The 57671-nt window shown below is 34.1% G+C and carries 49 protein-coding genes and 2 pseudogenes (1 of these 51 running past the window's edge); 17 read left to right on the forward strand and 34 right to left on the reverse strand.

What is annotated here, in order from left to right:
* The 14 genes from HMPREF2642_RS04740 to HMPREF2642_RS04815 all read right to left on the reverse strand — a co-directional run.
* The coding region (locus HMPREF2642_RS04740; protein ID WP_256276638.1) for a YSIRK-type signal peptide-containing protein at positions 1 to 1385 on the reverse strand (1385 nt) is incomplete at its 3' end.
* Between the two features lie 316 nt (positions 1386 to 1701).
* Entirely contained in the window at positions 1702 to 2388 is a 687-nt protein-coding gene (locus HMPREF2642_RS04745) for a Crp/Fnr family transcriptional regulator (RefSeq protein WP_023351014.1), read from the reverse strand.
* A gap of 161 nt (positions 2389 to 2549) precedes the next feature.
* Positions 2550 to 3494, reverse strand: coding sequence for a carbamate kinase (gene arcC, locus HMPREF2642_RS04750; RefSeq protein WP_037550664.1), 945 nt, complete (start codon positions 3492 to 3494; stop codon positions 2550 to 2552).
* A gap of 18 nt (positions 3495 to 3512) precedes the next feature.
* Positions 3513 to 4943, reverse strand: coding sequence for an arginine-ornithine antiporter (gene arcD / locus HMPREF2642_RS04755; RefSeq protein WP_023351012.1), 1431 nt, complete (start codon positions 4941 to 4943; stop codon positions 3513 to 3515).
* Positions 4944 to 5318: 375 nt separating this feature from the next.
* Positions 5319 to 6326: an ornithine carbamoyltransferase gene (gene argF, locus HMPREF2642_RS04760; RefSeq protein ID WP_030059225.1), complete on the reverse strand. Its 1008-nt coding sequence runs from the start codon at positions 6324 to 6326 to the stop codon at positions 5319 to 5321.
* A 124-nt stretch (positions 6327 to 6450) separates the two neighbouring features.
* Positions 6451 to 7686, reverse strand: coding sequence for an arginine deiminase (gene arcA, locus HMPREF2642_RS04765; RefSeq protein WP_037550668.1), 1236 nt, complete (start codon positions 7684 to 7686; stop codon positions 6451 to 6453).
* Between the two features lie 337 nt (positions 7687 to 8023).
* Complete coding sequence (locus tag HMPREF2642_RS04770) at positions 8024 to 8485, reverse strand: arginine repressor (RefSeq protein ID WP_002436164.1); 462 nt, start codon at positions 8483 to 8485, stop codon at positions 8024 to 8026.
* A gap of 186 nt (positions 8486 to 8671) precedes the next feature.
* Positions 8672 to 8887 carry a hypothetical protein gene (locus tag HMPREF2642_RS04775; protein WP_030062668.1) on the reverse strand — a complete coding sequence of 72 codons (216 nt, stop codon included), beginning with the start codon at positions 8885 to 8887 and terminating at the stop codon, positions 8672 to 8674.
* 26 nt (positions 8888 to 8913) lie between these two features.
* Complete coding sequence (locus tag HMPREF2642_RS04780; protein ID WP_030062669.1) at positions 8914 to 9117, reverse strand: hypothetical protein; 204 nt, start codon at positions 9115 to 9117, stop codon at positions 8914 to 8916.
* 745 nt (positions 9118 to 9862) lie between these two features.
* Positions 9863 to 11383, reverse strand: a complete 1521-nt coding sequence (locus tag HMPREF2642_RS04795) for a M4 family metallopeptidase (protein WP_030062672.1) — start codon at positions 11381 to 11383, stop codon at positions 9863 to 9865.
* 332 nt (positions 11384 to 11715) lie between these two features.
* Entirely contained in the window at positions 11716 to 12555 is an 840-nt protein-coding gene (locus HMPREF2642_RS04800) for a M23 family metallopeptidase (RefSeq protein ID WP_037550672.1), read from the reverse strand.
* 204 nt (positions 12556 to 12759) lie between these two features.
* Positions 12760 to 13998 (reverse strand): ArgE/DapE family deacylase, encoded by a 1239-nt coding sequence (locus tag HMPREF2642_RS04805; protein ID WP_070597703.1) that lies wholly within the window; start codon positions 13996 to 13998, stop codon positions 12760 to 12762.
* A 443-nt stretch (positions 13999 to 14441) separates the two neighbouring features.
* Positions 14442 to 14963 carry an immunodominant staphylococcal antigen IsaB family protein gene (locus tag HMPREF2642_RS04810; RefSeq protein ID WP_002436274.1) on the reverse strand — a complete coding sequence of 174 codons (522 nt, stop codon included), beginning with the start codon at positions 14961 to 14963 and terminating at the stop codon, positions 14442 to 14444.
* Positions 14964 to 15025: 62 nt separating this feature from the next.
* A complete protein-coding gene (locus tag HMPREF2642_RS04815) occupies positions 15026 to 15568 on the reverse strand; it encodes an immunodominant staphylococcal antigen IsaB family protein (RefSeq protein ID WP_023351002.1) in 543 nt (180 codons plus the stop codon).
* Between the two features lie 267 nt (positions 15569 to 15835).
* Between HMPREF2642_RS04815 and HMPREF2642_RS04820 the strand changes: the two genes are divergently transcribed.
* A complete protein-coding gene (locus tag HMPREF2642_RS04820; protein ID WP_030062675.1) occupies positions 15836 to 16396 on the forward strand; it encodes a hypothetical protein in 561 nt (186 codons plus the stop codon).
* A 51-nt stretch (positions 16397 to 16447) separates the two neighbouring features.
* Here HMPREF2642_RS04820 and HMPREF2642_RS04825 read toward each other — a convergent pair whose 3' ends face one another.
* The gene (locus tag HMPREF2642_RS04825; protein WP_030062676.1) at positions 16448 to 17227 is read right to left on the reverse strand and encodes a (S)-acetoin forming diacetyl reductase; all 780 of its coding nucleotides are present in this window, start codon (positions 17225 to 17227) and stop codon (positions 16448 to 16450) included.
* Between the two features lie 167 nt (positions 17228 to 17394).
* Here HMPREF2642_RS04825 and HMPREF2642_RS04830 point away from each other — a divergent pair, with 167 nt between their 5' ends.
* The 3 genes and pseudogenes from HMPREF2642_RS04830 to HMPREF2642_RS11835 all read left to right on the forward strand — a co-directional run.
* A complete protein-coding gene (locus HMPREF2642_RS04830; protein WP_030062677.1) occupies positions 17395 to 17754 on the forward strand; it encodes a hypothetical protein in 360 nt (119 codons plus the stop codon).
* A gap of 162 nt (positions 17755 to 17916) precedes the next feature.
* On the forward strand, positions 17917 to 18015 hold the full coding sequence (locus tag HMPREF2642_RS11575; protein ID WP_121909925.1) for a type I toxin-antitoxin system Fst family toxin: 99 nt from the start codon (positions 17917 to 17919) through the stop codon (positions 18013 to 18015).
* Between the two features lie 115 nt (positions 18016 to 18130).
* A pseudogene (locus HMPREF2642_RS11835) lies at positions 18131 to 18217 on the forward strand (recombinase family protein); the annotation flags it as partial.
* Positions 18218 to 18259: 42 nt separating this feature from the next.
* Here HMPREF2642_RS11835 and HMPREF2642_RS04835 read toward each other — a convergent pair.
* Positions 18260 to 18979: pseudogene (locus tag HMPREF2642_RS04835) on the reverse strand (MFS transporter); the annotation flags it as partial.
* Positions 18980 to 19327: 348 nt separating this feature from the next.
* On the opposite strand from HMPREF2642_RS04835, the gene HMPREF2642_RS04840 reads away from it, so the two are divergent.
* From HMPREF2642_RS04840 to manA, 3 genes are all read left to right on the forward strand, one after another.
* The gene (locus HMPREF2642_RS04840; RefSeq protein ID WP_030062679.1) at positions 19328 to 21205 is read left to right on the forward strand and encodes a BglG family transcription antiterminator; all 1878 of its coding nucleotides are present in this window, start codon (positions 19328 to 19330) and stop codon (positions 21203 to 21205) included.
* A 79-nt stretch (positions 21206 to 21284) separates the two neighbouring features.
* On the forward strand, positions 21285 to 23261 hold the full coding sequence (locus HMPREF2642_RS04845) for a fructose-specific PTS transporter subunit EIIC (RefSeq protein WP_064212224.1): 1977 nt from the start codon (positions 21285 to 21287) through the stop codon (positions 23259 to 23261).
* 13 nt (positions 23262 to 23274) lie between these two features.
* Entirely contained in the window at positions 23275 to 24210 is a 936-nt protein-coding gene (gene manA, locus HMPREF2642_RS04850) for a mannose-6-phosphate isomerase, class I (RefSeq protein WP_030062681.1), read from the forward strand.
* Between the two features lie 67 nt (positions 24211 to 24277).
* On the opposite strand, the gene HMPREF2642_RS04855 is transcribed toward manA, so the two are convergent.
* A complete protein-coding gene (locus HMPREF2642_RS04855) occupies positions 24278 to 27130 on the reverse strand; it encodes a YhgE/Pip domain-containing protein (protein WP_049427766.1) in 2853 nt (950 codons plus the stop codon).
* 292 nt (positions 27131 to 27422) lie between these two features.
* Between HMPREF2642_RS04855 and HMPREF2642_RS04860 the strand changes: the two genes are divergently transcribed.
* Positions 27423 to 29519: an amidase domain-containing protein gene (locus HMPREF2642_RS04860; protein WP_030062683.1), complete on the forward strand. Its 2097-nt coding sequence runs from the start codon at positions 27423 to 27425 to the stop codon at positions 29517 to 29519.
* Positions 29520 to 29684: 165 nt separating this feature from the next.
* Here HMPREF2642_RS04860 and HMPREF2642_RS04865 read toward each other — a convergent pair whose 3' ends face one another.
* Entirely contained in the window at positions 29685 to 30245 is a 561-nt protein-coding gene (locus tag HMPREF2642_RS04865) for a cysteine hydrolase family protein (RefSeq protein WP_030062684.1), read from the reverse strand.
* A 151-nt stretch (positions 30246 to 30396) separates the two neighbouring features.
* The gene (locus HMPREF2642_RS04870) at positions 30397 to 32361 is read right to left on the reverse strand and encodes a Rad2 family DNA repair protein (RefSeq protein ID WP_030062685.1); all 1965 of its coding nucleotides are present in this window, start codon (positions 32359 to 32361) and stop codon (positions 30397 to 30399) included.
* Positions 32362 to 32612: 251 nt separating this feature from the next.
* On the opposite strand from HMPREF2642_RS04870, the gene HMPREF2642_RS04875 reads away from it, so the two are divergent.
* On the forward strand, positions 32613 to 33041 hold the full coding sequence (locus HMPREF2642_RS04875; RefSeq protein WP_030062686.1) for an organic hydroperoxide resistance protein: 429 nt from the start codon (positions 32613 to 32615) through the stop codon (positions 33039 to 33041).
* 72 nt (positions 33042 to 33113) lie between these two features.
* On the opposite strand, the gene HMPREF2642_RS04880 is transcribed toward HMPREF2642_RS04875, so the two are convergent.
* The 4 genes from HMPREF2642_RS04880 to HMPREF2642_RS04895 are packed head-to-tail and all read right to left on the reverse strand — an operon-like array spanning position 33114 to position 37506.
* Positions 33114 to 33731, reverse strand: coding sequence for a metallophosphoesterase (locus tag HMPREF2642_RS04880; protein ID WP_030062687.1), 618 nt, complete (start codon positions 33729 to 33731; stop codon positions 33114 to 33116).
* 35 nt (positions 33732 to 33766) lie between these two features.
* A complete protein-coding gene (locus tag HMPREF2642_RS04885; RefSeq protein WP_030062688.1) occupies positions 33767 to 35416 on the reverse strand; it encodes an ABC transporter permease in 1650 nt (549 codons plus the stop codon).
* A 1-nt stretch (position 35417) separates the two neighbouring features.
* Entirely contained in the window at positions 35418 to 36458 is a 1041-nt protein-coding gene (locus HMPREF2642_RS04890; protein WP_030062689.1) for an ABC transporter substrate-binding protein, read from the reverse strand.
* Positions 36442 to 37506 (reverse strand): ABC transporter ATP-binding protein, encoded by a 1065-nt coding sequence (locus tag HMPREF2642_RS04895; RefSeq protein WP_030062690.1) that lies wholly within the window; start codon positions 37504 to 37506, stop codon positions 36442 to 36444. Before HMPREF2642_RS04895 ends, HMPREF2642_RS04890 begins: the two co-directional genes overlap by 17 nt.
* A gap of 137 nt (positions 37507 to 37643) precedes the next feature.
* Here HMPREF2642_RS04895 and HMPREF2642_RS04900 point away from each other — a divergent pair, with 137 nt between their 5' ends.
* Positions 37644 to 38543 (forward strand): LysR family transcriptional regulator, encoded by a 900-nt coding sequence (locus HMPREF2642_RS04900; RefSeq protein ID WP_002436383.1) that lies wholly within the window; start codon positions 37644 to 37646, stop codon positions 38541 to 38543.
* Between the two features lie 105 nt (positions 38544 to 38648).
* Here the strand turns inward: HMPREF2642_RS04900 and HMPREF2642_RS04905 are convergent, their stop codons facing one another.
* Positions 38649 to 39446: a hypothetical protein gene (locus HMPREF2642_RS04905; RefSeq protein ID WP_030062691.1), complete on the reverse strand. Its 798-nt coding sequence runs from the start codon at positions 39444 to 39446 to the stop codon at positions 38649 to 38651.
* A 272-nt stretch (positions 39447 to 39718) separates the two neighbouring features.
* Here HMPREF2642_RS04905 and HMPREF2642_RS11720 point away from each other — a divergent pair, with 272 nt between their 5' ends.
* From HMPREF2642_RS11720 to HMPREF2642_RS04920, 4 genes are all read left to right on the forward strand, one after another.
* Positions 39719 to 39895, forward strand: coding sequence for a hypothetical protein (locus tag HMPREF2642_RS11720; protein ID WP_162837220.1), 177 nt, complete (start codon positions 39719 to 39721; stop codon positions 39893 to 39895).
* A gap of 225 nt (positions 39896 to 40120) precedes the next feature.
* Positions 40121 to 42970: an MMPL family transporter gene (locus HMPREF2642_RS04910; RefSeq protein ID WP_002454189.1), complete on the forward strand. Its 2850-nt coding sequence runs from the start codon at positions 40121 to 40123 to the stop codon at positions 42968 to 42970.
* 23 nt (positions 42971 to 42993) lie between these two features.
* Complete coding sequence (locus HMPREF2642_RS04915; RefSeq protein WP_002454190.1) at positions 42994 to 43968, forward strand: glycine betaine ABC transporter substrate-binding protein; 975 nt, start codon at positions 42994 to 42996, stop codon at positions 43966 to 43968.
* A 188-nt stretch (positions 43969 to 44156) separates the two neighbouring features.
* Positions 44157 to 44732 carry a TetR/AcrR family transcriptional regulator gene (locus tag HMPREF2642_RS04920; RefSeq protein ID WP_002436365.1) on the forward strand — a complete coding sequence of 192 codons (576 nt, stop codon included), beginning with the start codon at positions 44157 to 44159 and terminating at the stop codon, positions 44730 to 44732.
* A gap of 72 nt (positions 44733 to 44804) precedes the next feature.
* Here HMPREF2642_RS04920 and HMPREF2642_RS04925 read toward each other — a convergent pair whose 3' ends face one another.
* From HMPREF2642_RS04925 to HMPREF2642_RS04940, 4 genes are all read right to left on the reverse strand, one after another.
* Complete coding sequence (locus HMPREF2642_RS04925) at positions 44805 to 45497, reverse strand: type 1 glutamine amidotransferase domain-containing protein (RefSeq protein ID WP_002454192.1); 693 nt, start codon at positions 45495 to 45497, stop codon at positions 44805 to 44807.
* A 14-nt stretch (positions 45498 to 45511) separates the two neighbouring features.
* On the reverse strand, positions 45512 to 46528 hold the full coding sequence (locus HMPREF2642_RS04930) for an NADP-dependent oxidoreductase (protein ID WP_037550690.1): 1017 nt from the start codon (positions 46526 to 46528) through the stop codon (positions 45512 to 45514).
* Positions 46529 to 46684: 156 nt separating this feature from the next.
* Entirely contained in the window at positions 46685 to 47371 is a 687-nt protein-coding gene (locus HMPREF2642_RS04935) for a flavin reductase family protein (RefSeq protein ID WP_070597704.1), read from the reverse strand.
* Positions 47372 to 47533: 162 nt separating this feature from the next.
* The gene (locus HMPREF2642_RS04940) at positions 47534 to 48709 is read right to left on the reverse strand and encodes an MFS transporter (RefSeq protein ID WP_030062695.1); all 1176 of its coding nucleotides are present in this window, start codon (positions 48707 to 48709) and stop codon (positions 47534 to 47536) included.
* A gap of 244 nt (positions 48710 to 48953) precedes the next feature.
* On the opposite strand from HMPREF2642_RS04940, the gene HMPREF2642_RS04945 reads away from it, so the two are divergent.
* Entirely contained in the window at positions 48954 to 50006 is a 1053-nt protein-coding gene (locus HMPREF2642_RS04945) for an LLM class flavin-dependent oxidoreductase (RefSeq protein ID WP_030062696.1), read from the forward strand.
* A gap of 13 nt (positions 50007 to 50019) precedes the next feature.
* Positions 50020 to 50376, forward strand: a complete 357-nt coding sequence (locus tag HMPREF2642_RS04950; protein ID WP_002436380.1) for a hypothetical protein — start codon at positions 50020 to 50022, stop codon at positions 50374 to 50376.
* Between the two features lie 113 nt (positions 50377 to 50489).
* On the opposite strand, the gene HMPREF2642_RS04955 is transcribed toward HMPREF2642_RS04950, so the two are convergent.
* Entirely contained in the window at positions 50490 to 50969 is a 480-nt protein-coding gene (locus tag HMPREF2642_RS04955) for a peptide-methionine (S)-S-oxide reductase (RefSeq protein ID WP_023350966.1), read from the reverse strand.
* 288 nt (positions 50970 to 51257) lie between these two features.
* Complete coding sequence (locus tag HMPREF2642_RS04960) at positions 51258 to 51605, reverse strand: DUF4064 domain-containing protein (RefSeq protein WP_002454198.1); 348 nt, start codon at positions 51603 to 51605, stop codon at positions 51258 to 51260.
* Positions 51606 to 52081: 476 nt separating this feature from the next.
* On the opposite strand from HMPREF2642_RS04960, the gene HMPREF2642_RS04965 reads away from it, so the two are divergent.
* Positions 52082 to 52369, forward strand: a complete 288-nt coding sequence (locus HMPREF2642_RS04965; RefSeq protein ID WP_227959528.1) for an LPXTG cell wall anchor domain-containing protein — start codon at positions 52082 to 52084, stop codon at positions 52367 to 52369.
* Between the two features lie 107 nt (positions 52370 to 52476).
* Here HMPREF2642_RS04965 and HMPREF2642_RS04970 read toward each other — a convergent pair whose 3' ends face one another.
* The 4 genes from HMPREF2642_RS04970 to secA2 form a co-directional block, all read right to left on the reverse strand.
* Positions 52477 to 52836 carry a hypothetical protein gene (locus HMPREF2642_RS04970; RefSeq protein ID WP_002436374.1) on the reverse strand — a complete coding sequence of 120 codons (360 nt, stop codon included), beginning with the start codon at positions 52834 to 52836 and terminating at the stop codon, positions 52477 to 52479.
* A gap of 103 nt (positions 52837 to 52939) precedes the next feature.
* Positions 52940 to 54277 carry an accessory Sec system glycosylation chaperone GtfB gene (gene gtfB / locus HMPREF2642_RS04975; RefSeq protein ID WP_037550693.1) on the reverse strand — a complete coding sequence of 446 codons (1338 nt, stop codon included), beginning with the start codon at positions 54275 to 54277 and terminating at the stop codon, positions 52940 to 52942.
* Positions 54270 to 55778 carry an accessory Sec system glycosyltransferase GtfA gene (gene gtfA, locus HMPREF2642_RS04980; protein ID WP_070597705.1) on the reverse strand — a complete coding sequence of 503 codons (1509 nt, stop codon included), beginning with the start codon at positions 55776 to 55778 and terminating at the stop codon, positions 54270 to 54272. The genes gtfB and gtfA overlap by 8 nt, the downstream gene beginning before the upstream one ends.
* An 18-nt stretch (positions 55779 to 55796) precedes the next feature.
* A protein-coding gene (gene secA2, locus HMPREF2642_RS04985; protein WP_030062700.1) for an accessory Sec system translocase SecA2 crosses the window boundary here: on the reverse strand, positions 55797 to 57671 show its 3' portion. It continues 534 nt past the right edge of the window; 1875 of the gene's 2409 nt are visible here — the last part of the coding sequence; the start codon falls outside the window, past its right edge; its stop codon occupies positions 55797 to 55799.

Genomic DNA, 57671 nt, shown 5'->3' on the forward strand with positions numbered 1-57671 from the left:
GAATCCGAACCACAGTCTGAGTCTGAATCGCTATCTGAATCTGAGTCACTATCTGAGTCTGAATCGCTGTCTGAATCTGAGTCGCTGTCTGAATCTGAGTCACTATCTGAGTCTGAATCACTGTCTGAGTCTGAGTCACAGTCTGAATCCGAACCACAGTCTGAATCTGAGTCGCTATCTGAATCTGAATCATAGTCCGAATCTGAATCATAACTTGAGTCTGAATCACTGTCTGAGTTGTAATCACAGTCTGTGTCTGAATCGTAGCTTGAGTCTGAATCATAGCTTGAGTCTGAATCACTGTCTGAGTTGTAATCACAGTCTGTGTCTGAATCGTAGCTTGAGTCTGAATCATAGCTTGAATCTGAATCATAATCTAAGCCTGAATCACTATCTGAGCTATAATCACAGTCTGAGTTGTAATCACTATCTGTGTTGTAATCACAATCAGTATTATATTCACTGTTTGTGTCGTAACCACTATCTGTGTTGTAATCATAACTTGTTGAATCAGTATCATAGTCTAAGCTACGATCCGAGCCGTAGTCACAATCTGTATTGTAATCACTATCTGTGTTGTAATCATTGCTTGTTGAGTCAGTGTCATAGTCTAAGCTACGATCCGCGTATAAATCGCAATCTGAGTTGCTATCTAAAGCTGAAACATTTTCAGCAACGTCTCCATTAGCTGAGACATCAGATGAATTATCTAAATCATCATTATTATTTTCGGAAACACCACTTATTGCTTCTATATCGTAATTGTTAGAACCTGCTTGAATACCATTTTCACAGTCTGCTGATTCTGACAATGATTGATTAGCATCATTATTTTCTTCTTGAGTTTCATATTCTTGGGCTTTTTGTAATTCATCTATATTATTGTCGTTGTTCACTTGGTTATCTGTTTGTTCTTGCACTGATTCGTTGTCAAAAGTTTGTTCATTTGCAATGCAGTTATCAGTTGATTGGGCGTCAACTGATTCATTCTCCGTATTACGTGTGTTAATATCTGTTGAAACATTTTCTAATGATGTAGCATCTTCTTCTTGGGCTTTGGATGATGCATCATCACTATATTCAACTTCGTTCATAGGAACTTCATCAATAATACAATCGTTGTCTATTTGCTGAGTTGGTTGTTGCTCGTTATAGTCGTTTTGTGTGTTTTGAGTTTCTGTTAACATTTCTTCTTGCTGGCCTTGATCAGTAATACCCGAACAATCTTCATCCACTTGTGCCTGAGTTAATTCAGTTGAAGTCTCAGCCGCTTTAGCTTCATGATTCACTCCGAATATTAATGTTGCACCAACTAATATTGATGCCGTTCCTACTGTAAATCTTCTAATGGCATACTTATTGTGCCTGTTAGGCACGAAATCCATTCTTTTTCTCAAATTACTTCTCTCCCTAAAAAAATTTTGTGATTTATATAATCACACAGAATATAATACTACAATTTCTTTTTATATAAAAGAGTTAATTAAAATGTTATTAATAATTCACAAAATATATGAAATTTGTTTTTGGTGTTATTTTTTGAATTTCAATTTTATTTCAGAATATTTAGCGTTTCAACGTATTATTTTTATATTAGTAAATTTTTTAAGAAAACAAAAAGCGTTAGTTAAATAATTCATATGAATATCATTTAACTAACGCTCTAAAGTAATTATGAAATATTAAATTTTTTAAGTGTCATTATAAATCTTTGCTGATTAACCAGTTTTTATTACTTTTGAATAGAACTTTATCCTCTCGAAGTTCATTAATGATATGACCTGTGGTTTCTCTAGATATACCGGCCATATCGCTCAACAGTTGTATCGTCATGAATTGCTTAATTTCATAAAATTCATCATTATCATAACCAACTGTTTGGCAAAGATAGCGTAATATCTTTGTTACGCGTTCTTTCGCAAGCTTGCTGGTTAACGCCATATTATATTCAATGTGTTGGCATTGTGTTGCACTCAATAATTCAAATAACCTTACAAAGATATCCTCATGATTTTTACAAAGATATTCAATTAAATCTTTAGGTATGCCAATCACTTCGCAATTCGTCAATGCGGTGCACATTTCATTTGGCGCCTTATCTTGAAATAAATTGTTTAAGGGAAATAACACTTTTTCTCTATTTAAATAACGATACACATCACCATTAAGATTAAAGTTTTCTCTCATTATATTCCCTTCTATTAATAAATAGATATGCGTCGTTTCATCTGACGAAAAGTAAATTACCTGACCCTTACTATAATGTCTCACAAAGCATTGGCTTTTAAATGGAAGTAAGACACCTACAGGTATATGAATATATGACGCTAATTGTTTAAAACTTTCATCAAGTTCATTTTCTCTACAAAACATTTGATTTCCAGCCATAACATAAACTCCTTACTACCTAAGCTATTGGATAGAGGAACAACCAAACATCTTTTACAAGTTGTTAACGGGGTAAGTGTCAAAGAAGAACCGCTTCAAAGATGTTATATTTTTTGATTAGGGGGCCATCGTTCTTAAATCTCCAATAGCATAATCATTCATTATTTATGAATATGTGTACCTGCTTGCTTGTCGAACGCTTGATAAGCATTTTCCAAATTAGTGATGATCGCTTCTTTATGCTCCCCACTTTCAACGAAATCAATCGCCGCTTCTATCTTAGGTAGCATTGATCCTTCAGCGAATTTACCCTCTTTCGCGTAACGTTTCAAAGTTTCAACATCAATATCTGTTAACTTTTCTTCATTAGGTTCTTTAAAATTAATATACACGTGCTCTACATTGGTTAAAATCATTAGCGTATCCGCATCAATTAAGGCAGCTAACTTCTCGCTAGCGAAGTCTTTATCAATGACGGCGTCAACACCTTCATAAGTATTATCTTTCTTAATAACAGGTACACCGCCACCACCACATGCAATGATGATATTTTTTTGTTCAACAAGTGTACTTATCAATTTATGTTCAAGTATTGAAATTGGTAAAGGTGATGCGACAACCTTTCTATAACCACGACCAGCTGAGTCTGCTTTATAGATAGCCTCAGGTTGCGCTTCTTTCAATTCTTGCATCTCTTCTTCAGTATAAAATGGACCAATCGGTTTAGTTGGTCGATCAAATCTCGGATCATCTTTATCGACTTCTACACGAGTAATAATAGTACCGACAGCTCTGTCACTGCCAATCTCAGATAGTACACGGTTAATTTCTGTTTCTAACCAGTAGCCTATCATACCTTGTGTCATAGACCCACATACATCAAGTGGCATAGCGGGCGTTTGTTCACTATCAGATTGAGATTGTTGAATCAATAAATTACCTATTTGAGGACCATTACCATGCGAAATGACAATATCATTATCGGATTGAAATAGTGGTTTAAGTGTTTGCATGGTCATGCGAATAGCCCGTCGTTGTGCTTCTGCTGAACCTTCAGACGTCTGAATCGCATTACCACCTAATGCGATGACAATTTTTTTATCCATAACAGTTCGCTCCTTTTTCTAGAACACGTTAATCGCGCCACTACATAGTCGTATAAGTCCGACAATAGATAGAATGATAATGATAGCGAAGAAGATATAGTCAATGCGTGTTAAGCGTGTTTGGTTATTTTTTTGAACGATTGAATAAACGATAAGACCAGGAATGTAAAGCAACATTGTTAATAATAAATAATCAAATCCTGCAGCATAGACTAGCCATACTGCGTATAATGAGGCGAGTATACCTATTGTCCATTGTTTAGGTGTCGCGTGTTGTTTATGTTCAATAGTGTACTTAACTTGGTAAAAGGCACTGAACATATATGGGTATAAAATGGCACTAGATGCTAATGAAAATGCAAATTGGTACGCGCTGTCAGTGAACAACATACTAATCAAGAAAATTTGAACTAATATGTTAGTGATTAATAATGCATTGACTGGTGCGCCGTTTTCATTTTCCTTAGCAAACCATTTCGGGAATAATCCATCTTTCGCAACGATAAAAGGCAACTCTCCGGCAAGTAGTGTCCAACCTAACCATGCACCTAAAACTGAGATAATTAGTCCGATGTTTACAAGTGTTGAACCCCAATCACCTACGATGTAAGCAAGGACATGTGCCATAGATGGTGCGTTTAATTGAGAGATATGGTTTTGAATGATAACACCTTGTGCTAATACAGTTAATAAGAAATAGATGAGTAACACTGAAATTAATCCTATTACTGTTGCAGTACCTACATCTTTCTTACGTTTGGCACGACTTGAAAAGACGACAGCACCTTCTATACCGATAAATACCCATACAGTGACGAGCATTGTACTTTTCACTTGAGACATTGTGTCTCCAAAGTTAAATGGTAGTGCACCATGTGCATTCATTCCGAAGAATCCTTCTTTAAAAGTTTCAAAATTAAAGGCAACTAACATGCATATAATGACTAATAATATAGGTATTAACTTGGCAACCGTAACAATACTATTAATAAACGCCGCAGTTTCTACCCCTTTAAGTATTAAAAAGTGAACACCCCATAATAAAATTGAAGCAACGAGTATACTTGGGAATGTGTTACCACCTTTAAAAATTGGGAAAAAGTTACCGACGGAAGACATTAGTAATGTTGCGTACGCGACGTTCCCTAAAAATGCAGAGAACCAATATCCCCATGCACTTGCAAAGCCGATAAAATCGCCAAAACCAGCTTGGGCATAACTGTATATACCGCCATCAAGATCCGGTCGTTCATTTGTAAGGTTTTGGAAAACGAATGCTAATGAAATCATGCCTATGGCTGTGATAACCCATCCTATAATAATGGCTAAACCACCAGCTTGTCCTCCCATATCAGACATGAGATTGAATGCACCGCCACCTATCATTGATCCTATTACAAGACCTATCAATGATGATCGACTTAACTTATTTTCTCCTTGTTCGCTCATATTCATTTCTCCTTTAGAAGTAGGAATCTATAGACTTACTTTTCCCTTTAATTGTTATCATTGTGCTGAAACTAATAGTGTATTTTCTTTCATTCATATCCTGTCATTAAGTCAGTATGCGAGAGTGGGTGTTGTGGAAAGGTGTGAAAGATAGTTACGACCGTTACATTAAACGGGTTAGTAAACATGTGACTACGGACGGATTGATAACGGTCAATTCGTAACGACTTAATGATGATGAACGTTTAATCTTGATTCATCACTGCTCGAATATGATAAACACAATCACTCATTTGACTTCATACACTTGGAGTGGCTCAATTTGTTTTGTATGTTGTAAGTCTATAGTTTCTCATGATGTTGTGTAGATTTAATCTAGCCTAGTGTAGCAGCCATAACAGCTTTAATTGTGTGCATGCGATTTTCGGCTTGATCAAATACTTTAGAGTGCTCACTTCTAAAGATTTCATCAGTAACTTCCATTTCACTGAGGCCATATTTATCATATATATCTTGACCGTATTCTGTTTGTGTATCGTGAAATGCTGGTAAACAATGTAAGAAGATTGTACTGTCTTTACCAGTTAATTCGAACATCGCTTTATTGACCTGATAGTCCTTCAATAAATTAATGCGTTCTTCAAACTCACTTTCTTCGCCCATAGATACCCATACATCTGTATAAATAACATCGGCATCTTTAACTGCTTCTTCGATCTTATCAGTGACTAACACGGAACCACCATATTTAGAGCCACAATCTCTAGCAATTTCTACATAAGCATCTTTAGGACTTAGTGCTTGTGGTGTACAAATTCTAATATTTACACCAAGCATCGCACCAGCTACCATTAATGAATGTGCCATGTTATTACGTCCATCACCGACATAAGTCAAATTAATGCCTTCAAGATGTCCGAAGTTTTCTTTTACTGTCATAAAGTCTGCCAACATTTGTGTTGGATGCCAATCATCTGTTAATCCGTTCCAAACTGGTACACCAGAGAATTCTGCAAGTTGTTCTACTTTCTCTTGTGAGAAACCTCTAAACTCTATACCATCAAACATTCTGCCTAATACTTTCGCAGTGTCTTCAACAGATTCTTTTTTTCCTAATTGTATATCATTTTTTCCTAAAAATTCAGGATGTGCACCTAAATCAATAGATGCGACTGTGAATGCAGCACGCGTACGTGTAGACGTTTTTTCAAAAAGTAATGCAATGTTTTTACCTTCTAAATAACGATGCGGTGTGCCTTGTTGTTTATACGTTTTTAACGTCATGGCAAAATCTATTAAACCTTCAAATTCTTCTTTGGTAAAATCACATTCTTTAAGTAGTGATCTTCCTTTTAAGTCAAATGGTTTCCGGATTTTTTCCATAATATACGCCCCTTTCATCTAATTAGTCGCAGTGTAAATCATCAGCGCCTTCAAAACTTAATATGATTAGTCTTAAAATTGAAAGCGATTTCAACTACACTATAACAGGTGTTTGAATACTATTCTATAAATCTTCTCTGAATAATGGTTGACTCATACATCTTGGGCCACCACGTCCGCGAACTAGTTCGCTTCCAGGAATTTCAATTACTTTAATACCGCGTTTTCTTAACAAATCATTTGATACATAGTTACGATCATATGTGACTACTACACCTGGACGGATACATAATGTGTTTGAACCATCATTCCATTGTTCACGTGCACCATCAATCACATCACCATTACCAGTTGGGATTAACTCGATATTATCAACACCAAGTACTTCCTCCAATGTTCGTTTAAGGTGACTTGAATGAGTGATTTTAATGTCATCACTAGCTTCATCATTTTCAATAATGAAAATGTTCATATTACCTTCAGCTTTAAGGATTGCAGAGTGCGTTGTGAACTTATCATAATCAATCATTGTACAAACTGTATCTAAGTGCATAAATGTACGGCTAGTTGGAATCTCAATTGCTACTACCTTTTTAAAAGTGGATAACGGATCTTTAAATATACGTCGTGCTAAGCGTTCGATAGCTTGAGCTGACGTACGTTCTGATATTCCAATTGCTAGTACTTCTTTAGAAAGTACAAGTTCGTCCCCACCTTCAATGTTGAAAGGACAATCACGGTCTAACCATACCGGAACATCCGCATCTTTGAATCGAGGATGATGTTTTAAAATGTATGAAATGAAGATTGATTCTCTACGTCTAGCTCTCCAAAACATACGATTCACTGTAATACCTCGACCTATTGATGCTTGTGGGTCACGAGTGAAGTATAAGTTAGGCATTGGGTCTAAATAGAATGGATACTTGTCATCCATATACTCAACTAAATGCGTAGATTCTAATTTTATCTCTTCTTTACGCACACCAGCCATAACTTTATCAATCAACTCTTGATTAGATAATGTTGAGAATAATTTTTTTATTTCTTTCTCATGACCAAGAATTGTTTTACGAGATTCTGCTAACACATCATTGATGAATTGTTCTCTAATATCTGAATCTTCAATGCTTTCTGCAGCAAGTTTCTCTAAGTATAGTACTTCTACTCCTTCATCTTGTAACACTTTGGCGAACCGATCGTGCTCTTGTTGAGCAACCTCCAAATAAGGAATATCGTCAAATAGTAAACCACCTAAATAATCTGGAACTAAATTTTCTAACTCTTTACCTGGACGTTTAAGTAAAACGGTTTTAAGTTTACCAATTTCACTGTTTACTTGAATGGGTCCATCTGCCATATTCATTTCCTCCTTTTCTGTAACTTCAACATGAGTATATAGTGATTTCACATATATTTATGTGATTATATTCACAAGTTCAATGTAGAAAGTTTTGTACAATTTGGTTATTCAATACATTTATATGATTGTTTATACATTTTTGTATTGTTATTTCGTATGGAAAATGAATATTCAGCTAATATGAAATAATGAATGTTTCGATAAAAAGTTTTTTATTCACTTAAATGAATAGTTAGTCAATATGTGAATTAATAACTTTAGTAATATAAAAGACCTAGCAAACGCATGCAATACGTTTACCAGGCCTTTCGATTCATTATTCAGATATGAGAGATTATGAATAATTATGATTGAATATTTTGTAATACACATATTCAGCCATTGCTTTAGAATGAGTAAGTATCATAATAGTGTCGTTGCCACTTATAGTACCAACAATCTCTTTAAGTTGTAATTGGTCAATATAATAATTGATACTTTGCGCAAATCCTGGTGACGTCTTTATAAGTATATATGATTCTTTAATCACGGTACTAATGATTTCTGTTTCTAGATAATCATCTAGCTTAATTTTAGCGTCGATTTGCGATTGATTATTTAAAATTTTGTATTCAAATTGTTTGCTCTCAGCTGGCAGACGAAAAATATTAAGTTCTCTCAAGTCTCTCGCAATGGTTGTCATACTATAACGAATGCCAAAGTGATCATCAATATAATCAATGATATCTGCTTTTTTATAGATGTGATTTTGTTTAACAATCATGGTTACTAAATCCTGACGTTTACTCTTTTTCATTAAATGATAAACTCCTCACTAAATCTAATTTAAATTCATTTAAACTTTAATAATTCTTTTTATTTAATAATAATTTATCATTCTAATGTTAAAAATATATGAGAAAGTATGTAAAATTTTGTGACAAATATTGAGTAACACAGGTAGTACTATACATCACTTTAATGTATAACTGACATTGAACAATCATTTGTACAATGTATAAGATGTCTTATCTTTATAAATCATTCTAATCCATCCAATCATTAATAAAGCCGAATTAATGATTGATAATAAGTTAGAATAAAATGCAGATACGTGAATCAAATGAGTGAATATTAAAATATTAATGAAGAAAAGAATGATTAGTGGTGTAAATAAAATGAAATCTATAATATTCAGACCTTGCTCAGATTTATTCAACCCCAATCAACTCCTAAACCTTTCTATCATTGATCGTGTTTATCTTTCTTATTTATTCGAATCAAACTAATAAAAACGATAATGGTATAAATAGTGGCAACATAATTAGATTGGCTTTCTGACAACTTTACTATGTCAAAGGTATTTAAGAAGCACATCACTGCAACTATAAATAAAATGACAATCAATACGAAATCTTTTTTAGTTAACTTCTTTAATAATTTACGCACTTCTTATCTCCTAACACTTTATTTTCTATTTGGAATGTTTATGTTCATCCAATGACTTAAACAGATTAAGGACGACAATGATTATAAGAAGTATTAACGTAATGATTGGCGATACGTGTATTAAATTAAATATCTGCAAAACTCCAATTAAAACGGCTAATAAACTAATAATGATTAACAGAATATCAATAACTTCAAGTTGTTTTATCTTTTTCATCCTCTTCTCTCCTAGTAATATTGCTTTTAGAGCATAATTTTTCATTTATAAAAGATGTCACAATAATCATAAGCAATGCTAATAATACGACATTTAGTAAAGGCAACTTAAAAAAACTAACGAATCCCATAATCAATATTCCTATAACGTCTCTTAAATTAAAATCTTTCATTGGATCATTCGTGTTTATAACCCCTCATTTGTATTGTCTCTTTCACTCTTTATAACATTTATAAGATAGAATAAAAAGGTTAGGTAGAGTTAAGAATATCTATTAATAGTTTCAATCAATAGACTGCCGTCTCACTTCGGCTAGACAACCCGCAGTCTCCTCCCTAAGAATATTTTAAAGCCCCTACTCTACTGTTAGAGTAAGGGCCACATGAAGCCAAACATTGTTTGATCATCATTTATTAAGGCGTTTAATATTTGTAAGTGTTTAACATTAATTCTTGTTTATTAAGGCGTTGATTATGTTCGTTGATAGATTGTTTATGGCTGATTTAAACGATTTAAAGTTTCAATTATTTATACACCAACGTCGTCCCATGCATCTGCTACTTGGTTAGCTGTGTTTTTATCATATAAATCTAAAGCTGATTGATACAGCGCTTCTTTAGCATCACTAAAGTTTGAATTTGAACTTAAATATTCTGTGAGCGCTCTGTAGTAAATTTGTTGTGCTTTACCCTTTCCAATACTACGTATTGTATTGTAAGCTGCTTTATTAGGAATTCCAGAGTTAGTGTGTACACCACCATTATCTGATTGTGTATTTACATAATCATCCATGTGAGATGGTTGTCCAAATCGTTCGGGATTGGACATACTTCTTAGTGCATCTCCATTTTGTCCTGGTGTATACACATCCTCACCCATTAAGAAATCTTCATCATCGACAAAGTAACCGAAGACATCCGAGAAACTTTCATTTAAAGCACCTGATTGATTACGATAATTAAGATTCGCTGTTTCTTGGGTTACACCATGTGTGATTTCATGAGCTACAACGTCATTTGCACCAGATAGTGCTGTAAATGTTCGTCCGTCTCCATCCCCATATATCATCTTATCGCCAATCCATGCGGCATTATTTCTATTATCAGAACCTTGGAATTTGTTTACGTGGGCTAGAGAGATAATTGAACTTCCTCTATCATCATATGATTCACGACCGAAAGTATCTTTATAGTAGTCATACACTTGTTTAGCGTAGTAATTAGCGTCAACACCAGCACGTTGATTATCATCTGTGAAGTTTTTATCGTTATCTTTGATGAGCGAATGTTGGCCAGTGTTATCACTATAATTGTAAGCTGCTAATTGTCCTTGATGCGTTAAATCTTGTAACGCATATCCTCCATTTACACTATTGATATTAATTTGTTTCGTATCACCAAGCACACCTTTACCGGTACCTGTCGTCGCTGCTTCTTTGATGAGATTTAGTTTATCGACAACTTGGCCTGTTTCTGCATCAACTTTGATATTCCAATGTGAAATTTTAGGTATTGTGGTAATCAATTCTACATTGTAAACATACTTATTTGTTTTACCATCGATTTCTACTTTATTTGTTTTGACGGCGTCTTCTTTCATATTTTTCGCTTTTTTAGGATTAAGGTTAACCGCTTCAAACGCTTTTTTAGATGCTTGTTCTTTGTTGATCGACACCTCATTAGTTGGTTTCACCTTCTTCGCATCAGTGTCACCGTTAATTAATACAACTTTGCCTTCAGTATTCACATGTACTTTAACCTCCTCATCAGGAGCAAAGACGTTACCTACCTTAGGTTGTAAAGTGTAGTGCGTAAATCCTTTGTTGTCTTTTTTTACATCAGTGACAACATAGTCTTTATAATGGTTCTTAACGTTTTCTGAACCAGGCAATGCTTTAAGTGCTTTTGGTGCGTCAGTCTGTTGAGTAACCTTCGCATCAATGTCTTGTTTTACTGACTTGTCTTTAGCATGGCCATCCATAGTGACAAAGGGGCTTGCGACCGTAAGTGCTGCGATACTTGTAAGTGCATATTTTGAAAAATTTTTCATCTCGTAACCTCCTATAAATTTTTGAAAAAGCAACTTACGGTGCCATCGTAATTTTAATTTTCTGTTAAGTAAATGGAAACTGCATTTTATTCACATACTTTTCATTTATAAATTATTTGTATAAATAATATGTTCATTATGTCAAAAACTTATGTTAGTATTTAAACTTTGATAAACTGTATTTATTTATTTTTATTAATTAAACTGCAATAAAATTAATAATTATATTATGCATAATGAAATTAAGCGAAAGTGTATTGTGCGTAATACCTTTGATATCAAGGGTTTTGAAACATAAAAAAATTACTCGACATTCAATCGAGTAATTTCCATCAATCATTTTTTAATATTTCACCTTTAATAGGATTATTATAATCTTTAAATTGAATCTTCAATGATTGACCATTTTCCAAATCAGGGGCATTCATAACTTGAAAGTGTAAATGAGGTTCGGTAGAGTTTCCTGAATTGCCACACTGGCCAATCACTTCTTGCGCATAAATTAAATCCCCTTCATGTACAGTAATCGAATGCTTCTTTAAATGGGCAAGAACACTATACTCATGATCGCCATGCTTCATCATTACATAATTTCCATATGGCTCACTCTCATTTGTGTTTCCAGGCGTATTATCATTAATATGGTTCACAACTTTGACAACCTCTCCATAAATCGGTGCAACCACATTCGCCCCAAAACTATAATAATTTGAACAAAATTGACCACCATCATACATCGTTTTACCATTGACTAGTTTCACTAAATCATATGCATAGCGTTGCGTTTCATAGTTATAGTGGTAATTAAATAATTCGTTATCTCCACCCCAATATATTAGCCATTCATCTTTAATAGGAAGATCATAAGTCTGTTTCGTCCATTTATCTTTAAAATAATAGAGGGGTTTCAGTATTAAACTATAAATAACATCATTTTCCAATAACACGAAAATACCATAATTTTGGTATTCATCTAGCCAGATTTTTTCGCCACTCTTTTCATTACCTATATCAACATACAAAGTATGTTTCTTCGCATATTTCATATATAGATCTAATGTTTCCTTTAACATGCGTTTACTAATAGAGCGCTTAAAACTTTTAGAAAACATCCTATATAACTCATTATGCTTTTTATTTTCGATTAGAGTAATTAATTTATTTAAGTCCATTTTCATCCCCCCAGATGTCCTATACATTAATATATATTCCCTAATTTATATATAATTATCATATTTCATCTTTATATATAAAAATTAGACCCTTACAAATAAAAGCCTATGAATTCACTAAAAATATCCATTCAATCAAAAATGCACAAAAAAGCCCACCTCACTTTTTCTAGCGAGATGGGCTTTCACCTTATCAATTAATACTTAAAATTCATCAGTAAATGACGTTAAGAAATCGATATAATAATCAACAAAATCAAGATAATTTTGTTTTTCAACACATTCGTCAACTTGATGAGGTCTAATACCAGGGCCGAACATTAAGAATGGGAAGTGCTCATCCTTACCACGAAGTAAGTTAGACGCATCTGTAACCGCAACAGTCGGCGTAATAATTAAACCTTCCTCATTAGGGAAATGTGCTTGTGCTTTCTCATGGCCAAGTTCTACCAATCTATTTTTACCAGTTGTTACAACAGGCGCTAAATCAAGATAGATTTCTTGAGATAAACTTGAACCATTTTCGTTAGCTTGTTTTAAATATTTATTAAATAATTCTTTAACTTTGTCATTATTATATTCTGGTATAGTACGCACGTTAAATTCAGCAGTCGCACTATCCGGTACAGAATTGACTTGTGAACCACCGTTAAAGATACTATTTGTCATGACTAAACCTTCAATTAAATCTTTAGCCTGTTCTTTAGTGACATTTTCAGGTAATTGACCTGCTAACTTATTCACCATATTACTGTAGTCTAAAGACTCACCTTTAACAGTTTGCGTAAGTTCTTCATATTCTTTATCAATATTTTGAATAAATTCGAGTAGTGGTTTAATCGCATTTTCACCTAAGAATGGCATTGAACTATGTGAAGATCTACCTTTAGAAGTGATTCGGAAATCCATAGAACCTTTATGCGCATAGACTAAACTTGGATAAGACGGTTCAGCGATAAGTAACGCGTCTAAATCGTCTGCATAGCCTTTTTCATATAATTGTGAAGAACCTGCTTGTTCCATTTCTTCACCAACAGTCGCCATAAATTTAATTGTACCTTTATTTAACTGGTTACTTTCTTTAATTTCGATTAACGCAATGGCTAATGCTGCTAAACCTGATTTCATATCAGCAGCACCGCGTCCATACAAGTAACCATTATCTTCAGTCAATTCAAATGGATCGTAAGTCCAGTCATCATGATTTCCTTCAGCGACCACGTCCATGTGACCTGAAATACCGATGACAGGTTGACCTGAACCAACAGTGGCAATTAAATTGGCACGTCCTTCTGAAACTTCATCTAATTCTGATTCAATTCCATACTTGTCGAACCACTTTTGTAAGTATTTCGCTACTTCCAATTCATTGTCGTTCACTGTTTTGATTACGACGATATCCGATAGAATTTTGACTCTCTCTTCATTTGTTAATACACTCATGAATGATTACCACCTTTCCATGACTTCTATACCCACTCACTTTGAAAATTAATTTTCCGACAGAAAGTGAACTTTATCAAATTTTAATATTTCATTGATACAACTTAAATTACGTATAAGGAAAATTAAAATTCTTAAGCGCTGGTGCACTTTAATAAGGGGGAGGATATCATCATCATTGACCTTTATCAGTGTCTCTCTATTCATCATATCAGTTTTCCCTACTCTAATTTTATAGATTTGAATAAATATTTCTCCACTAAATAAAAAAGAGTGGCACAGAAATATAATTTGTCAAAATTAATTTCTTTGTACCACTCCGGCAAGGATGACTAAGATTGAAAGAAGCTTAGCATAAGTGCACTTTCAATTCAGATATCTACTGCCAATATGTTAATTAAGGTTGAGACAATTATCTATGTTACAGCCTCCACCTATAAATCTTATTTACTTGGTGTAGAAAGTGAGTAGCCAATCGTCACTGCTACGACACGACTATTATCTACTACAAACAATACACCTAAACCTTTACCTGAAGGTGTATAACAAAAAATACCGCCATCCTTGTTTTTATTATGACTTTTCTTAATTAAATCTTTGCCATAAGCTTTTTTCAGCTGATTTAAGGTTAAATCTTTAGTCACAGTAAATTGGACTTGTTTAGCCTTAATCCCATCATTTGCGACACCTTCGAAATGTTGATCATACTTATCGACCATTTTAGTACCAGTCGAATGTGTCAATTTAATTCCATTAAATGTCACATTATTACTCTTAACGGCTTTAATAAATTGCTCTTTAATTAAGAATGATCCATTTCCTTTAACGTAACCTTGATACGTATAGTAATGTGAGTTTGTAGCTTGAGCAATGCCATTAACTGGTGAAGCCGTAGAAACACCCACTCCTACTAATGTTCCCATTGCGATAGTTGATGCTACAAATACTTTAGTTAGTTTTCTCATGATAAGCTATCTCTTTTCTAAATTTAATGTTGCTTGTTCATTACGTATTAATAAATGATTAGCTAGAATTTTTCTCCAGTCACACCTAGTGTTCCGATTGTAATTTTAGTTACTTTATTATTCTTAGTAGTAAATGATATACCATAGTGTTTATTTCCTGGGCTATAAGCATACGTTTTAGTGCCTTTGTGCTTGTTAGGTAAAGCTCTCAAACCTTTACCATAAGCTTCTTTAAGTTGTTTCACAGATAGATGACTTGTAACTTTAAACTCTACGCTACCTGCTCTCGTTTTCTTAGTATTAACTCCACTAAAGCTTTGGTCATATTTCTTAACCGTGCCTTTATATTTGTTCACATGATTTTTACCAGTTGTGTAAGGAATTTTAATTCCATTCATTCTAAAAGTGTCATACTTTAACGAATTAATAAATAGTTGGTTTAAAACAAATGAGGCATGATTACCAGCATATCCTGTAAATGAGTAGTAAGGTGCTGTTGCTGCATGGGCTTGATTCACTGGTGGCGTATCTGTTGAAAGGCCAACTCCAAATACTGTTCCGGCTGCTAACATTGACGATAAGATTACTTTTGTAGTTCTGTTCATAAATGGATCTCTCCTATGTTTTTATTGGAATCGCTATTTATGTACAACAAAGATGGGATATTACGATTCAATTACAATATTACAATGCGATTACATAAAGTGCAAATTTTTCTTTAATGTTTTTTATTACATTCTTGTAATTTTTTATATTTTCAAAAATAATTGGTATGATATATGTAACTTATTATTTCAAAATAGTTCTACTTATGACCCGAAAACGATTATAATAGAATACAGAAAAATTTAATAAGGACGGAGGACAACCATTTGAAAAAGATATTAGCAAGCATCGTAGTGATCCTTCTTGTCGCTGCATTAAGCTTCTCAATTTATGCAGCAATGACGCATGAAAGCAAATCTTCTAATACAGACTCAAATAAAGACAATCAAAAAACTGAAGAGAAACATAAGAAGAAAAATAAATCTAATCAAGACAGCGATCAATATAATGGAAATAATAACGCTAACCAAAGCCAAGAAAATGCGCAATCAGAACCAGCATCTGGCACATATAACGGAAACTCTAATATCAATCATTCCAACAACACAACTAAGCAACCTAGCAATAATCAGTATCAAAACGATAAACAACAAACCAAAACAAACGAAACTAAAGATAAACCATCTAAGAACAACTACAAACCAAGCACGCAAAATAACACGAGCAATAATAACTACAATAACCATTCACAACAAAATAGTCAGAACTCTACACAACCATCAACATCAGAGAAACCTAACAACCAGCAATCTAGCTCACAAAACTCTGAAAACAAACCAAGTAACCAACAAAACAATAACAACAGCACACAAAATAAACACGAGTAATAAAAAAACGTTTATGCAAACAGATGTATGCATAAACGTTTTTATTTTTTATTAATGGAATCTCATACCACCATCAACAATGATAGTTTGTCCTGTAATATAGTCTGAATCACTACTTGCTAAGAAGCTGACAACGTTAGCCACATCTTCCGGTTTTGAAAGACGTTTTAAAGTGATTTGATCAGTGAACTGTTTCCAACCCCACTCTTCGGGTTGATTGTTCTCTTTAGCTAATTTTATTGCAATACCTTCCATCATTGGTGTTTCAACAATACCAGGTGCATACGCATTAACTGTAATACCTTTATCAGCTAAATCACGAGCAGCAACTTGTGTTAAACCTCTAACAGCAAATTTAGTACTACTATATAAAGATAATCCCGCATTACCCTCTACACCAGCTTGAGAAGTAGCATTAATAATTTTACCGCCATGACCTAACTTATTAAATTGTTCTAATGCAGCTTGTATTCCCCAGAATACGCCACCTAGATTGACTCCAATAACTTGATCAAATTGTTCAGGTGTCACTGTATCAATTGGCGTCATTGGACCTAAACCTGCATTGTTAACTAATACATTAAACTCTCCAAAGTGCTCGACCACTTTTCTTAATACTGAAAAGACTTCATCACGATTTGAGACATCAGCTTTAAAGGCAATTGCCTCTTGTTCATTTGTAGTTAAAGATGACGCAGCATTTTTAGCACCTTCTTCATTGTAATCAACTATGGCTAAATTAAATCCATCTTTAAATAAACGTTCAGCAATTTTCAAACCAATACCTTGAGCCGCTCCAGTAACAACAGCTACTTTTTTAGAATTACTCATCCAAATCACTCCTATAGATAATATATTCAATTATTATATTATCACTAAGATATAAGAATGATTTGTAGAGATTGTGAATACTTATTTAAATTTTATATCTTATTTGGCAATTACATATACTTATGAGTTATCATAAATTATAAATAATTTTAAAAAGGTGTTTAACGTTGAAAAAGTTAATTTATATCGCTCTTGTAATTATAGTAGTAGCCATTTGTTATATGATTCTAAATTTCTTATTTTTTGATAAATGGGTTATGTATTCCAGTGAAAAACAATTAAATACCTCTATTAAAAATAAAGATACTAAAAACTTAAAAGAAATTGCTAAAGATAATAAAACTTATCAATTTCTAAAAAGCCAAGATAAAGTTTCTATTAATGGACAATCAGATAATCAAGGTAGCGGTCATATAGGTTATTATCAAGTGAATATTAATGACAAACTAGCTACTCTAACTGTTAAAATTAAGTATGCATTACTACCAGAAAAACCAAAAATAAAATCAGTAGAATTAAATGACTAACTAACAAAAAGACTCTAATACATATCAAATTGTACTAGAGTCTTTTTAGTTAACATAAATGACTTATCGGAAGTTAACTCTCATCGTATATTCGGGGATGATATAATATATAGGTCGCCTATCCCTCAGGCGTCAATTTGACGTAGAGAGGAGGTGTATAGAGTGATGCTTATTTTCGTTCACATCATAGCACCAGTCATCAGTGGCTGTGCCATTGCGTTTTTTACTCATTGGCTAAGTAAACGCAATAAAAATAGGTGACATATAGCCACACCAACAAAAATCCCCTCACTACTCGCAATAGTGGGGGATTGGTGTATAAGTGAATACTTATTTTCGTTACCTAAATTATAACACTGGTGAGTGAAGAAATGCAAAAAGTGTGTATAAAGGACGTCCTATATTATACTCACCTAATGCGAAAAATCCTCAAAAACGTATTGTCTATCATAGAGTTGTAGAGAAGACTATTTTTTAATTCCCATACTACAAACAAACTAAATAGTATGATAAAAGTTATTAAATTCCCATAAACGAGTAAACTTTTAATAGAATTATGAGACCATGCAGTTAGACTGATTAATAAACAAAATATAGATAGAAATAACAATATATTTCCTCGCAAATCTAGGTGAATAGATGTACTTCTATTTTCTTTAATATTTCTCTTCAATATTAAACAGCCAACTAACCCTACTACGATAAAGGGAATATTCATCCAAAATATCCATCTCCAACTTCCTAAAGAGAGTAAACTCCCTCCTACACTAGGTCCTAAAACTGGTCCTATTCCTAAAAGTATACTTAGCGTTCCTAGGGCCGATCCTTGTCTATCTTCAGGAATACTAGTTGTAATAATAGCAGTGGCAGTGCCTTGCAACATTGCTGCTCCGATGCCTTGCAAACCTCGAAATGTGATCAATTGGATAATATTACTTGAAAAACCACATAAAATTGAAGCTATTAAAAACACAATAAGCCCGATACTATAGATATTTATTCGACTAAATTTGTCACTCAATCTTCCAAATATGATAATCGTTCCCGTCAATAATAAAGTATATAAAGTGACACTCCATGTTATCAATGATGTATCAACATTAAATGATTTCGATAAAGTAGGTAATGCAACGTTAATAATCCCACTATCTAAGGTAGATAAAAACATTCCTATGCCTGCGGTAAAAACAACTAAATAATCAAAATATTTAGAAGAAATGTTCAACTATAATACCTCCTCATCTAACTAATTTACTCATACCCATATAACATTTTGCTTAACAATATAATGAAGAAACTGTTATTTGAGCAAGTCAATTAAAATTAATGTTTGATGGGAGTAGTTGTTGAGTCAATTGTTCTAATGTAATGATTTAAATTTGGAAGTTCGTTGTCTTGAATATCGGAGACTTGGAGTCTATTAATTGTTTGATTACAATGATCGATAATTTCGTACTTAATTCTTCAAAGTTGATTATCATACCTACTTGCCTATCTCCTCGCTAACAAGTAAACTTTGATTGTGGAGTAAGCGTTTTCCTAATCAAACTTTGTGGGAGAAGTGAGATGGACTATGATAAACAGACAGATTAAACTCATTCAACTCTTAATCAATAACGCTCAAACGTACATTAGCGGGAATGAAGTTTCGGCTTATTTAAATGTGTCTAATCGCACAGTTAGGAATGATATTAAAGTTATTAATTCTACATTCATTGATAATCTTATAGTGAGTGTTAAATCTAGAGGCTATCAATTAAATTTAGATGCATATTCTATTAGTTTTATTGAGGGACAATTAAATGACAGTATTCTTAAAGAGAGAAAGTTATTAATTACGATTGCTTATAAATTATTGATGGATCATCATACATATACTTTGAGTGAGCTTGCATCACATTTTCATCTATCAAAGGCAGATGTACTCGATTGTGTCACACGTATCCAAACTTGGTGTGAAAAATTTGATGTCACCATCACTTTGAAAAGGAAACAAGGCATCATTATCGATGCTAGTGGTTCGGATTTAAGTAATGCGGTTCTTCATCTGAATCAACTCTCTTCGAATGAAATTAAAGTGGAAGATTTGATTCTGCAAGAATTACCACAGGGACATATTCAGCGTATTCATCATATTATTAAGAAACATATTCAAGCTTCCGAGCTTCAAACGTCAGATAATCAAGTGCGACAATTACTTGTGCATTTAATCTTAATTATTAAGCGCTCTAACTCTGAGGAGTTAGATTGGGAGTCGAATCCAACTTCTCTAGCCATAGCACGACAGTGTATTAAAGATATTAATCAACAACTAGGTTACCAGCTAACTGATGAAACGAGTCAATTGTTTTCATTCTTCATTAGTTATCATTTCAATCAATTTGATTTAAGCTTCCAACAACTCTTTATTCAAAGTTATATTCAACGGTTAATACAATTGATGGAAACGAATGTAGATATTCCTTTTTCTAAAGATTCAATTCTAAAAGAAAATATTTATACGCACTTTAGTCGTACCTACTTACGATTAATGCGCAATGTTTACCTCAACAATCCGCTGACATCTGAAATCAAACAACTCTATCCTTTTATCTTTAACACGCTTTACGATGTAATTCATCAGTTATCTAAAGACACTGACATACAACTTAGCGAAGATGAAATTGCCTTTTTGACGATTCATTTTCAATCATCAATTGAACGACAAATGCACTCGACCATTAACGTCGTCATTGTGTGCTATTACGGCTTAGGGGTTTCAACTTTATTAGCTGAAAGAATTAAGAAATTAAGTCCTTCAATATCAATTGTTGATACATTGAAACTTGAAGATGTTGAGACATATGACTTTGCGCAAGTGGATTTACTCATCACAACGCATGATATCGACTTAAGTCACAAACGTTCATCACACCTTCCGAAAGTGATTCAGGTGTCGCCATTATTTTCGAAAGATGATGAACGCCAAGTTGAACATGTAATTAAAACGTTTAAAAACCCAACGTTACAAAGAGATGCCCTGTCACCAATAGAATTTGTGGTTGAGTCCGACATCGAACAAGATGAACCTTCCATTGCACTCTCAATCTTTAAGAGAACTCAAGAGATTCTAGAAGAACATCAAACGACTTTAGACGGTTACATTGAATCTGCGATGGAACGCGAACGTCAGTCTTCAACTTTCATAGGCAATGGTATGGCGATTCCTCACGGTAATCCTGAGAAGGTGCTGAAATCTCATGTGATTGTCTATAAATTCAAGCACCCCATTCCTTGGAAACAACATGATGTGAAGTTAGTATTCTTCCTAGCGATTGCGAAGAAGGATGCGCAAATGATGAAAAATATGATTCAGTCACTAGCCCAACTTGATGAACATACGGTTGATCAGTGGTGTATGATGGAGAACCATGACTTTAAAAATAAGTTAATCGCTCAAATTCGAGAATAATTGCCACTAATAACGGCAATTATTCTTTTTTATATAGCATTGAATACGCTTACACTTTAAATAAAGGAGAGTGAAAGCGATGAAAATACTTGCTATAACATCATGTCCGAACGGTATCGCTCATACATATATGGCTCAAGAAAAGTTAGAACAAGCTGCTAAAGAAATGGGCGTAGATATCAAAGTAGAAACACAAGGCGGTGTAGGTGCTGAAAACATTTTAACTGCCAAAGAAATTAAAGAAGCAGACGGCATCATTATCGCTGCTGATAGACAAGTTGATCTTTCACGTTTTAATGGTAAACGCCTCATTAATGAGAACGTGCGTGAAGGTATCCATCATCCAAAACAATTAATTCAACGTATCATTGATCAAGACGCCCGTATCTATCATGGAAATGATTCAGAAACTCACAGCCACAATTCTGAAGAAGATAATGAACATAAAAGTGGCATGCAAATGGTCTATCAACACTTAATGAATGGTGTCTCTTTCATGGTGCCATTCATCGTTGTAGGTGGATTGCTGATGGCCATTGCTTTAACTATAGGTGGCGAAGCGACTTCTAAAGGCCTCGTCATTCCAGAGCATTCATTCTGGAAATCAATTGAAAATATTGGAAGCTTATCTTTTAAATTTATGGTTCCAATTCTAGCCGGTTATATTGCCGTAAGTATTGCTGATAAACCCGGACTTGTTCCAGGTATGATTGGTGGAGCTATCGCTGCTGACGGAAGTCTCTATGGCAGTACTGCAGGTGCTGGTTTCTTAGGTGGTATTGTTGCCGGTTTCTTAGCTGGTTATATCGCTAAATGGATTAAGCAAATTAAAGTTCCTAAAGCGATGGCACCGATTATGCCAATTATTATCATACCTATTATTTCTTCACTTATCGTAGGACTGATATTTATCTTTGTCATCGGTGCTCCGATTTCAAGTATCTTTGCTGCATTGACGACATGGTTAAAAGGTATGCAAGGCGCAAACATTATTATTCTAGCGTTGATTATCGGCGCTATGATTGCCTTCGATATGGGTGGTCCGATTAACAAAGTTGCCTTTCTCTTCGGTTCTGCATTAATTGCTGAAGGTAACTATGCAGTGATGGGAATGGTTGCTGTAGCAGTATGTACGCCTCCAATCGGTTTAGGCTTAGCCACATTTATTCAAAAACGTAAGTTTAATAAAGCTGAACAAGAAATGGGTAAAGCCTCATTTACAATGGGTCTCTTCGGTATCACTGAAGGTGCGATACCTTTCGCTGCCCAAGACCCACTTAGAACGATTCCAGCTAATATGATTGGTGCTATGGTAGCATCTGTCATCGCCGCGCTGGGAGGTGTTGGAGATAGAGTTGCCCACGGTGGTCCAGTTGTAGCAGTACTTGGCGGTATTGATAAGGTCCTTTGGTTCTTTATCGCTGTCATTATCGGTAGTTTAGTCACAATGATGACGGTTTTAATTTTCAAGAGACATACACCTGTGAATGAAGTGAATTCACACGAGACTGACCCTACCCTTGAAAATGATTCTACATCAGCAAACGATACAACAACACAAAGTAATGTAGCAACGACTGCTCCACAAAGTGAGCCTACAAATGAAAGTAAAGAACATGAAGTATTTGCCGAGAATATTATTGAAATATCAAATACTGAACTTACGCGTGACAATGCGATTGATACGCTTATTTCTAAATTAAATGAACATCACTATATCTCTAATGTTGAAGAAGTTAAAGAAGCTATTCATAAGCGAGAAGCAGAGTCAACTACTGCCATTGGTATGAATGTGGCGATTCCTCATGCGAAATCAAGTGCAGTCAATCAACCTGCCGTAGCTGTTATGCAAAATAGAAAAGGCATTCAGTGGGAAAGCCTTGATGGTTCATTACCGCAATTGGTCTTCCTTATCGCTGTGCCAAATGACAGTAATGATACGCATTTAAGATTATTGCAACGCTTATCAAAAGCTTTAATGCATGATGATACAAGAGACAACCTCGTGCATGCTCAAGATAAAAATGAAATTTACAACATTTTAAAAGAGATATAAAGGAGTGTAAGATATGGTATTGTTTCTTAAGCCTGTATTTCAAGAGCGCATTTGGGGTGGCAATGCTTTAACTCAGTTTGGTTACGATATTCCAAGTGATCAAACTGGCGAATGTTGGGCTATTTCAGCACATCAGAACGGACCTAATGTCATTGAAAATGGCAAACATCAAGGTAAGACGTTAGATGAGGTATGGGAAGAAGATCGTGCGTTATTCGATAACGATTCTAGAACACACTTCCCGCTTCTAACTAAAATTCTAGACGCTCATGATCAACTTTCAGTACAGGTTCATCCTAATGATGACTATGCACTTAAACATGAAGGTGAATATGGTAAGACAGAGTGTTGGTATATTCTTGATGCAGAACCTGGCTCAGAAATCATCTATGGTGTAGAAGCACAAACAAAAGAAGAATTAGAACAACTCATTGATAATAAAGACTTCGACCATTTATTTACTCATGTTCCAGTTCAACCTGGCGACTTCTATTATGTTCCTGCTGGTACAGTACATGCGATAGGTTCAGGCATCCTCATCTTAGAGACACAGCAATCTTCTGATACCACATATCGTATTTATGATTACGATAGAAAAGATAAAAATGGCAACACACGTGAATTACATTTAGAACAAAGTAAAGAGGTTATCGATATTTCTAATCGACAGCCGAATACTTCTCCACATACTAAAGAGATTGATGGTAACACTTATACGCAATTTGTGTCGAATACGTTCTTCACAGTAGAGAAATGGGATGTTTCTGAACATCTAACTTTAACGAAACCTCATCCGTATTGCTTAGTATCAGTCATTGAAGGTGATGGTCAATTAACAGTTGATGACGAAACATTCACTGTTCAAAAAGGTACGCATTTTATTTTAACAACAGAAGATAAAGCAATTCAGTTTAATGGACACATGGATCTAATTATAAGCCATCCTTAAATAAGCATTGCTTATAACTAAAATAATCCCTCGAATTGAATCTTACAATTCGAGGGATTTTAGTATATTATTCAGTTACTTTACTTTCTGCTGCACGTTTAGCAATTTTACGCATAATTGGATCCATCACAGGTTTCATACATATACCGAATATAATAAATCCGAGGCCGAACAATGTGAGTACGACAACTTTAGTAATTAATATTTCAGGTACAATACCACCTACAGTTTCACGTAAGGCGTCAATGGCATAAGTGAAAGGCAGATATGGTGAAATGGTTTGGAAGAACTGTGGTGTCGTTTGAATTGGGAATGTTCCTCCACCCCCTGCGATTTGTAATACGAGCAAGATAATCGCTACAGCTTTACCTGGATTACCTAACATGGACACGCATGTATAGATGATTGAGTTAAATACGAGTGAACTAAATACAGCGATGGTTACGAATAAGACTGGTGATTCCACCGCCGCTTTAAGTATCACTAGGTCACCTATCGACACGATAAGTGCTTGAATGATACCTAAGAGGAAGAAGAAACCAGCTTTACCCATATAGATTTGTCGTGCTGTTAATATAGGTCGCAAATGTTCATGTTTGTTATCTACTGAAAGTAAACTTACCATTAATAAGCCACCTACCCATATTGATAACGCTGTATAGAATGGTGTCATTCCTGAACCATAATCTTTCACTGGGAAGACATCCGTAGTCTTTTTATTAATTGGATTTGCAATTGTGTCTGCTTGCTTTTTCAAATCATTCTTTAATGTGTCTATAAGTTTATCGATAGCATCATCTTTGTCTAGTTTCTTGAAGACTTTATCTGCTTTTTTAAGATCCTTCTCAACGTCTGGCAATTTATTCTGTGCGAAGTCAGCTAGTGAAGCTAAACCTTCTTTCGCGCGTGGTTGATTCTCATTTAATAAATTAACAGCGTTGTCATATCGATTAAATAATGCCGGTAAATTTTGGTTTACTGATTGAGTGACATTGGCTAATTCTTGTTCCAATTGTGGTAAGTCATTGCGCACGAAACTAGCGGCTTGTGCAACATCTTTCTTCACAGTTGGGAAGTAAGCTTGAGCAGTTTTCATGGCATTGATGTAAGTTTGTTCAATACCAGGTAAAGTGCTTTGTATTGTATCAATACGTTCTTTACCATCACTTAAGATATCTTGACCTGCATTAATCACTTGGTTGATTGAGTTCAATTTCGATTGAATTGTAGATAAAGTATTCTGACCTTTATTTAATTGATCTGTAATTTCGTTTGAAACAGCTAATAAATTTTTGTTTAGTTCATTTTTAATATATGAACGGAAGTTATCAAGATTATCACTCAGTTTTGGCAGTCCACGAAGTACTTTTACTGCTTCAGACTGGCCTGAACTACCATTTGATAAAGCATCAATTAATTGATTAGTTGTTCGTAAACTATCATTAATTTGGTTATTCGCCTTTTTAATATGTTTAATTTCTGATGATAAATCTACATCTTCACTTTTCTCTAGTTCTGAAAGAATATCGATCATTTGTTGATTATATTTAGTAGCATTTTCCAATCGAGATTTAATATTCTCAAGTGGTTCTTTAAATTGTGTAGGTTTATCTGATGCGATAATACCATATGCCATGTTCTTCAACGCTTTAATATCTTGTTGAGTGGCTTGAGCTTGTTTGTCTGTCTGATTTGATAATGATAATAACGATTCTGCTAAGGCGGTGTTCATTGATTTAATGTCGTTTTGTGTTAAATCTGAATCATTGTTAGATGAATCACCCATCGTACTCATTTGACTGGTCTTTATATTAGAGTAACTATGCCCTAAATCTTTATGGCTTTGGGTAGCACTTTGTTGCTGTGTCGTTGTCTGATTGTTTAAATCTTTATTCACAGCACCATTCACTTCTTGTGCTCTACCGGCAGCTTCTTGATAGTCTTTCACACGCTGCTTCGCTTGAGTTAAATATCCTTGTGCGTCGTTTAATTGACTACTTGCTGCATCAATGCCTTCACTAGCAATGTCTACACCTTTATTAATCTTAGGAAATTGTGCTGGCACATCATTCGAAGCTACATTGAGTAGTCGTTCGATATTCGGCATATAATCATTAAGTGCTAGGATGAGTTTCGCCTTCTCATTTAAAGCGGGAACAGCGGAATTGACTGCATTGAGTTTATCTTGAGCATCAGTAATATTAGCCTTATATTTACCTAAATCTCTAAATTTATTCGCATATTGATCTAACTCGTCTTGATGATTGTTAAGATAAATAACTTTGTCAGCGAAGTCGTTTATCTTAGGTAATGCATCATTCGCTTGATATACCGCATTTTTAATCTTATTGATTGTCGGCACATTGTCTTCTAATGTTAGACCGACTTTATTTGCTTCAGTTAACAATGCTTTCGTAACTGTTTTATTAAATTGCTCATTGGCTTTCTCTACAACGAGCGATGAACCTGTATCTGTCAGTTTCGCTGCTACGGCATTAATTTTTTGGTTCACTTTGAAATTAACGTCTGCTTTTTGCGGATGCTTTCTTAAGGTGCCAGTAACTTGATGTGTAAACTTACTTGGTATGTATATACCGGCATAGTACTTACCCATCTTAATTTCATGGTCTGCTTTTTCTCTGCTAACAAATTGCCAATCGAAACTGTCATTGTTCTTTAACGATTTGACCATTGTATCGCCGACGTTAATTTTTTTACCTCGAACTTTGTCACCACTGTCTTCATTTACTACTGCTACTTTAATATGGCCTGTATTACCATACGGATCCCACATCGCCCATAAATTGAACCATGCATAGAACGAAGGTAGAATAGCTAGACCTGCTAAGATCACCCAAACACCCGGCGTTTTCGCTACCCTCTTCAAATCCGTGATAAAGAGTTTTAGTGCGTTCTTCATATTCACACTCCTATTGAGAAGGTCTTTAATATTCATTCTTTATAATAACTCTATTTTTATTTTTGAAAATGACTCCCCCATCATTACTTGATCATTGAGGAGATACTTCTATTATTTTATAAAATTTCTAGGAAAGTAATTTATTTTTACAAGTAAGATTTGTATAATAAATGTATTAAGGCGCATTACGTTTCGTTGATAGATATCAACACTATAAGTCATAAGTTAAATTATACCAAATTCTCAATTATTATCACACCAAAATTAAACTTTTCGAGGGAGAAAAAATGTGATGTCGAAAAACAAATTGTTAATTTATTTACTATCAACTACGTTGGTATTTCCAACATTCACTACCCCTACGGCCGTTGCGAAAGATAATACAGATGACATGAATCAACAAACAAAGGTAACTCATAAAAGTTCACAGTCGAAAGAAGATAAACAAGAGCAAACTGATAGCAATCAACGTGCGCACCAAGCTGAAAAAGCTTCTTCTGAGAAATCTCCTTCTAAAGAGAACGGTAAATCTTCTAAAACGCATAAAAAAGATAATGATGTTAAAGCGGATAAAAACAAAGCATCCAATCAGTCAGATCAGAATTCTAACCAGCCGCATCAAACTACAACAGCAGTTACTGATCAAAATAAGCAAAAAAATACAAATTTAGTTGACCAATTTTACCATAACGTTGCTCAAAGTCAGTCTCATATGAACGACCTGTTAAAACCTGATAAATATGATGATAGCTTTAGTTTAACTACATTAATTCAAAATCTTTTTAACTTTGATTCTAATATTTCAAATTATGAACAGTCAGACGATCATACAAGTCAATCACCTTCCACTTCAAATAGAGATGATTCTACTGATAGTGATAACAATGATTCTAAAGAGGTAACATCGAATAAAAATACTAATTCAGACATTCCTTCTGAAGGAAGTCATTCCTCTCATTCTGAAGATCAATCACATCAAAGTAGTACATCATCTTCTAAAGCAGAAACAGATGATTCAAAGGTGAGTGACGCATTATCTCAATGGGAACAAGACGATGATAAAAATACTTCCCAGTCACAAGGTCAATCGTCTCAACAAGATGAATCTAAACAGTCATCAAATCAAACGCATCAATCATCTTCTAATCAAACAACATCACATTCATCAAGTGACAACAACCACTCAAGCGTATCTGATTCAGCACTAGATACCATTCTTGATGAATACAGTGAAGATGCTAAGAAGACCCAATCTAATTATGAGCAGAAATCTAAACATCAGAAGAACACATCGCAGTCTTCTCAAAATAATAATCCGCAACTACCTACAGAGAATGAATTGAAACATAAATCTAAACCGGTTCAATCGTTTGAGAATGATATTAAAAAATCTAATACGCGTTCAACAAGTTTATTCCAACAAGTACCACAAATTGAAGATGGCAAAGTGTCAGACGATAACTTTAATGTGGTAGACAGCCAAGATACTCGTAAATTTATTAAATCGATTGCTAAAGATGCACATAAAATTGGCCAAAAAGAAAAGATTTATGCCTCTGTTATGATGGCTCAAGCTATCTTGGAATCTGACTCAGGTAAAAGTAGTCTAGCTCAATCACCTAACTATAATTTATTCGGTGTTAAAGGCAGTTATAATGGGGAATCTGTGAACTTCAATACACTAGAGGCTGGTAGCGATAACCAAATGTTTAGTATAAACGCTGGATTCCGTAAATATCCTAATTTGAAATCTTCACTCCAAGATTATGCTGACTTAATTAAAAATGGTATTGAAGGCAATCCTACAATTTATAAACCTACTTGGAAGAGCGAAGCATTAACATATAAAGAGGCAACGTCACACTTATCACATTCTTATGCGACAGATCCGAATTATGCTAAAAAGTTAAATAGTATCATTAAACATTACAATTTAACTGCATTTGATAAAAAACGTATGCCAAATCTGAAAAAATATACTCAATCAATTGGAACAGAAACTTCAGGAAGTGATTTCAAACCATTTGTTGAAGCTAGTGGATCTTCTCCATATCCACAAGGACAATGTACGTGGTATGTTTATCAACGTATGCAACAATATGACTCATCTATTTCTGGTGATTTAGGTGATGCACACAATTGGAACAATCACGCTGAAAGAGAAGGTTACACTGTAACACAGTCACCTAAAAACCATACTGCTGTTGTCTTCGAAGCTGGCCAACTTGGTGCAGATACACAATATGGTCATGTTGGTTTCGTTGAAAAAGTCAACGACGATGGTTCAATTGTGATTTCAGAATCTAATGTTAAAGGTCTTGGCGTTATTTCATACAGAACCATTGATGCAGAAGATGCCAATGATTTAGATTATATTCAAGGAAAATAATAAGAGTTACTCAAGATAGCATGTCTCTTCATAGAGCTTGCTATCTTTTTTATTTTCCAGGAAATAGTTGAGTTTGATGTGTATTTAAAATAATCCCTCCATAAACAATGTTTACGGAGGGATTGCTCAATTTGTATTTCATCGTTATATAAGGATGTTACTTTACTATAAATGGTTTCTCCATGATTCGACTGATTCTATTTCGCATGAACGATTTAAAATTTGTTCTATTATGAAATCATGCTTATCATCTGAACGATCTCCCACAGCATCTTCTAAAACTGTGATTTGATAATCTTTATCTGCAGCTTCAAGTGCGGTACTTAGCACCACTCCACTTGTCGAAATACCTGTTAAAACAAGGTGATTAATTTGATTCGCATTCAAGAAGACCTCTAAACCACTACCTGTAAACGCACTAAAACGTCGTTTAGTCATGATTGGTTCATCCTCTGCAGGTTCTAATTCCTCAAGAATTTGTGCAAACGCATCATCCTCTGTCATGGATATACCGCGTTGTTTAAAACTTGAGAACACACGATTATGAGGTGAAACGTCTGCAAAGTTTTTCTCTAATGCAACACGCATAAAGACTACCGGAATTTGGTGTGCGCGTGCTGCTTCTATTGCACGTTGATTTGCTTTAATTAAACTATTAATTTGTGGCACATTATTTGCGATACCTTTTTGCATATCCATCACTAATAGAGCTGTTTGATTTGTCATAGTCATACTCCTTTAACTCTTTTTTCATGAACAGTTTCTACATTATAACGATATGAGATACTCATTCTCCAATTATTTATATTTATTTCCATTGAAAAGTCACCCAAACATTTTAACAATTTTAAGACGTCCGGGTGACTAAATTTATTAATTATGATGCATGATGTTTCTTACGGCGACTTACCCAAATCAACGTGCTTCCAATCACTAAAGCAATGATTGCAAATGGTAAAACACTCAATTTAAGAACTTTACCTGCAGCTGGTAAAGAGATATTGCCGTCGTCATTTAATATTCCACTCAATAAGCCATCACCTGAACCTAATGATAAATTGTTCTCTGGGGATGGTGTATCCATATTACCAATACCATCTAGTATAGAATCTTTAGAGTTTAAATTATCTAATATACCTGATCCATTTGTTAAACCTGCGAGTTGGTTTAATATATCAGCGAGTTGACTACTGTTGTGATGATTACCATGGATTCTATCAAGTAATGATGGGCGATCTTTTATTGGTGATAAAATATAATTTAAATCACCTTTAGCTCGTTTAACACGATTTTGAAGTTGCAATAAGTCATTTGCTTTACCATTTAAAGCGGATTGTATCAGTTGTAACGCATCTGTTTTATCATTTTGAATACGTGTAATGACACTTGCTAAAATTTTCGCTTTATCTTGATTCAATCGTGTCGCTAATATCGTTTCGATTGCTTCTTTTTTATTTTTAGCATTATTTAATACGCCATTTAAAATATCATCTGCTGTTGCGTGACCATTTTTATCAAAATAGTGTTTTAATTGATCAACAATTTGAGATTGACTAAAGTGACCATTGGCTAATTTCTTTGCTATTTGAGAAGCTTCATTGTTTCCTAGTCGCGTAGATAATAGTTCTTTAATCAATTTTTCTTTATTATGTGATTGATCCAACATTGATTTAAGAATATCATCACTTGAAGTAGTGGCAACGCCATCAATCTGCTTCGCGATTTGATTAGCAATGTCTTTATCAGATTGACCTTTAATTTTAATGTTTTTCAATGCACGTTGAGCTTCATTGTTACTCATGATGCTATGAAGTATATTTTCAGTGGTCTTAGCTTTATCTTTATCATTTTTAAGTTGATTTAATATCGCGTTTTGTTGTCCATCAAGTTTTTGATGCGCTCGATCAATTTCACGTTTTAATTTTTGCTTATTATCGTCGGATAAATGGTTATCTTCCTTAACTTTGCTTTCTAAAGCACCTAAATCATTCAATTTACGACTTAGATAGTTCTCATTATTATCATTTTGTCGTGATTGTCTCTGTGCAAGCGCATGTGTGATTTTATCACTACCTTGTAAGTCCTTAGTGATTTTTCCAATCGTATCCTCAGCATTATCCCTATTTTGATTAGCTTCTGATTTTAGTGTTGCTATATCATGCTCAATTTGATTTTGACGCTCTTTGTTATCAGATTGATTTGAAGTCTTTTTATCACTTTGACTCGTACTAGAACTTTCATTTGAGCGGAGAGAATCCACATCATCTTTGATAGAGTCTAATTTCTTGAAAATGGTCGTATCATTCGCCTGTGCTTTAGTATCATTGTCTTTAGCTTCTGTATTCTGTGTATCTTCTTTATGAATAGCGTCTTTATTGGGATGGTCTTCATTTACACCATTGTTTTGTTGATAGTTATCAACATTATTAGAAATGGCATCCAAATCTTCTAAAAATTGATCTAACTCCTTAGACGCTTTTGAATTGTTGTTACTATCATTAGAGACCGTTGAATTTACTAACTTTTCATTATGTTGTCTCGCATCTTCAATAATAGCATCTATTTTAGAGTCATCTTTGGCACGATCTATACGAGTTTGATAATCTTTGATATCTTCTTTTGATAAGTCTTTTAAGTGATTTAATTTATCTTTAGCTTCTTTAATGTGTTTACTTAAAGAATGATTTTGATCTTGCGATTGTGTCATCGTACGAGATGTCTCTGTAGAATCTGCGTGTGTATTGTGGGTAAATCCATAACCAATGATTGTCCCACTGACAAGTAGTGCTGTACATGAGATTTTTAAATATCCGCTAAGTTGGTGTACACGTGTTCTCTTCATATATTTACTCTCCTTCTATAGATTTCCCAATTACTCAATTCAATGCCATTATATACCATTTTACATAAAGATACACTTATCATTTTTATTACACTCTTTTAGATTTCTGTAGATTATTTAAAAATAATATTAAATATAAAATCACATTTCTTGTAAGTTTGACTTAAATGGTATTATACTTCGTTATAACCTTGATTAGTTAAACAAAATATCTAATCAAGCGTAATCAAATAAGGTAAGGAGTTCTCAAAATGGCAAAACCTTTATATACTACGACAATGATTTCAAATGGTGGCCGTGATGGTCGCGTATTTAGCCCTGATAATACATTCGTTCAAAATCTAGCCACACCTAAAGAAATGGGTGGTCAAGGTGGTAATGACACGAACCCTGAACAATTATTTGCTGCTGGATATAGTGCATGCTTTAACAGTGCTTTATCATTAATTTTATCTCAAAACAAAGTAAACGATGCTAACCCAGAAGTAGAAATCACTATTGAATTAATTAAAGATGACACTGACAATGGCTTTAAACTTGCGGCAGATATCAAAGTAACACTTGAAAATATCTCACAAGAAGACGCTGAAAAATATGTAGAACAAGCTCATCAATTCTGTCCTTATTCTAAAGCAACACGAGGTAACATCGACGTGCAATTAGAAGTAACAGCACAATAAAAAATACGGTAAAGCCAAGCCATTAAAAAATCCCCTTACTATCACCAGTAGTAAGGGGATTCTTTGTTTATCCTACTTTAATTTAACGCGACGCTCTTGAATTTTAGCATCATCATCAGAAACCTTCACAGAATATTGTTTCTGCGATGTTAAATCTAGTAATGTTAAGTATTGATTATGACCTGCGCCAGTATCAATATCTATGACACGAGGTTCAATATGAATGTGATCTTTCTTATATCCTAATCTATAATTCGGCACATGACCGTGAACAATAACTTTATTTTTAGGTAAGAAGTGGTTTAAATTTTCTGGAGCATGGCCTGTAACAACTGCTCTTGATTGTTTGCGCATCGACTTACTTGTATCAATTCCTGCATGTACAAAAATATATTGACCAATGACTTTATAATATGGAAGTTCGTTGATAAATTGATGCCACTGTATCGCTGGTTTGTCTTTACGTTCGAGCCATCTTAATTCATGATTCCCCACTAACGCGATAGCCCCGTCGTTTACTAATTGTTTTACAAATTTTAATGTCCCCACTGAATCTGGACCATTATTGACATAGTCTCCGATAAGTACTAGTTGGTCATCTTTTGCATCATAGTGAGCTGCTTTCAGCAATCGCGCTAGAGACTTACCATGCCCATGAATGTCCGATACTGCTAATAATCTTTTAGGCATCTGTGCATCACGCTCCTCTCACTACTACTGAACTCTTAAAGCTTTTTCTTTCTTTGATACGTTTCTAATATGAATAAAATGATTGAAGTAATACCTATAGACATTATTGCCATTGCCATACCTTGGGCAGAATCTCCTTGCTCAAATTGACGGTAAATAAACGTTGAAGATGTATCCGTATTAGGTGGTCTCAACATTAACGAAGCAACTAATTCTCTCATAGATATGCAAAATATAAGTATCCATCCAGAAATAATGCCTGGTCTTAACAAAGGAAATGTAATTGTTCTGAACAATGTCCATCCTTTACTACCTGAAATCTGAGCTGCTTCAATAAGATTTTTACTTAAACGTTGATCAACCGTTCTTATGTTTTGAACAGCGTATGGAATATAAAGCACTGTGTAAGCAACGACTAATATTCCGATTGTATTATAAACCGGTAAGGGATTATGTTTATTATTCCAGAAAAGGATTAGCCCAATAACCACAATAATACCAGGTACTGTGTTTGGTAATAAACTTGAAAAGTCAATCACCCGACCTAAAGAATTACGTCTTCGTGTGATTAATACAACCCATAGACCAATTAAACTTGCTAACGTAGCCGAAATAGTAGCTAACATGATGCTATTAAATAAAGCTATGCCACCATTACCCGATAATACATTAACAAAGTTTTGCAAAGTAAAGTTACTTAGATGAAATCCTGACGATAACTGTTTCATAAAGGCATTCATAAAGATACTTGCATAAGGTAAAACGATAGTAACGATAATTTCACAAATAATAAATACATAACATAATATATTCCACTTACTGCGAGAATGAACTTTCACTTTATGTCCTTTTCCAGCATTAGAACTTAAGTGATTTCGCGATTGAAACCATTGTTGAAATGCCCATACTGTCATACTCACAGCTAATAATAAAGTAGATAATAACGCTGCTCTTTGAAAATCAATCGGCCATATAGAAGCACTATGATGAATTTCTGAGGTTAATACCTGAAAGCCTATTCTGTTTCCCATTGTGACTGGTGTACCAAATTCTCCGATTGTTTTAACGAAAATAAGCAATGCTCCCATACTATATCCTGATGCAAAAAGTGGCGCTATAATTTTACGAAAACGATAAAAGAATGTACCTCCGTAAATTTCAGCTACTTCTTCTTGTGATTGATGAATTGTCATGAGTGCATTTTTCAAAATAATATATAAAAATGGTGTCAAGTGGCAACTCATGATCAACACCATCCCAAAAAAGCTAAAGAAATATGGTGTCACACGTGAGAAAATGGGGCTGAGTTGTTCCAACAGCCCATTTCTCTGCATTGTTAGCATCCATCCCATTGATCCGATATAAGGTGGTGTCATAAATGGAATCATAATAACAAGATCTAACCATTGATGTTTAGAAAGTGACGTCTTTGTCATAATATAGCTCAGTGGTAGTGCAATGATTGTGCATAATATGACGACTGAAATACCTAAAATAACTGAGTTCCATAATATTTTAAGGTGGTAAGGTTGACCTAGTTGTTGGATGTGTTCCCCAAATGTGCCATCCTCACTAGACACAAACCCTTTAAAAAGTATTAAACATAAGGGCAAGATGATGAGGAGGAACAACACAATGACTGCTAGTACTTGGTTCACACGATAGAATGAAGAATGATGTCGCATATTATCTCATCAATTCCGTGAACTTTTTCAATACTTTTTCACTCTTATCACTTAAATGATTCCAATCATATTTATACTCTTTGATATCTTTAAGTTTAGCTTTACCTTTTTTCTTCTCTGCTGTTTTGTCTGCTGGAATTAAATAGTGATCATCCACTTGCTTTTGGCCTTTAGAACTAGTGACATAGTTCATATATTTTTTAGCTAACTCTTTATGTTTTGATGATTTTAGAATAAATGCTGGACGCGGTGAAATCGCTGTCCCTGATTTAGGATATTTGATGTCTACCGGTTCACCTTTTGCTTTCGCTGCATATACCATGTAGTCTACACCACCATATACAACATCATTGTCACCTTTAATCACTGATTCTAATGCAGGTTTATTCGCACCAGCAAGTTTCATGCCATTTTGCTTCAATGCTTTATATTCATCCCAAGCTTTACTTCCTTCGTTATTCACTTTAATAGATAATAAATCTAATGCCGTACCAGATTCTGAAGGATCAGGAATGGCAATTTTATTTTTAAATTTAGATTGAGTTAAGTCTTTGACGTCTTTAGGTGGATTTTTAACGTTTTTAGTATTGTAAGATAAACCTAATGCACTGCCACTAAATCCATAATAGTATCCGTCTTTATCTATCCAATCTTTATATAATTTTTTATGATTTTTAACTTTATAAGGTTCAATTAACCCTTTCTTCTTATAATCTAATGCTGCAGGTAGTGATGCGAGTTGAACTACATCTGCTTTAGGATTATCTTTTTCAGCTTCTAAGCGACCAAGAATTTCTCCAGTAGTTCCTTGGAAAACTTGTACTTTTTTACCTGTTTGTTTTTCGAATTGTTTGACCATATCATTAACTAAATTATCTGGTCCTGCTGCATATAAAACGAGTTTATCTTTACTATTTCCGTCATTTGAACTCGATTTAGAACTATTACTCCCTTTGTCGCCATTCTCTGGTTTATTTTGACATGCTGCTAATAAAACTACCGTTGCAATTAAGATTACGATATATTTAGTGAACTGCTTCATGTTTAGTTTCCCCCATTTTTATAAAGTAATTTTCAGGAATATCAAAGGTTAAATTGACCGTCTCATTCTCTTGAAAATAGTTACTATCGTAAAACATAATCGAGACACCATGCGATGATGCTGTATATTGATAACGTTCACCTGTGAAGCTCACTGTCTCAATGACAGCGGGTGTCGCTTTCGAATGAGTTGCTTCTTCTATATGTACGTGTTCTGGGCGAATTAATACGCCATATTTCCCCTCTTTAGTTTGGATAGAATGATTAAGTTGAAAACCTTCATTCGTGCTTAAAACTTGATTATGACTCACGCCTTCTAAAAATGTCCCCTTCCCAATAAATGTGGCAACTTCCTTGTTCTTAGGATGTTGATACAATGTTTCAGGCGTTCCATATTGAACGATACTTCCATTCGACATGACTGCAATATAATCTGACATACTCATAGCTTCATATTGATCGTGTGTGACGAATATAGCGGTCATGTCATATGTTTTAATTAATCTTTGAATTAATAACTGCATATCTTCCCTTAAACTTGCATCTAAAGCCGATAATGGTTCGTCCATCAATATCAGTTTGGATTGTGAAATAATTGCTCTGGCTAATGACACACGTTGTTGTTGGCCACCTGAAAGTTGATGAATCGCTTTATCATAGTGTTCTTCCAAGTGTACCTCTTTCAGTGCTTGCATCACACGTGTTTTTAAATCTTTCGTATCTTTATTTACCTTCAATGGATACGCAACATTTTGGAAAACAGTCATGTGTGGCCATAGTGCGAAATCTTGAAAGACCATCCCTAAGTCTCTCTCAGCCGGTGATACATATGTATGTTGGTTAGAATCATAATAAGTGCGCTCATCATGATTTATACTTCCAGAATCTGGTGTTTCTAAACCGGCAATTAATCGTAACAACGTGGTCTTACCACATCCTGAGGCCCCTAGGAGCGATACAAATTTACCACTCTCAATCGTTAAATTAATATCTTGAATCACAGTCCTTGAACCAAATGATTTTTTAATATTTTTAAGTTCTAAAACCACATCCTCACCTCTTTCAATTACTACTATAGAAAAAGATTGTTAATAATTATTAAACAGAATGTTAACGCTAACTCAAAAAATTATATGTAATATGTATAAATGTATAGAGAAAATTTATATTTGGGAGGTGACATGCTTTGAATACAAAGCAGATGATGATATTTAAGCAGTTTGTTGAATTTCAAAATGAAAATGCGGTAGCTGAATCAATGAATATTACTCAACCGACCGTGACATTTCATTTAAAAAATTTAAATAAATATTATGGTATTCCTTTATATTACAAAAAAGGAAAGCATTTTAAATTAACTGAAGCTGGGGAATTGTTATATCGAAATACAACTAAATTATTAAATTTAATGCAGGAAACAAATGATGTCATGTCAGACTTCAAAGCTTCTAAGCGAGGAACTTTAAAAATTGGTGCAAGCCATGCGCCTGTTTACCACATTTTGCCAGAAGCCTTTAAAAGTTATATGAATAATCATCCAAATATACAAATTGATTTAACAGTAGATACAGCGCCTCATATCATTGATAAATTGAGAAGTAGAGAAATTGAGTTAGCTGTCATTTCTGAAAATGCCTTTTACGAGAATGATTTAAAGGTAAAACGTTTTATGGAAAATGAATTAATGATAGCTATGGACAAAGAACATCCACTAGCTCATAAAGAAGCGTTAACTATGAAGGATTTAGAATACTATGATTTTGTTATACATAGTGGAGGATCTACCAGAGAAAGTATTGATGAGTGGCGTCGTGATAATTTAGTACAACTTCGTGCACGTATGCAATCGAATAGTTTGAGTAGTATTTTAGAAACGATTAAACATTCTCATTATTTAAGTTTAATTAGTCATAGTGCAATTCAACATCGTCAAGACATCGTAAGTAAAAAGCTACCTAATGGACCCAGACCTCGATACATATCAATAGTTTACCGTGATGATATGTATTTAACTCCAGTTATACAGAATTTTATCTCACTCATATACAATGTAAATTTCGGGGAAGCTCCAAATCAACGTACGTAGATAACGTAAAATAAAAAGCAGGAAGTGTTTGAAACACAAAGTAGAAATTGAACCTAACTTTGTCTCAACTCACTTCCCTACTTTCATGGAAGTAACATTTAATTCTTAGTAATTTTCAAATATCAGATTGGTTTTAAGTTGATCTTTCTTCTCATGAATTCCTAATTGATCTAACCTCTTAATGATAGCACTTTGAACTTTTTTCGCTTCCGCTTCATTGGTAACTTTAGAGGAGATTTCTACAACATTTTGATCTTTAATATCCCAGTTTTCGATCTTCACTTCATTACCATCAATATGACCTTTATGTCGTTCAAAATGGACCGGTCCAATTAAATGAGGTTGTTTGATTTTATCTAATGCATCACTATAAGGTTGTTCAGCATGAGTCTTTAAAATCTTTAAACTATCTTGAGCATTAGGCATAGCTAAACTTCCTGAACCTAGTTTTTCTTTTGCTTCTTTTGTCACGCTTAATGTTTCTTTACCTTCACCATATTCTACTTCGTACTCATCTCCATTATAGCCATCTGCTTTTGCTTGTTGAATGGCGCTAGACACATCATGATTAGAAATAGCATATCTCTTTTTATACTGCAGTTTATGTTTACTATCATCTTCAGATTTGCGTATACGATAAGTGACGTTGTTTTGATAATTCGTACGGTTGGCATCATCTAAATATTGAACTTGAAAGTCTTCATCTTTGTCTTCTGAACCTAAATCTTCTAAGACACTGTGCTTAATATGGCGATTGTCTTTTACTATTTTATGACTATCTGCATATACTTTAACTTCATATTGATCTGGTTGATTTGTCTCAGCTTGCGCATTATGCGTTACTCCGCTACCAAGTAAAATTGCTGTTGTAACCATTCCAACTTTAATTAATGAACTTGTCATTCGCTCCCACCTCCACTTTCAACATAAACGATGTTTATGTAGCAAACATGACATTAAAATAAATAGATAATAAATTTTTATAAAGTTTTTGAATATATACTTTTATAAAGTTTATATTCTCACTACTATATTTCACAGTTTGTTAAAAATATTCTCCTATCACATTAGATATTTCAAGATTAAAAGGGAATATGAAAGTAACTTCATAATCTATTTCTTCATTATATATATCCGGAACTAGGCGACAACGAGATACTGTAGGAGGACGATGTATGTTAACAACTTCCATTATTTTTATGATAATTGGTCTATTACTTATTTTAGTGAGTAGAATCGTGTCTAAAGCTGAATCATTTGATTTAAGAGAGAAAATTTATGTACCAGGTTTGTGCTTACTCTTAATAGGAACGCTTTGTTTAATTGGGCATTTTGTTAATGCTTCACTCTAAATATCTTATTGCTTAATCATTTTCTAAAAAAGTAACAACAATTCTGACTATCTGTTGCATTTTTCAACGTCTTACTCAAATTAGTGGTGTTTAGAGCGTTGGGAAATTGTTAAATTAGTATATGTAACTTACAAGCACCTTAATTTTAATGCCTCCAAATCGCGTTAAAATTATTAAGAATTCCATGCTCTGTTGCAAAATAATATACAAATAGGAGGAAATGTCTTGGCAAAACTTTTATACAAATTGGGCAAATTCATTGCTAAGAACAAATGGGTGAGTATCCTTGCATGGTTAATCGTTCTAGGCGTTATTATCACCCCGCTAATGATTAACTCACCTAAGTTTGATGATGACATCACAATGAATGGTCTAAAATCATTAGATACAAATGATAAAATCACTAAAGAATTTCATCAGGATAGTCAAAAAGCCTCGATGAAGATTGTCTTCCATTCCGATAAGAAGAATGGTATTACAGACAAAGATACTAAGAAAGATATTGAAAAAGCACTTGATAATATCAAACAAGATGATGATTACGTACAAAACGTAAGTAACCCTTATGATTCTCATCAAGTTAATGATGATAAAGATACTGCAATCGCAACAGTTAACTATGTCGTTAACCAAACAGCGTTGCAAGATTCTTCTAAGAAAATTATCGATAGAGAATTAGATGATGTAAAAGCAGATCATAATCTTAAAATTGAGCAAACTCAAGGTGGCTCAATGAATTCTGAAGTAGGTGGTTCTTCAGAACTTGTAGGTATTGTCACTGCCTTCATCATTCTACTGATTACATTCGGCTCATTAATTGCAGCTGGTATGCCAATTGTCAGTGCACTCATCGGACTAGGCTCCAGTGTTGGAATCATCGCTCTATTAACATTTATATTCGATATTCCAAACTTCACACTGACTCTAGCTGTAATGATAGGTTTAGCCGTTGGAATAGACTACTCTCTATTTATACTCTTTAGATATAAGGAAGTTCGTAAACGCGGTCTAGAGCCTGTCGAAGCTATTGCGACAGCAGTTGGTACTGCAGGTAGTGCCGTTATCTTCGCCGGTGTGACCGTAATGATTGCAGTTTGTGGTTTATCACTAGTTGGCATTGATTTCTTAGCTATTATGGGATTCGCATCAGCAATTAGTGTATTATTCGCTGTCCTTGCTGCGTTAACACTCTTACCTGCACTTATTAGCGTGTTCCATAAACGTATTAAGATTAAAGATAAACCTGAAAAGAATAAAGATCCTAAAAATCATCCATGGGCTAAATTTGTTGTAGGTAAACCAATTATTGCTATTATTATTAGTTTACTTATCTTAATTGCAGCTGCCCTTCCAGTGAGTGGTATGCGTTTAGGTATCCCTGACGATAGTCTTAAAGCTAACAATACATCAGCACACAAAGCTTATAACTTAATTACTGATAACTTTGGTGCCGGTTATAATGGTCAAATCGTTATGTTAGTAAACACGAAAGACGGCGGAAGCAAGAAAGATATTCAACAAGATCTAAATAATATTAGAGATGATATTAAGGATATGGATAATGTAGATAAAGTGGCATCACCACAATTGAATGATAATAATCACTATGCATTGATTTCTATCATTCCTGAAGATGGTCCAAATGCACAGTCTACAAATAATTTAGTTTATGATTTACGTGATTATAATAAAACTGCTAAAGAGAAATATGACTTTAATACAGAGATTTCAGGACAAAGTGTAATTAACATTGATATGTCAGAAAAACTTAATGAAGCTATCCCAGTATTTGCTGGCGTTATTGTACTCTTAGCATTTGTGCTACTAGTATTTGTATTCCGTTCAATCCTAGTACCATTAAAAGCTGTACTCGGCTTCGTATTATCACTACTAGCAACACTTGGATTTACGACACTCGTGATGCAAGATGGCTTCTTAGGTAGCCTATTCGGTGTAGAAAATACGGGTCCTTTATTAGCATTCCTACCAGTCATCACCATTGGCTTACTCTTCGGACTTGCCATTGACTATGAACTCTTCTTAATGACACGTGTACATGAAGAGTATAGTAAAACGGGTGACAACGATCATTCTATCCGTGTAGGTATCAAAGAAAGTGGTCCAGTCATCGTTGCAGCAGCACTCATTATGTTCAGTGTGTTTATCGCCTTTGTCTTCCAAGAAGATTCAGCGATTAAATCCATGGGTATTTCACTCGCATTCGGCGTTCTTTTCGATGCATTCGTTGTACGCATGACTTTAATTCCAGCACTTACTAAATTATTTGGTAAAGGTTCTTGGTATATCCCTAAATGGTTAGGCGGTATCTTACCTAAGATTGATATCGAAGGTAAAGCTTTAGAAGAAGGTCATTCAAACACGAATACTTCTACGAATGAAGCACATCGCTATAACCGTCGTAATCGTGATGAAGACATTTATTATGATGACCAAGAATATACACGTCGTCATGGTCAGGCTTATGACAAACGTGATGCACATGATGAGAGACATAGACGTTATGATGACCGCGAGCGCTATTTCAATCGTGATCGCTATGGCAATAATGATAAAGAGGACTATCCTCGCTACGTTCGTCTAGATGATGACCGTCGTGGCTATGGGGAAGATCATTTTCCGGAAAATGACTCACAATATCGTAGATCACAATATAGACAAGATGAGAGAGAATCAAATGTAGATGAACCATCTCGTCAACGACGTGAGCATGTAGATTATGAATCTCTCTACACACAACAAGGTAATCATTACCGTAGTGAAGGCGAAAGAAACAGATATGAACGTCAACCTCATCGTGAGGAAAGATATGATGACCCTCAATCTCGATACGAGGATGGCCGATACGAAGAACGTCATTATAGAGATCATGCGCAACGTTCTGATAGTGAGTCTCGTACAACTGATTTATTTAAACAATTGTCTCGCGAAACTAACGATCAAGATATGTTATTTAACGCATTAATGTTATATGCACGTGAAAATAACAAAGATTTATATGATGACTATGCGCGTCGTGCACCTCGCAGACATGATAATGAAGATGAGAGAGAGTAAAATCACAAAGGAGGAAACGCCGAATGTTCAAGAAAAGTAGTTTCAAAGTTTTAGGACTACTTGCCACACTCGCCTTAGCAATTGTGCTAAGTGCGTGTGGTAATGGTGGCAATGGATCATCGAGTGGCGGAAATACGTCACTAGGTAAGAAAGATGTTAATATCCCTTATATTGCAAGCGATAATTCTACACCACGTTCATTAGTTATTGCGGAAGTCCTTAAAAAAGCTGGATACAATGTTACTACTACGCCAGTACAAGCGAGTGGTCCATTATATGCGTCAGTATCTCAAGACTCTGACTCATTCCACGCATCAGGTATCTTCCCTTCAACAGATAAAAGCTTTTACAATAAATTTAAAAGTAATTTAACTGTTTATGATAAGAAGAATTTAGTTGATAATGTTAAAGTTGGCTTAGCTGTTCCTAAGTATGAACAGGATATTGATTCAATTTCAGACTTAAATAGCAAGAAATCTACTACTAGTAGTAATACTGGCAATAGTAGTAACAGCTTTGGTAAATCTGTCGATTGGACAATACAAGGTACAGATGCTAGAAATGGTGTTATGAAACAAACTAAAAGTGAATTAGATGATGGTCAATTAGACAAATATAGTCTTAAAGAGTCATCTGACCAAGATCAATTTAAAACGATTCAAAAAGCTTATAAACAACAAAAACCTATCGTCTTTACTGCTATGGAACCAAGTTGGTTCTCTAAGGAACTTGATATTAAAATGTTGAAAGATCCTGAGAAGATTTACGGTAAAGATGATGAACATATTAACCTAGTGTTTAATAAAAATTTCAAAGATGATCATCCTGCTGCATATACGATTGCAACACGTATTTCCGATAATTGGAGCAAAGATGATGAAGAAAAATTAGCGAAAAAAATCTTCAAAGATAATAAAAACCCTGAAGACGTTGCTAAAGATTATGTAGATAATCATGATACTAAAGTCGATAAATGGTTAAAAGGTATTGATCACTAACTAAAAATCGATAGTATCATTAACCCCTTCACATTGAATGACAGTGAAGGGGTTTTTCTTTGTTCACTTATCTTAAAATGATAATCATCAGGAGTTATATTTGGTAAAAACACGCTACTTATGATAAATTAACGTATATTCTAAGTCATGAAGTATCCTTTGAGAAGAAATATAGAGGAGAAATGTGTATGCCTACATCAACGCAAAAACGTATGATTCGACATATCAATAAAACTGTTTTTGAACTGTTATATGATTATCACTTTGATGAAATTACTGTACAAAAGATATGTGAAGTAGCTGAAATTAATCGCAGTACCTTTTATCGTTATTTTCAAGATAAATATGACCTACTCTATTCATTACCTCCGTATATGACAGGCGAAATCATGGGTGATCCAAATACAGAGCACTCTATTGATACCGCTGAGTCATTTAAAGCGTTTATTTATTATATAGAACAACATAAAACTGTTTTCAAACACTTGCTCGTATCTTCAAGGCAAGTAGATGTATTTAGAAGTCTGACACATGCAAGTCGCGAAATGATGTTGTATGGTTCAAAAAATAATCACAACGATCCACTAGCACTTAAAATTCGAGAAAGTAAGCACCCTGAAATTTTAGCTGACTTCTATAGTAGTGGCGTCATAGAAGTTTTAAGACGCTGGGTTGAAAATGATTACAATTATTCTGTTGATGAAATCTTTGAAACATTAAATGCAACACTAGAAAGTTCTCTAAACGGTTGTAAAAATTCATAAATGAATAAATTTTAAAAAAGCACGTATCTCCTACTTACCTGCTCACAAAAGTAAAAGATACGTGCTTTTGATTTAATTTAGGATAAGAGTTGTTTTTTTAACTGCTTCAGCAACTTGTGATGGAGACTGAGGGTTTTGTCCTGTAATGATTCGATCGTCGACTTCAAGTGTAGATGTAAAAGGCACACGTCCGAAATGATAGCTGGCACCACGGTGTTTGATTTCATTTTGTAAATGAAATGGAATCATTGTATCTCGTTTAGCTAGTACTTCTTCAACATTTGAAAAACCAGTCACATTTTTATTCTGTAGGAGAAATGTGCCTCCTGCATCTTTAACGTTTAGCAACGCAGCAACACCATGACAGACTGCTGACACAATACCACCTTGCTCATATATCGTGTTCACTGCACTTTGTATAAATTTATTTTCCGGGAAATCATACATGACACCGTGACCCCCAGTGAAATATACAGCATCATATTTATCAGGTTGAGCTTCGCTGATAGGTTGAGAATATTTCAACATATCCATGAAATGCTCATTGTTATAATATGCCTTTGTAGTATTGTCTAACATAAATGGACTAAGGCTCACTGGGTCAATAGGTGTATTGCCTCCTGTGATGTTGAATAAATCAATATCTACATTCGTATCTTTGAAAGCATCATAGAAATGAACAAGTTCACTTAGCCAAAGACCCGTGGGCGTTTCCGTATTACCGAAGTACTCTGTACTTGTATTAACAATCATTATTTTCTTCATTTGTTTCACCTCTTTTATTCATCTTCCATCTTCACAATAATTTTACCTTTAGCTCTGCCGCTCTCAGAGTATTCTAAAGCTTTTTGTGTTTCTTTAAAGTCATATACTTTACCAATAATAGGTTTAATTTTTCCAACTTCAATGAGTTCTGTGATTTCTCTTAATTGTTGACCACTTGGATGCATAAACAGGAATTCATATTGAACATCGTATTTTTTAGCTAAACGTTGATATTTATATGAAGCTGCTTTGAGTATGCCACGTTTAAAGATACTTTTATCTAATTTTCGTGCATTACGTTCAGTTGGCAGTCCTGAAATGGACGCGATGATGCCTTGTGGCTTAAGAATTTGGAACGATTTCTCGAGGTTCTCTCCTCCAAGCGTATCAAATACACCGTCGAAGTCTTTGAGTACCTCTGAGAAGTCTTGTTCTTTATAATTAATAAATTCATCTGGATTGAGTGACTCAATGAGTTCTTTACCACTATCGCTTCCCGTTGTTGCAACATAGAGTCCTTTAGCTTTCGCGTATTGGATTGCAAAACTTCCAACACCGCCAGATCCAGCTTGAATAAGTACTTTGTCCCCTGGTTGCGCTTGAATAACTTCATTGATTGCCTGATACGCTGTTAAGCCCACTAAAGGTATACTCGCCGCTTCTTCATACGATAATCCTTTAGGCATTGGCGCGATTTCTTCTGCATTAACTGAAATATATTCAGCAAATGTACCAATTTTAGATTTTCGTGGACGACCATAAACTTTGTCCCCTACCTTAAATTGAGTGACTTTGTCTCCTACTTCATACACTTCACCAGCAAAGTCATTGCCTAAAATGAGTGGAAATTGATATGTTAATAACATTTTAAGCCCACCATCACGAATTTTAAAATCGATGGGATTAATGCTTGCTGCTTTAATTTTTACACGAACTTCGTAAGGACTCATACTTGGTAATGGCATTCTTTCAAGTGATACAGGTCCTTTACCATAATGATGGATGACCATTGCTTGCATATCTGTTTTCATCTTTTTCGCCCCTCTTTAAATGTAAATTTCATTTAATTCCTAAAAGATTGTGCGTCTGATAAATTTAAGTTTCATCAAGTGTAAAGTGCATTTGTATTCATTACAAGAAAAATGCATGCCACTCCTGAGAGCGTCATGCATCCTAATATTTTAAATTTACTCTTCCGTTTTATTATCAAAATTTCGGCCTTCTAATCCAGCTAATTCTTCTTTAGTAGCAGCTGGTGCTTTCATCTCAAAGATTTCGTCCACTACTGTATAGTCATAATATCCTAAACGTGCGATAGGTCGAATGGATTGAATGTCTAATTTACCATTATCGAGAATGACTTTGTCATCGATATGGACTTGTGCCACACGTCCTATAACAATATCCACAGTTGATACAGGATCACCTGTTGGTATACGTACTGTCTGAACATATTCACATTCAAAGTGTATTGGTGATTCTTTAACTCTATATCCAGGCGCTTCAATACATCCTTCTTTTGTAACTCCGGCGAATTCAAATTCATCTTCTTCAGGTGGTAAAGCCTTCGAAGAAAGATTAACCGCTTCACGTAAGTCATATGTAGCCATATTCCATACAAACCAACCTGTTTCTTCAGCGTTCTTTACTGTATCTTTCCGTTCATGATTACCTAATACAGATTGATTAGCTGCGAACATAACCATCGGTGGATCCCATGTTAAATTTTGATATTGACTATAAGGTGCTAAATTATCTTCACCATCTTTAGATACTGTCGAAATCCAACCGATAGGTCTTGGTACGGTACTACTTTTAAATGGGTCATGCGGTAACCCGTGACTTCTCGTGCCTTGCTTTGGAGAATAATTCAATTGACTCCACCCCAATTGTTTTAATGTTGTTATATTCAGACTACATGACATTGTCGCTTAACGTCTAATATTAAAAAATGATTTATCTATAGCTTCATACTATAAACAAATCATTTTCTTATACTCTATAACTATGAAATGTTGAGTCATTTTCCTACAAAATTAATTCACATAATGGTCATTCGGCATAAATATAGAAACGATAACTGCTAGAACACCTATTATTGCAATAGTTACAAACTCTAAGAAGAAATTAGGAATTTGCTTAACATAAATCATTAAAATTGGTGCAATAGCCGTTCCTAAGAATAAAATCACTGTATTAACTGATAAAAAGAAACCTTGATTACTGTTCACCACAACCCCCACTTTAGAAATCACTGTAGGTATAGCAAATGCAATACCTGCTACAAATGTCACACTAAAAATAGTGATGAGTACAATGTTCGTGAAAGTTCCCATGAGTATAAGTGATACCACGCATGTAGAGAGCGCTAAAGTTAGGACACGTTTCGTACCTAATCGACCACTCAAACGTCCTGCTAATAATGATAAAAACATTCCTATCACACCAAATAATTTTACGACTGATGCAACTGACATATCCCCACCAACTTTATTAGAGGTTATATATGAATTCAAGATACTATACATACTAATAAACATAATGAGTAGCGTAAGAGAAATAAATAAGCAATACAATACTTTAAGATTTTGACCAAAGTCTTTAAAGTTATTGAAGAAATTAAGTAGTTTTAGATCTGGCTTTTTATTAGGGCTTTCTGGCACATGTTTATAAATAATAAATGTCAGTGTTAAATATAATATCGTTAAGATAAAATAAACCCAATGCCAATTGAGATAACTGACTACTATTTCACTCATATTTTGACCGAGTACACCTGATAACATAAAACTTGTACTAATAAAGCTGATTGCTGTAATTCGTTTGACTGGAGGATATGTTTCAGTTGTGTACGTAATCGCTACTGGAGAGAATGCTGCAGCGAAGATACCTTGCAATGCGCGCATGATAAGTAAAAGCATAAATGAATGTACGAATCCTATGATTAAGCAAATGATGACTAGCGCGCTAATACCCATCAGTATCGTTTTTATTCTGCCGAACTTTTCAGAGATGGTGCCGTAGAAAAGACAACTTATTGAATAAGTGAGTGAGAAAACAACACCATTCAATGTTGCTACTGATTGAGGAACATGAAAGTCTTCTGCAAAAGCTGCGGTTAAAGGCAATGCTGTGTATAAACTACCCATCACGATAATTCCTGAAATAAACATAATTGTCGTGATGAGATTATAGTTTCTACTGTCTTCCATTCATCTTCATACTCCTTTCAAATTTTTAGTCAACGTTACTATTATGCCAGTTTGATTTTAAATTCTAAAGGGGAGATTTAATTGGTGAATATTACCTATATTAAAGATAAATTAGCTGAAGTCTATAATGATGCATATGATGCTCAATATTATTTTTTATAATAAGGAAACTTTTATATTGACATAGTAAAAGTGTAAGCTTAATATATACCTAGTATAAAAAATATACTAGGAGGTGTGAGTGATGAAAATAGAATTGGGATTAACATCTTTTGCTGAGAATAGCGATATTGTTATGCCTGATGGCAAGCATGAATCTATTAGTCATGCACAACGAATTCGAAATATTGTCGAAGAAATTGAACTCGCCGATCAACTTGGTTTAGATATCTATGGTTTAGGCGAACATCACAGAAAAGACTATGCAGTTTCTGATCCCGTAACAGTTTTAGGCGCTGCAGCTGCAAGAACACAGCACATTAAATTATCATCTGCTGTTACGGTCTTATCTTCTGATGATCCGGTTAGAGTATATGAGAGATTTTCGACTTTAGATGCTGTATCTAATGGCCGAGCTGAAATCATGATTGGTCGAGGTTCATTTATCGAATCTTTCCCTCTATTCGGTTATAATTTAAATGACTATGAAGATCTATTTAATGAAAAACTTCAAATGTTGCTTAAAATCAACAAACATGAAATCATAAGTTGGGAAGGTAAATTAAGACCAAGTTTAGAATACACTGGCATTTACCCACGAGTAGAAAATGGCGAATTACCTATATGGATTGCTACAGGTGGTACGCCTGAATCATCACTCAGAGCTGGTGCGTTTGGCTTACCTATTACGTATGCTATCATTGGGGGAAATCCTAGACGATTTGCACGTAATATTGAAATATACAAATCAATTGCGTTATCTTACGGACATGATCCTTCAAAATTACCTATTGGTGTACACTCATGGGGTTATGTAGCTGAAACAGATGAGCAAGCTAAACGAGAATTCTTCCCTTCACTTAAAGCACATCAAGATATTATAGGTAAAGAAAGAGGTTGGCCAGCTTTCGATGAGAATGCATTCGAAAGAGAAATAGGCAGTCATGGTGCTATCTACTTAGGTAGCCCTGAAACAGTTGCACAAAAGATTATTGATACAATTGAAACTCTAGGTATTAATCGCTTTATGATTCATACGCCTGTAGGTTCTATGCCACATGAGTATGTGATGAATTCAATTCGTCTTTTTGGGGAAAGGGTTAAACCTATAGTAGATAAATATTTTGAAGATAAATAGGAGGAAATATTTTATGATTTTACGTTATGCTACAAATTTAAAACTTGCTAAAGAATTATACAATGCAAGCAAACCAAAATTACAAGGTGACCAAGGTATGGTAGATACTTTCACTAACACATTCGGTTTACCAGCTAGTTCAGTTAAAGTAGCGGGTGGTGTTGAAGCTACTGCAGCTGCATTATTCGCTGCAAGTTTCTTAAACAAAAACATCTCACGTCTAGGTTCACTTGCTACTATTTCAGTATTAGGTGTTGCAACTTATAAACACTTTGAAGCTGGCCACGGTAAAAAAGGTGCTCAACATGCCCTTGATTTACTAGGTTTAGCTACTTTAAGCTTATTAGATACTTTCACTTCTAAAAGATAAGAGTTAAAAATTAAGACTCTCCGCATCGGCGGGGAGTCTTATTTATTATTTAAATACTTCTTCATAACTCTAAATGCATTTTACGTATCTTCTTGATACTTTAGTTAATAAATTTACTTTTTATATTTATTTAAAAGTGATTCAGGAACATGACAAAGATATTGATCTTCAGGATGCCTATCAAGATGATCTTGATGTTCTTCAGCACTTTTCACATAGTTTAATAATGGTTTAACTTCCACCATAATTCGTTGTGCGTCTGATCTACTATCAATAAAATCGCGAGCTTCATTTAAGTGATTAGAATCATCACTATATATACCGGTACGATATTTTTCACCTACATCTTGTCCTTGTTTATTCAAGCTATATGGATCTATCATTTCAAAGAGATAACTCATTAACTCTTTAATGGTTACTTGATTTGAGTTAAATTCAACTTTTACACATTCTGCATACCCGTCGTACGGGCCATCTAAGTTATTTGTAGTTCCATTAACTCTTCCTGCCTCAGTATTAATCACGCCAGGTATCGTTTTAAAAAAGGCTTCTGTACCCCATAAACATCCGCCTGCAAGATATACGATGTCCAACTCTATCACCTCGTATACATTGTAGCATTTAACTAAGATTAAATAACAAATGATATAAAAAAATGTGTTGCCATTTGATTGACTGCATACTCCAAAGTGACTTGCCATTGCTATATTAATATATAAATAAAATAAACCTCCATATCGTTGTTAACAATATAGAGGTTATTATTTAGTAAAATTTAATTATCATTATTTCAATTACTCACAAATTTATATCGCGAATCCTTGTAAAATAATGCACTTGTTATGTTATTAAGAAATTAAAGTCAATTTTTATTAACCGATTTATTTTCTTACCAACGCTAGTATACCTGCTACTAAAATCAAGATTCCTGAAAGAATTCCAAAAAAACTAATAAAAATAAAGTTTAGGATCCCACCAATGATTAAAAGCACACCAATTAAAACTCTTTTTTTGTTAATAATACAACTTAAAATAAGAGTTATAATGCAAGTAATAATTACAGCTACGCCTAATCCACCTACATTGCCACCATCAGTATCAAGTTGAGAACTAACACCTTGGAGCATAATAGCGAACAAACCACCTAATATACCAAATATACTACCCATGATCCCTAACACCATTTCAGCAACTCGATTTGTAGGTTTAACTTTTTGCATTTCATTCATAATTTTCCCTCCTTTATTAATTAAATTAAAAATAGTTAATAAGGATTATATATAAGACTAAATTCTTTATGCGATACTTATTAACATATGCGTTGCAATACATTAAAGTATGCCCACCTTTTTATTTTATTATATTATCTTGTAAAATCAATATTGTTTTCTTCTAATCTACATTTTTGTATATTTTGTATAATTTCAAAAATCTTAAATATTACTATAAATATCAAAGTGACAATTTTGTCATAGATTTGATATCTCATACACAGGAGTTCATAAATAGCTTGTGATATCTTATTTATTATACATAGAGAACGTGAATGATTTGTAAATTTGTTGTACTTTAAACAATGCTTCTTGGGAGACTTTTATTATATTTCTCTAATGTATAGATTTTAAATTTTAAAGGAGAGATTATTTTGACTCAAAAATTTGTCGCTTGCACTATTGGTAGTGTCTTAATTACTCTCGCTTTTCTTGTGGTATGCAATCAACCAGTATCTGCTGCAACTCCTAATGAGAATCAAACAATGAATCAATTACAACTACATTCATTAAAAGATGATTCAAAAGATGCCAGTTCAGAGCCATATTTTTTTAAATCCAACGCAGTAGAACATAAACATCCTATTTATCAAACGACATCAAAATCCACACTTCCTGAAACAGGTAAATCTATATCTCATTCTCCTGTTATGGCAGGAATTATAGCGCTCGTTTTGGGGTTAGTTATTTTGATTCATAAAAAGATTTCTGCTAGAAAATAATAACTATTTTATTTAAAAAATGGGCTTTTCGATTGATCATCGACAAGCTCTTTTAAATTACATAAAAAAAGAGTTGGAACTAAACGCTCCAACTCTTCTTACATACATTAAATAATGAGTAATTTAATACCTCTAATTATATTTGTAAAGAATAGGACAATTGCCCATATAAAGAAAATTGCTGCAACGATAAATGCAATTGTTATTCCTATTCCAGAATGCGCGCTATCAAATAACGCTGGAATAATCATAAGGCTTAACAATCCAATAGCTACAAATACCCAAGTGAAAATATGATTAAATAAAGCATTTCTAGAATGAGTAGAACCTGGGGGTTTCGCTATAATCCATACAACGAGTGGGAATAACACAGGTGCAAAAAACACACTAAGATAACTTAAAGCGCCTAATACATTATTAGCTTTTTCATTATGTCTTTCATCATATCTTTCATCAAAATTGTTCATTTTTTTCACCTCAGTTATATCTAAACATATCATTGCACACAATTTAAGATATAATGCTTAAAATTACAACTCTGTAAGTTTAACAACGTAATACTTAGCATTTTTAATTCAATGCTTGATTGAGTGCCGTCTTAAATGTTGAAACCGAGATTTCATTCGCGTGAGACGACTGTTGATCAAGTTTATCTTTAAATATATCTTTATTAGAACCTACCTCAGTAAGTACTCGGCTCAATTCTGCAACATTTTCAGCTGAAAATAAGTGTGATGGTGAAGTTATAGTTAAATGGTGTGCAGTCTCTTTATACCCAAGTATGAGTAAATTATAATCAAATGCTGTTCTAACAGCATTCAATATTTCCCCACCTTCATTAATATCTAGATAAATATCGCATCGTTGATAAAGTTCCTCTACCATATCTCTTTTAATTGTCGGATAAAGTTTCGCATTCGGATAATGTTCTAGGCTTGTAAGTACAGTAGACATTTCTGTCACTGCACCAATGTGAAAGTTAAAATCATCATGACGTTGTATTAATGCCTCTAAATGCGGAATTTGATCGGAATTAGTTAGAATTAAAATATTTTTTGATAATTGATTTTCTTTCTTTTTACTATATAAGTACCCAGAGGGATATACGAATTGATTTTCAGTTGAATTCAGTTGATTAGTAATCATTTGATACTCTTCTCTTTCAGGAATAATTACTGAAAACTGGCTGAAATTATTTGGCTCAAACATTAATTTCATATTTCCCGGGACATGCCCTTGAGACTGTTCTTGCCAAAATAACACGACTTGTTGTGCAATAGATTGATGATAAAGCGTAATAAACGGTGTTGAAAGGGAATTAATAACGACTTGTTTATAATCAATATTTAGTTCATTTAAATAAAATGCTATAAATTCTTTCGTCGTTTCAAAGAAATAAGACTTCCCTCTGTAATCCAAAACTATATTTTGAGTCACATAGTTTTCGTATATAACTTCTTTACCATTTCTATCCATATATTTTTTTAATATGGGTGTACCGGACAAATCATAGACCTTTTCAGCGTATTTGAATCCTTCTTTTGTGTAGTAATCGACCGAACGAAGTCGTTGGTGTTTATCTAACCATTCTACATAACTTACGACTCTCGTTTTATAATATTCTTTATAGAATATTTTACCTCGCAACTCGCCCATGTCTATGACTTGAGCCATCGTACCGTTTCCTTTTATTTCCCAAAAGGGCGGTGTAGTTACATCATTAAAAAATGCTGGTTTGTCATCATCATAGATTTGATAATTTGCAAAGTATTGATAAGGTGAAGTCACTTCATCTGGTAAGAAACCATCATCATTTAATACAATTGTAAAAGGATGATAGCCAGCTATTTTAAGTGATTCATGTAACTCACGGGTATTACTATCATAATTCTCGAATAAATTAATCATGTAGCACCTCTTTAATTAATTGTTTCCATTTTTCAACTATATGAGTTGTCTTAAACTCCTCAGCAATTTCGTATGATACATCGTGCGGGTGTGAGGGGCCATTTTCAAAATATTGGATGATCTTAGTCGCCATATGATCTGTGACGTCGTTGATGGATTCTCTATCCAAGTTAATAGGAATAAGGTAACCATTACGAGCATCTTTAATAAATGTCGGACTACCATAATTGACATCAAATCCTATCATGCCTAGCCCTGAACCTACTGCTTCCATCAGTGTCAAACCGAAGCCTTCGCTTTGAGAAGCAGCAACAAATAGTTGATAATGACGATAGACATCTTGAAGGTTCACGTGCCCTTTTAACCGAATATAGTCTTGGGCATGATGTTCTTGGATTATCTTCTCGATTCTTTCTTGTTCAGGACCATGGCCGTAAATATCAAATGTTAATTCAGGTAGCGCTTTTCTCGCTTTAATTACCGCTAGAGCTATCCAATCCACATGTTTTTCACTAGCTAAGCGCGAAGCAGTGATTATAGAGAAAGGCATTCTAGGTTCTTGCGGATAACTTAATTGATGTAGACTCCCCACTGGTATCGTTCTGATTCTAGGAGAATCATGCGTATAATTTTTAAACTGTTCGTTTAATATTTTATTTTGTAAATCTGTTGCTGTAATAAAGAAATCAATGTATTTTGCATTCTCAAATTGATATTCATAATAATTATTCCATAAAATATGTGTATCATCAGTTGAGTTCATACTATAATGCTCGGCATGGACAACTACACCCACTTTGCTGTCGCCCTTATTTTGTAAAATAGCCTGACCTACATCTGTAGCGCGATCAATAATGACAATATCGTCGCTTTCTAAGTGAAGTTTGCGAATAAAATACGCGATAAATTCTTCTTTACTATATAAACGTGCATCATCAAATACATATACATGTGCATCATCATCTATGTATTCTTTATAAACAATTGATCCGTCCTCATTATAGAATTGACGCATATATAGTTTAGCTCTCTTATCATACGGCGCATAATACTCAGAAAATGTACGCACATAACTATAAAAATCTTTACGAATTAACATGCCATTCACTACAAATTCTGCACGATCGACATAGTTTTCTTCAGGATTTTTTAAATAGCATGTAACGAAAGTCTCATTATTGTCTAAATACAGTCTCAATACTTTCCCATTTCGCTCATAACTTGAGACCTCGTTACCAAGTTCAGATATTAAATCATTAACTGTATATGTAGTGGGAGCGATATTAATATCTGTGAAGTATTGATATAACCAGATAATTTCATCATCTTTGAACCCAATATTACTCGTTAGAGTTTGAATATTTTCAGATTGAATAAAATCTAAAAACACAAACTTGATTGGATAGTTGAGTTGACGAAGCAGTTGAGCTCGATAAGCTTGCGCATATTCAACCCCACTACTTGCCCACCCAATACCAAAATTTATATTATAAATCGTCATGCCTTTACACCTCTTTATTTATGGAAAATGGATGACCATATCATCAGATTTATCGAATGTTAGAATACTTAAGCATAAATTTCGAATGATTTTTCTTTTGATGTCCTTCGCCATTAATTCATACGTTTCTAAAGCAACTTTGTGATATTCATAAATGATGTTTCGTTGACCATTTTGTCGATTATTGACACTTGCTTTAAGTTGTTGCAAGTTATCCACTTGTTCTATCCACTCACTATCAATTGCTTTTATAAAGGACTTTTGTAAAAAACGGCGTTTTAAGTATGGGTCAGATACTTCTTTCAGATTATGATTAAGTTGTTGCTTAAACTGTTTTATTAAAAACTGTATAACCTCTTCACGATTTTTAATGTCTATATTTGAAACAGTTTCATTAAAAACAAAACTTAAATTTTTATAAATGTAATTAATCAGTGCTTCTTCGTTGATTAACTTTTTGTATTTAATATCATTCGCAAAGACGTCTCGCGCTAATTGTTCAAAGTTAAAGTCCTCAAAGTGTTCTCTCTCAAGAATTTGATCTCTTAAGTCATAAATTTTTTCTCGCTGAATACTAATACTTTTTTCAAATTCATTAGCCATTTCTCTATTAACCATGGCAGTTTCTTCAGAAACCCGTTGCGCTTTATTAACGATTGACTTCACTCGTCTTTGGAATAGTGTACTATTTTCTAATTTTGAAGATTCCAACGATAGTAGTTTTTCATTTCCCACTAAATTAGAATTACTCCAACGTTTTACTAAATAATCATCTAATGATACGAAAATTTGAGAATACCCTGGGTCTCCTTGACGTCCTGAACGCCCTCTCAATTGACGGTCTACTCGGCTATTTTCCATGTGCTCATTAATTATGACTGCTAATCCACCAATTTCGAAGACATCTTTAGCTAATTTAATATCAGTACCTCGTCCAGCCATACTTGTCGCCACTGTTACCGCTGATAATTGCCCAGCTTCTGCTATCATTTGTGCTTCTTTCGCAACATTTTGTGCGATAAGCAAGTTGTTAGGTATGTCTTTTTTGAATAATTGCTGTGAGAAATATTCTGCAGCTTCAGCTGTTCTAGTAATAAGAAGTACTGGTTGCTGTGTGCGATGAATATCAACGACACTTTTTAAAATCGCTTCATTCTTAATATTTCCATTCGCAAAGACTCTATCTGGACGATCGTCACGTTTAATTGGACTATTAGTTGGGATTTCTACCACTATTTTGGAATATAAATCGAAGAATTCTTTTTCCCCTAGTTTACCGGTCCCTGTCATTCCGGAAAATTGATTAAATTGTTTAAACAAGTTTTGGAATGTAATCGTCGCCATCACACTCATATCCCTAGAAATCTCAACATCTTCAATCGCTTCAATCGCTTGATGTAAACCTGACTGCAGTTTAGTACCCTGCAACATGCGCCCTGTTATCCTATCAATTAACACGATTTCACCATCAAAGATAAAATAATCCAAATTATACTTAAATAAATACTTTGCACGAAGCGATAAGTTGATAATTCTGACTAAATCAAAATGTTGATTCTCGTACATATTATTTACTTTAAAGTAATGATTCGCCGCTTCTATCCCTTCTTCAGTTAACCAAACTTCCTTTTTATTAAATTTCACTTGAAAATGAACATCCTCTTCAAGTGTTTCTACAAATGATTTAACAATATGAAATAAATTAGATTGTACACGTGGTGCACCTGAAATAACGAGTGGTGTTTGAGCTGCATCTAAAATAATTGAGTCGACCTCATCAATAATTGCAAAATTTAAGTCTGGTAGAAATTTAGCTTGTATATCGTCAGCCAAATTATCAATTAAATAGTCGAAGCCAAGACGACCGTTCGTCGTATAGACGATATCATGATG

This window comes from Staphylococcus sp. HMSC055A09 (genome assembly GCF_001809655.1).
Classification (GTDB): domain Bacteria; phylum Bacillota; class Bacilli; order Staphylococcales; family Staphylococcaceae; genus Staphylococcus; species Staphylococcus capitis.

What these genes read in the sequence shown, in the direction of transcription:
- HMPREF2642_RS04745 (WP_023351014.1), bottom strand. Translation starts at nt 2,388, where the DNA reads ATGGCTGGAAATCAAATGTTTTGTAGAGAAAATGAACTTGATGAAAGT.
- arcC (WP_037550664.1), bottom strand. Translation starts at nt 3,494, where the DNA reads ATGGATAAAAAAATTGTCATCGCATTAGGTGGTAATGCGATTCAGACG.
- arcD (WP_023351012.1), bottom strand. Translation starts at nt 4,943, where the DNA reads ATGAGCGAACAAGGAGAAAATAAGTTAAGTCGATCATCATTGATAGGT.
- argF (WP_030059225.1), bottom strand. Translation starts at nt 6,326, where the DNA reads ATGGAAAAAATCCGGAAACCATTTGACTTAAAAGGAAGATCACTACTT.
- arcA (WP_037550668.1), bottom strand. Translation starts at nt 7,686, where the DNA reads ATGGCAGATGGACCCATTCAAGTAAACAGTGAAATTGGTAAACTTAAA.
- HMPREF2642_RS04770 (WP_002436164.1), bottom strand. Translation starts at nt 8,485, where the DNA reads ATGAAAAAGAGTAAACGTCAGGATTTAGTAACCATGATTGTTAAACAA.
- HMPREF2642_RS04795 (WP_030062672.1), bottom strand. Translation starts at nt 11,383, where the DNA reads ATGAAAAATTTTTCAAAATATGCACTTACAAGTATCGCAGCACTTACG.
- HMPREF2642_RS04800 (WP_037550672.1), bottom strand. Translation starts at nt 12,555, where the DNA reads ATGGACTTAAATAAATTAATTACTCTAATCGAAAATAAAAAGCATAAT.
- HMPREF2642_RS04805 (WP_070597703.1), bottom strand. Translation starts at nt 13,998, where the DNA reads ATGAGTGTATTAACAAATGAAGAGAGAGTCAAAATTCTATCGGATATC.
- HMPREF2642_RS04810 (WP_002436274.1), bottom strand. Translation starts at nt 14,963, where the DNA reads ATGAGAAAACTAACTAAAGTATTTGTAGCATCAACTATCGCAATGGGA.
- HMPREF2642_RS04815 (WP_023351002.1), bottom strand. Translation starts at nt 15,568, where the DNA reads ATGAACAGAACTACAAAAGTAATCTTATCGTCAATGTTAGCAGCCGGA.
- HMPREF2642_RS04825 (WP_030062676.1), bottom strand. Translation starts at nt 17,227, where the DNA reads ATGAGTAATTCTAAAAAAGTAGCTGTTGTTACTGGAGCGGCTCAAGGT.
- HMPREF2642_RS04840 (WP_030062679.1), top strand. Translation starts at nt 19,328, where the DNA reads ATGATAAACAGACAGATTAAACTCATTCAACTCTTAATCAATAACGCT.
- HMPREF2642_RS04845 (WP_064212224.1), top strand. Translation starts at nt 21,285, where the DNA reads ATGAAAATACTTGCTATAACATCATGTCCGAACGGTATCGCTCATACA.
- manA (WP_030062681.1), top strand. Translation starts at nt 23,275, where the DNA reads ATGGTATTGTTTCTTAAGCCTGTATTTCAAGAGCGCATTTGGGGTGGC.
- HMPREF2642_RS04855 (WP_049427766.1), bottom strand. Translation starts at nt 27,130, where the DNA reads ATGAAGAACGCACTAAAACTCTTTATCACGGATTTGAAGAGGGTAGCG.
- HMPREF2642_RS04860 (WP_030062683.1), top strand. Translation starts at nt 27,423, where the DNA reads ATGTCGAAAAACAAATTGTTAATTTATTTACTATCAACTACGTTGGTA.
- HMPREF2642_RS04865 (WP_030062684.1), bottom strand. Translation starts at nt 30,245, where the DNA reads ATGACAAATCAAACAGCTCTATTAGTGATGGATATGCAAAAAGGTATC.
- HMPREF2642_RS04870 (WP_030062685.1), bottom strand. Translation starts at nt 32,361, where the DNA reads ATGAAGAGAACACGTGTACACCAACTTAGCGGATATTTAAAAATCTCA.
- HMPREF2642_RS04875 (WP_030062686.1), top strand. Translation starts at nt 32,613, where the DNA reads ATGGCAAAACCTTTATATACTACGACAATGATTTCAAATGGTGGCCGT.
- HMPREF2642_RS04880 (WP_030062687.1), bottom strand. Translation starts at nt 33,731, where the DNA reads ATGCCTAAAAGATTATTAGCAGTATCGGACATTCATGGGCATGGTAAG.
- HMPREF2642_RS04885 (WP_030062688.1), bottom strand. Translation starts at nt 35,416, where the DNA reads ATGCGACATCATTCTTCATTCTATCGTGTGAACCAAGTACTAGCAGTC.
- HMPREF2642_RS04890 (WP_030062689.1), bottom strand. Translation starts at nt 36,458, where the DNA reads ATGAAGCAGTTCACTAAATATATCGTAATCTTAATTGCAACGGTAGTT.
- HMPREF2642_RS04905 (WP_030062691.1), bottom strand. Translation starts at nt 39,446, where the DNA reads ATGACAAGTTCATTAATTAAAGTTGGAATGGTTACAACAGCAATTTTA.
- HMPREF2642_RS11720 (WP_162837220.1), top strand. Translation starts at nt 39,719, where the DNA reads ATGTTAACAACTTCCATTATTTTTATGATAATTGGTCTATTACTTATT.
- HMPREF2642_RS04915 (WP_002454190.1), top strand. Translation starts at nt 42,994, where the DNA reads ATGTTCAAGAAAAGTAGTTTCAAAGTTTTAGGACTACTTGCCACACTC.
- HMPREF2642_RS04920 (WP_002436365.1), top strand. Translation starts at nt 44,157, where the DNA reads ATGCCTACATCAACGCAAAAACGTATGATTCGACATATCAATAAAACT.
- HMPREF2642_RS04925 (WP_002454192.1), bottom strand. Translation starts at nt 45,497, where the DNA reads ATGAAGAAAATAATGATTGTTAATACAAGTACAGAGTACTTCGGTAAT.
- HMPREF2642_RS04930 (WP_037550690.1), bottom strand. Translation starts at nt 46,528, where the DNA reads ATGAAAACAGATATGCAAGCAATGGTCATCCATCATTATGGTAAAGGA.
- HMPREF2642_RS04940 (WP_030062695.1), bottom strand. Translation starts at nt 48,709, where the DNA reads ATGGAAGACAGTAGAAACTATAATCTCATCACGACAATTATGTTTATT.
- HMPREF2642_RS04945 (WP_030062696.1), top strand. Translation starts at nt 48,954, where the DNA reads ATGAAAATAGAATTGGGATTAACATCTTTTGCTGAGAATAGCGATATT.
- HMPREF2642_RS04950 (WP_002436380.1), top strand. Translation starts at nt 50,020, where the DNA reads ATGATTTTACGTTATGCTACAAATTTAAAACTTGCTAAAGAATTATAC.
- HMPREF2642_RS04960 (WP_002454198.1), bottom strand. Translation starts at nt 51,605, where the DNA reads ATGAATGAAATGCAAAAAGTTAAACCTACAAATCGAGTTGCTGAAATG.
- HMPREF2642_RS04970 (WP_002436374.1), bottom strand. Translation starts at nt 52,836, where the DNA reads ATGAACAATTTTGATGAAAGATATGATGAAAGACATAATGAAAAAGCT.
- gtfB (WP_037550693.1), bottom strand. Translation starts at nt 54,277, where the DNA reads ATGATTAATTTATTCGAGAATTATGATAGTAATACCCGTGAGTTACAT.
- gtfA (WP_070597705.1), bottom strand. Translation starts at nt 55,778, where the DNA reads ATGACGATTTATAATATAAATTTTGGTATTGGGTGGGCAAGTAGTGGG.